The organism is Sphingobacterium sp. HMA12 (genome assembly GCF_002933815.1).
Lineage (GTDB): Bacteria > Bacteroidota > Bacteroidia > Sphingobacteriales > Sphingobacteriaceae > Sphingobacterium.
This window is the reverse complement of the sequence record NZ_BEYR01000001.1, coordinates 288,358-346,028: the sequence shown is the minus strand read 5'-3', so window position 1 is coordinate 346,028 and position 57,671 is coordinate 288,358. Positions and strand designations below refer to the sequence as shown.

The following is a 57,671-nucleotide window of genomic DNA, read 5'->3' as shown; positions in this document are numbered from 1 at the left end:
TTCTACAAATTCCCGACTCTCTATTGCTATATCCGCATATAAGGTGGAACTATCCAGCCCATTTTTGAGATTCTCCCAAGAACGTGCAGCCAATTCCATGACAGAATGTGCTCTGTTGATATAGTCCTGCTGCATTTCATCCAACATCCGAAAGGCAGCTTTACTTTCCATTAGCTCCCATTTTCCTTGATTGGACTTCAATACAAATAACTTCTCGATTAAATCCAAAAACCGATGATACATCCCCATAAAGTTTACCAATAAGGTCAACTCTGCAAATGGCATAAAAGGGTATTGATAGAGCAACTCAGTCCGTGTACTTTTTGAGGCATCGATAAAAAAAGACTGATTCTCATCCACCCGTATATTGTCCAACGAAAAGGAATGCGATGCTGTCGCCTCCAGGCCAAATGAATCCCAATCATAATGAATCAATACAAATTCACGTGCCACAAAGAAAGATTTTACAAGTGGATTTCCATCCCGATCCAATAGTGATTGTCCATCCTCCTGAATATAGGCGTTCAAGGTAAAATGTGTCAAGTGGGGAGCTCCGGTAGCATATTTCCAAAGCCCTTTTAGGCGATACGATTTGCCTTCACGTTCAGCGACACCAGCAATCTGCCCGCTGCCGCCAAAACATGCCGTTTCTGATTTGAAGATATCCGGGCCCACCGCTGGATCAATAAAACCAACAAAAAGATTCGCGCCAGCACATAAAGTTACTGTCCACGCCAATCCCCCATCCCAGTAGGCCAGCTCCTTCAACAGAGAAAGCCCACCGACCAAATCCAGTCCAAGGCCATTCAAAGATTGTGGTACCCAGATTTTAAACCACTTGTTCCGGTAGATCAGCTCAAGCTGCTCATCAGACAAACTCTTTTGCTGGATCCCTTTACGTTGCTGATCCTTAAGAACAGCGATATCCCTATCAATCAGTTGCATATTTCTTTTCATCACTTAATATTCTCCGCCAATTAAAATAGCCACTGAAAGCCATCACAAATAAAAATAAGGTCAAACCAGCATACAGGAATAAGCCCTTGTGCATAAGCAAAGGAATCGCCATCAGGTTACTGATGTTTAGCAAAATCCAATTTTCAAGTTTACGTTTTGCCAGCAGCCACATCCCTGCCCAAGCTGTACAGGAAACAAAGGAGTCCCATAGCGGCACATCTGAATCAGTTAAATGCACCAGACCAAAATAGAACGATAGGAAGCCTGCTACACAGATAAAACCAACAATCTGCCAATCTCTGGCCGTACTACGGCTGATCGGGACGCTATGATCGCTGCTATATCTCCAATAGATCCAACCATAAATACTCATGACCAGGTAATACAGGTGTAACAGTATTTCGGCGTATAATTTTGCGTGGAATAGAACATATACTGAGATGATGATACCAATAATCCCAAAAAGGTAGTTGACTGATTTATTCTGTCGCGAAAACCAAACCTGTAAGATACCAAAACATACCCCTAACCATTCAGCTATAGTGGCTTGTTGTATTTGTTTAATAAAAGCTTCGAAAATTGTCTCAGAAGTCATTCAATTGTTTATTATTTCGTGTAATTAATAATAAACTTATGAGCGGAAAAACGGATGTTTTTATTGAAATTAAAATCCCTACGCCAGCATTATCCGGATCAGGTATATAAAAGCGATTGTACATGGCCGTACAATCGCTTTTATTGGGTATAATCTCAGCCCAGATGACATTGTCATTTCCGAGCACCCCATAAGTATATTGTTTATTAAAATTAATCTATATCAATCAATTTCAATGCTTTATGCGTACGGATGCGTGTCTCCCGACAAAGCTCGGCATCATCATTTAATGATTTGCCGTGTGAAGGAATCATCTCACGGAGTTTCTTGCGGTATTCATCTGATTTAGCACGTTCAGGGAAACATTTCTTCAAGAGACTGATCATGATCGCCACCGAAGTAGATGCACCCGGTGATGCGCCCAATAAAGCAGCGATAGAACCGTCTGCACTCGATACCACTTCAGTACCAAACTCTAAAATCCCCCCTTTTTTCTCATCCTTTTTAATCACCTGTACACGCTGACCAGCTTTTTCGATCACCCAATCTTCTAATTTAGCGGTTGGCATAAATTGTTTCAGCGACTCCAATTTATCTTTGGGAGATTTCATAACCTCTGTTATCAGATATTTGGTCAATGGCAAATTATCAAGCCCTGCGGATAACATCGGACGGATATTGGATAATTTGATTGATGCCGGCAAATCAAAATAAGAACCCTGTTTCAAAAATTTGGTTGAGAAACCTGCGTATGGACCAAAAAGTAAAGCTTGTTTACCATCGATGTAACGTGTATCCAAATGTGGTACAGACATCGGTGGCGCACCGACAGATGCTTTGCCATAGACTTTAGCATGATGCGTATTGATAATATCCTCGTTTACGCATCTCAGCCATTGGCCTCCTACAGGAAATCCACCGTAACCTTTTGCTTCTGGGATACCGGATTTCTCCAGCAATAACAACGAGTGACCTCCAGCGCCTATAAAAACAAACTTCGCTTTTAACTCTCTCTTCACCCCAGTTTTCAGATCTTTCACCTCGATTTCCCAACGTCCATCATCCTCACGATCGATATCGACAACTTCATGGTTTAAGGAAATTGAAATATTTTCTTTGTTTGCTAGGTTATTAATCAAATCACGTGTCAACGAACCGAAATTCACGTCAGTACCCAAATCCATCTTGGTAGCAGCGATTTTCTCACTTGCATCCCGTCCTTCCATCATCAAAGGAATCCATGATTTCAAGAGTTCTGCATCTTCGGTATATTCCATGCCTTTAAACAAAGTTTGGGTATTCATTGTCTCCCATCTTGTCTTCAGGAATTTCACGTCTTTTTCACCAAAAACCGCACTCATGTGTGGAATGCTGCGGATAAAATTCTCCGGTTGGGCGATAATACCTTTATCAACCAGGTATGACCAAAACTGCTTCGATACTTCAAATTGCTCAGCAATTTTAACAGCTTTATCAACTTTTACCGAACCATCTTTTTGTTCCGGTGTATAATTCAATTCGCACAAGGCCGAGTGGCCTGTACCAGCATTATTCCAAGCGTCAGAGCTCTCAGCCGCCACAACATCCAAACGCTCAAGAATTTCAATATTAACGTCTGGGCTCAATTCATTGATTAGAGTACCCAAAGTAGCACTCATAATACCGGCGCCGATTAGAACAACGTCAACTTCTTTATTTGATTTTTTGCTCATGTTTTTGTGATTGATGCAAATTTAATATAGTTTTTGGTAAACGCCCAAGTCTTTTGTCAAAAAACTGTACTTTTTAGGAACACTTATTCAAAAATACCATTGATTTATTAAAATAATCCTAAGTATTGGCAAAATTTCACTTTTCCAGTTTCCGAACACCGCACAAGTGATAACGTCTATTCTGCAGTCCATGAATGGCCTCAAATCACACCCACAGTTGGCACGTTTTAAATCCTTATTTATCGAAAGATTTTGTGTTATAATATAGTTTTAACATTTTTGCAAAAAACATCAACGAATAACATTACACTCTTATATGAAACTACTTGAAGGAAAAATTGCTTTGGTAACTGGAGCATCAAAAGGAATAGGAAGAAAAATTGCGGAAGTGTTTGCACAACACGGTGCCAATGTCGCTTTCACTTACCTTTCGTCTGTAGAAAAGGGACAAGCACTGGAAAAAGAGCTTCAAGCCTACGGAACAAAAGTAATCGGCTACCGTTCTGACGCTTCAAAATTTGAAGAAGCAGAACAATTGGTCAATGCGATCGTTGCAGATTTCGGAAGCCTGGATATCGTAGTCAATAACGCTGGCATCACAAAGGATGGTCTGCTCATGCGTATGACAGAAGAAAACTGGGACGATGTATTGAACGTTAACTTGAAATCCGTATTTAATGTAACAAAAGCGGCCTCAAAAATAATGATGAAAAACCGTAAAGGCTCTTTCATTAATATGTCTTCTGTTGTTGGCGTTCAAGGAAATGCCGGTCAAGCAAATTATGCGGCTTCCAAAGCTGGTATTATTGGATTTACCAAATCTGTCGCCAAGGAATTAGGTTCCCGCAATATCCGTGCAAACGTAGTCGCTCCTGGATTTATCCGTACAGAAATGACGGATATTTTAGACCCTAAAGTTATCGCGACATGGGAAGCAGGAATTCCCTTGAAACGAGCTGGATCTCCAGAAGATGTCGCCAATGCATGCCTATACCTTGCATCTGATTTATCCGCGTATGTCACGGGACAGGTTCTTCCTGTTGATGGTGGTATGCTGTAACATAACAACAGTTGGTGTCAGGTGTTATCATCTTGACACCAACTTGTATATGCAGTTCAACGCATCATAAATCTCCGCTCCATCTTCCTCCCCGTCCGGTTTATATTCGGTTAACATCATACACAGCTATCTCATCCTTAGTTTATGCTTACCAAAGAAGATATTGAGTTTTTTAAGAGTCGAAGTAAAATCATTCAGGTCAAAAAAAATAATTTTTTTGTAAAGGAGAATGAAACATGCAACTACATTGGAATCGTTCAAAGTGGTACCCTATATGGATATTATGAAGATACTGATGCAAATTTTATTGTTAGCGAACTGTATAGCAAACAAAGTCTCATTACATCCTATCGAAGTTTTTTAACGGATATTCCCTCCCCCGCTTTCATAAAAGCTTATACTGACGCTGTGATCGCTGTGATAGATAAATCCGACTATCTCAAATTGATAAAACTACAGCCCTGGACTTATATTTTTAAAAAATTTTCCGACCAATTGTTTATTAATAAGTGTTTCAAAGAAACAGCATTAATTAAACTGAAAGCCAAAGACCGTTACCTAGAATTGATCCGGAATCGGAAACAGATCGAACAAGAATTCCCGCAGCATCTTATTGCCTCCTATCTAAAAATTCGTCCCGAAACACTTTCACGAATTAAAAGTCTTGACCTATATCAAGATAGAAAATAAATATTCTTGCGGATTTTTGTAATGAAATTAAAATACATTGCTATGCCACAAGTAAGAATTACGTTATCAGAAAATTACGATGTAGCTACACAGAATTTTGAACCAGATCATAAATAACTATGAAGACTTTTAAAACAAAACTAGCACTCATTTTCACACTAATGTTACTGTCGTTTTTTTGTCAAGGCCAAGAAACAAAAGTTCAACGAAAGGATTTACAACATATTTTGTTAGATCAGCAATTGCATCAGGTAGAAATGCAAGAAATTACATTGGAAAAAGCACAAAAAGTACCTGCACATTTCCATCCATGTCCAGTGATTGGTTTTATTCTTGAGGGTGAAATAATTTTTGAAATAACGGGACAAAAGCCAAAACTACTAAAATCAGGTGATACGTTTTATGAACCTAAAAACAGGGAAATTTCGGCGTTTAATAATCTTTCCAAAACTGGCGTAGCTAAGTTTATCGCCATTTATTTGAAAGCTGGTGATGAAAAGACAATCGAACTCTTGAATACTGTCAAATAAATAGTCTGCTTAAGCAACAACTTATATTTCCAAATTTTAGCTAATTTTGTCCATCAAAATTTAAATGCTATGACGAATAGGACGGATTTTCTTGAGATTCAAACAGAAGACGATTTTAATCAACATTGTTTAGAAACTTATCATTTCCAGCTGCAGCATTGTCAGGTTTACCACGACTATGTTTCGCTGATAGGCAAAGAAAAAAATCAGGTCCAGCATTACACCGACATCCCATTCCTGCCCATCGAATTTTTTAAAACTCAGAAAGTAGTGGCTGCTGGAATGGACTCTCAAATTGTATTTTCAAGCTCGGGTACAACGGGTATGGTGACATCCAAACATCTTGTTGCTGATGTATCCATCTACGAACACACTTTTCGCCGTATATTTGAAAATTTTTATGGACCAATTACAGACATTGCTATTTTGGCCCTACTACCATCCTATCTGGAAAGAAGTGGTTCATCCTTGATCTATATGATCGATGACTTGATGAAACAAAGTAAACAAGTGGAGAGTAACTATTTCCTCTACAATCATCAGGAACTTTACGATACACTTGTCCAATTAAAAGATAACGGAACCAAAACCATCCTTTTTGGCGTGACTTATGCCCTGCTTGATTTTATTGAGCAATATGCTTTTGAGTTTCCAGAGCTGATTATTATGGAAACTGGCGGAATGAAAGGTAAACGTAAAGAAATGGTCAAACAGGAAATTCACCAACTGCTTGAGGATGCCTTCAAGGTTACTGGGATCCATTCGGAATATGGTATGACCGAATTATTGTCACAGGGTTACTCTTCGGGTCAGGGAATTTTCCATTTACCTAAATGGATGAAAGTACTCATACGTGACACAAATGATCCACTCAGTTTAATCTCCTCCGATAGCACAGGTGGCATTAATGTCATCGACCTGGCCAATCGGTATTCTTGCTCATTTATAGCAACACAGGATTTGGGAAAGGTATATCAAGATGGCTCATTTGAGATATTGGGTCGATTTGACCAAAGCGATATTCGGGGATGCAATTTATTGGTGCAATAAAAACACCCTAAAAGTTTTGTCCGACTTTTAGGGTGCAGTTCAATATAGCACTTCTCTTATTGATAGATTAAATTACCCGAAAACCCGTTCTTTATTATCTCAGACTTGGATCTTCGAAGGTATTTCCAGCACGCATATCGCCAGAGTCATATCCCTTTTTAAACCAGGCCATACGTTGGGCGGAGGTTCCATGGGTAAAAGATTCTGGCACAGCATACCCCTGTGCAGCTGTCTGTAACTTGTCATCTCCTACTGCCTCTGCAGCTTTCATTCCATCCATAATATCATTATAATCTATTTTTATATCCGTATATTCATTGAGATAATGCGCCCATACTCCAGCATAGAAATCGGCTTGAAGTTCTGTCATAACCGACATCTTGTTATTCTCGCTCTCGGTTAGTTTCCCACGGGCTTGATTCGTTTTAGGTAACAGCCCCACCAGTTGCTGAATATGATGCCCTACTTCATGCGCTATCACATAAGCCATGGCAAATTCGCCCTTTGCCCCGAACTTATCAGAAAGTTCGCGGTTAAAAGTCAGATCCAAATAGATTTTCTGATCTCCGGGGCAATAAAACGGTCCATATGAAGCCTGCCCCATTCCACAACCATCTGTTTGTGTACCGCCATCGTAAAAAACCAGGGTCGTTGGCGTATAATTTTTCTGCATTTGTTCCTTAAATAATTTGGCCCAGACATCCTCTGTACTCTGAAGTACGGTTAGGGAAAACTCCGTTAGTCTCTTTTCTTCAGGATCCAGTTCGCGCGGCTGCCCGGACTGCTCCGTTTGTGTACCCATATTTTGTGCCTGCTGCAACAACTGCATGGGATCTCCCCCCATCAGAAAACCAATGACCAATACGATGATCCCCCCAATACCTCCCAATGCAATCTTTCCTCCACCAGACATCCCTCTACGATCCTCAAAATTGCCACTTTGTTTACCTCCTTGCCATTTCATATGCTATATTCTTATTTCAGTTAATAATCTTTTCCAATCTCGTTGGTGTACAAATTCAATACCAATATAGCAGTATGTCCTTTTTTTTTCCAAAAAACCAGCTTTATTTTAGCCGTTAGGACTTACTACAATTTATATTCTTATTTTTGGGCTTTTATAGAAACAGATATGAAATTAGAAGAACAATTACTCGCGCGGGCTGGAGGGAAATGTGAGCTAACAGGCGCTGAAACGGATGTAGTAACTTATACTTTACCACCGGAAACCAGTTCGACCTTGGATAACACCCTACTGATTTCAGCAACCTTGGCCAACCAGCTCAACAAAACGGAACAATTAAATCCGGAAGACTGGAAATTTTTACCTAACGCCATGTGGTCAGAAATCCCTGCTGTACAAATTGTCTGCTGGCGTATGTTAAGCCGTCTGAAAAATGAAGGCTGGGCTTCCGAAGCACTCGATATTCTCTATCTTGATGATGAAACCTTAACGGAGGCAAAGAAAACCGGTGATCATGAAAACGATGGCTATGTTTCCTTTCATGAAGATAGCATTGGTCAAAGACTAATGGACGGCGATACCGTGGTGTTGACAAAAACACTGGATGTCAAAGGCTCTTCACTAAAAGCAACCTTAGGTACCGTGGTTAAAAATATCCGTCTAGTGGCTGATAATATCGAACAGATCGAAGGAAAAATAGAAGGCCAGATGATCGTCATATTGACAAAATATCTGCGCAAACAAAATTAAGAAAGATCAGCCTTTCTCTTATAAATTTAGCCCAAAACTGGTTTCGATAAACGACTAGTTTTGGGCTAAATAATAAATAGCACAAATGTCCTAATTTGGATAATTGCGCATAAACTCAAAACGATAGTTGGGATGCTGTTTGAGGCTATCAATTAAATCCGATAATAATTTTTGACCCTTTTTTGTCTGGTACATATTATCATGCGTCAGCAGTACAACATTATTTTTTGTATAAGACGTACCTTTTCGAAGTAAATTTTTCATCTGCGTATACAACTGATTAACGGACAAATCCGGTTTACCGGTCACACCATTAATTTTCCATTCACAATCCCAACCCATAATTTTATAGCCGTTTTGATGTAGCAGTTCCGCAGTAGAAGCACCGCTTTTTAGATCAACCCTTTTGCGTTCACCTACATACCAGATATTTCTTCCGGGAAGCCGGACAATTTTATGCTCCAATCCCATGGACTTCTCAGCCAGTTCAAAATCTTCAAAAGCAGCCTGTGGATTTGAGTAAAATGTGCTGTATTTATTGTGTGCATGCCAATAACTATGATTATAACAATCCACCAGCGGATTATTTTTATACCGTTCAGTATAGCTATGTAATTTTTTGCTCATCTTATCATGCTCACCGATCAGGAATGCGTTGATTTTGATCCCTTTCGCTGTCGCAATAGAGTCCAGATATTGGCTGCCATTAAGGGGACCATCATCAAAAGTAAGGTAAATATAACGTGGTGAAACTGAATCCGTAAGTAGGACTGTGGTATCCTTGACGCCATTATAGGAAACAGTCTCCTCGATTTTAGTGATGGAATCTTTGCGTAATGAGTCCACTTTCGTAATGGAGTCCTGTACCACAACCAGACTATCTTTCTTGTGTTGTACAGAATCAACAGAAACATTTTTTTCTTCTTTTTTACCGCTATTTTGATTACAAGACTGTAGTCCCAAACCCACTATTCCTAAGCTCATCCATATTAAGCTCGATTTAATTACTTTTTCCATTACAAAAATTAACTTACACGTCACATTCTATCTCAAATATGCAAAATCCATCCTTTTAGAAGTTATTTAGCATGCCTGTGTCGCAAAATTAAGATAATTTTCATGAATCAGTACTTTATATCTTTCGATTTATTCCCCACACGTTATTTTATTGAACACAATGTTATAAAATTTTAGCATAGGCATACGCAGATGGGTGAAAGCTATGCGCTATCAAAATAGTATCAAAAAAAAGAACCTACCACTAGGTAGGTCCTTTCTTATTAAATGATTAAGATACTCCAACAGGACACATCCAACTAATCTCTGTGCCTTCCACCGTGTCCGTGTGCATTTCCTCGTCCATGCCCTCGCCCTCTATCATAATCTCTTCTACTTTCTTTCCAGGAGTGACTACGTCTTACACTACGCTCACTCGCAAAAGAGTATCCGCTACGCCCGTGATGACTATCTCGAATGGATACTTGCCTACCACGCGAGTGACCGTATCTACTTCTATAACGGTCATGATGATGCCAAGGGTTACGATCATTGATCACAACTTTATGTGCTCTATAAAAATCATAATGGCGATATCTTCTCGGCAAACTTGTTCTTCGTATCCAGCCGCCATTATCATAATAAACATAACATCTCGCCGGCACATCATAATACATATTATATTCAGGAATATAATAATATCGGGCATAATCATAACCGGCCGGTCCCCAGCTTGGCTGACTTCCAATATTTACGCTAATGCTAACCTGCGCATCTGCCGTTCCTGTCACGAAAAGTCCTGCAACAATAACAGCGGTGTACAACAATTTTTTCATAAGTAGCTCCTCCCTTAGTTTTGTAATTTCTTCTTTACATTACGACAACAAACTGTATGCAAAAGATTAAATGATAAATGTTAATTTTTGTTAACAAAAACTTAATCTATTCAGTACAAACGGCTTAGTTTTAGTTTGATCAGACAATACTGGGAAACTTTTTTGGATACGAATTGTTCAACCAATAATACTTTTCATACTCTAACTTGACTTTGGAATGAATACTTACAACATTGGAATCATTGTCGGCAGCTTAAGGAAACAATCTTATAATAAAAAAATAGCCACGTTTATCTGCGAACAACCGGCTAATAAGTTTAACTATCGCGTGATCGAAATCGGGGACCTCCCCTTATATAATCAGGATTATGATGATGAAGGCAATCCGCCTGAAAGTTATGTCCGCTTTCGAAAAGAAATCGCTGCACTTGATGCGGTTCTTTTCATAACACCTGAATACAATCGCTCCGTTCCCGCCGTCTTAAAAAATGCCATAGATGTGGGGTCAAGACCTTATGGTAAAAATAAATGGGATGGCAAACCGGGTGCTATTATCTCCTCTTCAACGGGAGCTTTCGGGGCTTTCGGGGCAAATCATCATATCCGACAGTCATTGGTATTTGTTAATGTTTACCCCATGCAGCAGCCGGAAGCCTATCTTGGAAATATAAAAGACTGTATCGGTGAAAATGGAAAAATCGAACTCCAAAAAACAAAAGATTTTCTACTCGGCTTTAAAAAAGCTTTTGAACATTTTATCGTTCGAATTGTACATACAAAAGGCCAAGATTAATCAAATCTTGGCATTGTCTTAGCTATTTATTTCGTGTAAACTTAGTTTTGTTCCTCGTTTGAATCGTAATTCCAACTTAAAAGTTTATCCTGCAATATACGTGATATCTTATTGAAATAGCGTTTTTGTTTATATCCCATGACCCATTGCACCCCTTGTACGGCATTTGTACAGAAAATTTCATCAGCTCTTTTCATGATCTCAGGGCTAATCTGCGCTTCCACTACTTCAATCCCTTCAGCCCTGGCCATATCCATCACCACACGGCGCATGACTCCTTCAATACAGCCTTCAGAAAGCGCAGGTGTATAAAGTATCTTTTCATAATACACAAAGATATTGGAAGTCAAAGACTCGCAAAGGTAGCCCTCCTGATTTAAAATCAATACATCATCAAAGGCCATTTTTTTCTTATAGATTCCCGCCAGCACATAAATTTGGGAATTGAGCGATTTTAGTTTTGACAAATCACTATAAGGCTTTTTGAATTCACTATATAAGCCCACAATCAGACCGACTTTCTTATCCCTCAAATTGGGCTCTATACGTTGTACTTGCAAGACAAATCCCGGTTTATTTGTAGTTGGGCTGTATAGCCCACCACCCATCCGAAATACAATCAGCCGAATGCGAACCTGCTGTCCCAACATATTATTCTTGCGAATCAGCTCTTCTGATCTTGAACGAATAAAAAATTCATCGAAAAGATTTGAATCATCAAGATGTATCAATTCCATTCCTTGCTGTAAGCGCGCTACATGAAAATTCAGAAAACGAATATCACCATCCTTATACAACATGGTTTCAAACAATCCGTCACCATAGCGAAAGCCTCTATTTTCTATGCTAAATATTTCCTGTTCTTCCGGCACTACATTGCCATTAAAATTGATATAGTTTGTCGGCATCTTTGTTTATTTTCTAAATTTTAATCATTTTCTACAGCCATGGAATTTGCAGCGTAACCGCGCCACTTTTCTAAAGCTAAACGAAAATCTTCGGGATATGGTACCTCAAAATACATATTTTCTTTTGTAGTTGGATGAATAAATCCCAATACCTGTGCATGGAGCGCCTGACGTGGAAGTAAGGCGAAGCAATTATCCACAAATTGTTTATACTTTGAGAATACAGTCCCTTTTAGTATCTTATCGCCCCCATACATTGCGTCGTTAAACAGCGGATGGCCAATAGATTGCATGTGGGTACGTATTTGATGCGTACGGCCCGTCTCCAGCTGACATTCGATCAAGGTTACATAGCCCAATCTTTCTAGCACTTTGTAGTGTGTCACAGACCACCTCCCTTTATCTTCACTATCGTACATGGCCATAATACGTCTATCTTTCAAATGACGACCAATGTACCCCGTAATCGTTCCGTCTTCCTTCAGATCCCCCCATACCAGCGCAATATATTTACGGGTAATACTATGGTCAAAAAACTGTTTGGCCAAAAATGCCATTGATTTTTCGTTCTTGGCAATCACCAATAAACCGGAAGTATCTTTGTCTATCCGGTGTACCAAACCTGGACGGTCTGAATTTCCTGGCAATTGCGGAAGCTGCTGTATATGGAAAGTCAATGCATTGACCAAAGTACCCGTATAATTATTATAGCCCGGATGCACAACCATGCCCGCTTCTTTATTGACAATTAATACATCATCATCTTCATATTTTATGTCCAATGGAATATCTTCCGGATAGACTTCATTGTCACGAGGTGGATCAGGCAATACCAAAGTAATGACATCATCCGGTCTGACTTTATAACTCGCCTTGATCTCTTTACCATTTACCATGACAGAACCTGCTTCAATGGCATGCTGAATTTTACTTCTTGTCGCATTTTCCACCCTATTCATCAGATATTTATCAATACGGAGTAAAGCTTGCCCCTTATCCACTTCAATTCGTAGATGTTCAAATAACTCTTGTTCTTCTTGATCTTGCGATCCCATTTGTTCGGTCATGCTACAAAAATAAACCAAATGAAACAATTTTCGTTAAATTTGTTTTCATTTAATGTTATGTTGCCGTTCAAAATCCATAGTCCCGAAACAGAAATCACATTACCTTTATGGGAAAAAAAGCATATTAAGGTGACACTGAAGCGGGACGATCTAATCCACCCCTTCATTTCAGGCAATAAATGGAGAAAACTGAAATATAATCTTCAGGAGGCTTTACAGCTTCAGAAAAATCATATCGTTACTTTTGGAGGCGCATGGAGCAACCATTTATTGGCGACTGCTTGCGCAGGAGCTACTTTCCGGTTCAAAACAACAGCTTTTGTAAGAGGTGATGAACAGGTTAACAACCCCATCTTGACCATGTGCCAATTATTTGGCATGCAACTTATTTATGTCGACCGCGATTCCTATCGGGACAAAGAGAAGCTCTATCGTATGCATTTCGATCAGGATCCAACAGCTTTCTATGTCCACGAAGGTGGCTATGGTCTCCTAGGTGCCAAAGGATGTGCCGAACTTGTCGACGAACTCGAACAGGATTACCAACATATCTTTACCGCCTGTGGTACCGGAACCACCCTTGCCGGAATTGCCAATGCAATTGACAAAAAAGACCTTTTTACACAGCTACATGGCGTACCTGTATTAAAGAATGGCAGTTTTATCAATGACGAGGTCGCTCAGCTTTATCCCCAACTTCCGCCACCTATTTTGCATCTGGACTATCATTTTGGCGGTTATGCCAAAACAACACCGGAACTCCTCGCATTCACCCAGCATTTTATGACCAGCACGGGGATTATGATCGAACCCACTTATACCGGAAAATTGCTCTACGCTGTGGATGATCTGATCAGAAAAGACTATTTCACTCCAGCTGATCAACTGTTGGTCGTACACACAGGTGGACTTACCGGGCTACTCGGTATGTACGAACGGTTTGTTTTTAATTGACCTAGATCAATAAATGCGGCATTATGCCCCCAGCAGACATTTGACTGACATTTTTTTTATGATTATGTTGTAAGTTTGACCAGTTTAAAAATTAAAAACTTATACACAGATGAAAATATTAGCATTTGCAGGAACAAGTAATAAAAACTCTATCAACAAAATCTTTGTAACGAGTACGTCTAAATATTATAAAGAAGCAGATGACAGCATAGAGCTCCTTGATCTCAATCATTTTGAAATGCCTATTTATTCTTATGATAAGGAAGTAGAATTGGGTATTCCACAGTTGGCCCATGATTTTGCCGCAAAGATGGATGCTGCAGATTTCCTACTCATTTCATTGGCAGAACACAATGGATCCTACACTTCAGCTTATAAAAATATTGTAGACTGGGTTTCCCGCATCCCAAACCGCAAAACATTCAATGGCAAACCAGTTTTCTTATTGGCGACTGCTCCCGGTCCAATGGGTGGATCAACTGTATTAAACACAGCAGTCAATAGAATTACATGGGACGGTGCTGAAATCCTAGATTCATTCTCCCTTCCTGAATTCCATAAAAACTTTGAAGAAGGAAAAGGAATTATTAATCCAACTTTAAGAAGCCAGCTGGAAGCGAAAGTACGTAAGACGAAACGTGCACTTGCAGAAAAATTGGCTGTCCAAGGTTAACAAAAGATTAACAAATAATCATTGTGAAAACCTCTTTTAATACGTAAATTCAAAACCTATTAAAAGAGGTTTTTGATATGGCAAAAAAAATATTATTACTGGTTGGAGACTTTGTAGAAGACTACGAAGCAATGGTTCCATTTCAAGCAATGGGATCAATAGGAATAACAGTTGATGCCATCGCCCCTGATCGAAAAAAGGGTGATGTAGTACCTACTGCTGTACATGATTTTACTGGCGACCAAACGTATAAGGAACTACGGGGACATAATTTTGCAATCAATAAGGATTTTGACCAGGTTAATCCCGAAGAATACGATGGACTCTACATCGCCGGTGGCCGTTCGGCAGAATATATCCGTCTCAACCAACGTGTATTGGAGATTACAAAACATTTCTTTGACAAGAATAAACCTGTCGCGGCAATCTGTCATGGGATTCAGGTATTGACTGCGGCGAAGGTTTTGGCCGGGCGCACATTGACTGCCTATGTAGCGGTAGGGCCAGATATTGAACTGGCAGGCGGTACATGGAAAAATATTCCAGCTGACCAAGCTATTGTGGATGGAAATCTAGTGACCTCCCCTGCTTGGCCAGGACATCAGGCTATCCTAAAAGAATTTTATAAATTATTGGCTATAAACATTACTATTTAAGCGTATTTTAATGAAGAAGAATAAAAAGGTGTGGCTTTTGGTCATCCCGATTTTAGTGTTGTTGGGTTTTATTTTAAAAGATACTTTCAATCAGAAAAGCATAGAAGATCTTCCGGGCGGGTTTAAAGAAGTCGCTTTTGTCAGGAATGAACAAAATAAAGGTGGAATTATCCGCATTTATGCCGTTACAGTAGGTGATGTATTGAATGCAGATTACACGGGCTGTCTGGAGCTGCTGCCGGTCAATGATTATGGCAGTACGACAACTGTATATTTTTTCGATCGTACGGCTCCCTATCCAACAAGCTTGACAGTAGATGCCCCACATTTTGACGGCAGTAAATATAAGGCGATTCAGATCTCCAAAAAATACGGAAAAAAGAAATAATCGGGCACAAGAATGCTACTTACCCCAAAAGGTCTTGCACTTTTTGGGGTATTTTTTTAAGAATAGATGAAGAAAAAATAAATTAATAATTCTTTAACACGAAAAAGTTCGTTTATCGCGCCTAGAGCTATAGTTTTGCTTATTAAATTTATGTATATTTAGCTATGGCGAAAAAATTTATTCCTAGAGATGTCAGTTGGTTAAGCTTTAATGGCAGGGTATTGCAAGAAGCTGCAGATGAGACAGTTCCTCTACCCTTAAGGATCAAATTTTTAGGTATATTTTCAAATAACCTAGATGAATTTTTTCGGGTGCGGGTGGCCGGACTCAAACGTGCCATTGATCTCAAGGACAAAAGTGCCAATCAATCTTTTTATGAAGATCCGCAGTTGATCCTGGAAGAACTCAACATCCGCGTAATCAAACAGCAAAAGAAATTTGACAATACCTGGAACCGGATCCAAAAGGAGATGGCCAAGCAAAATGTCTTTATCAAAACGAGTGAAGAACTGAGCCCAGAACAACAGCAGTTTGTCAGTGAATATTACCAGGACGATGTGGAATCCAATGTCATCCCCCTGATCCTTGACGACATCCGTCCAATGCCCTATATTCGCGACAAGAGCCTCTATTTGGGTATAGCCATGGGGAAAAGCGAATGGCAATATGAGACTAAGTTTGCCTTAATTGAAATTCCTACGAGCCAAAACGGACGTTTCGTCCAGTTGCCCGCACCAAAGGATGAAAAACATATTATCCTTCTTGAAGATGTCATCAAGTTCAATCTTCCGTTGATCTTCTCCTATTTTGGCTTTGATGTTTTCCATGCTCATGTGTTTAAAGTCACGAAAGATGCTGAATTTGATATCGACAACGACATCAATACCACGCTGGTCGAAAAGATAAGCAAGGGGGTCAAGAATAGGCGTAAAGGTAAACCAACCCGTTTTATTTTTGATCAGGAGATGAATCCAAAACTCGTGGAGTTTCTGATCAAAAAACTCAACCTATCAAAAAAAGACAGTATCATACCTGGACAAAAGATCCATAATTTTAAGCACTTTATGGACTTTCCAAATGTATTTAAGTCCTATCATCAGCCGCAGGAAAGAACTTCATTTCCACATCCCTATTTTCAAAATTATGAGCGGGTCACCGATACAGTATTAAAAAAGGATGTGCTGCTGTCTTTTCCTTATCATGAGTTTCGACCAATCATCGATTTATTACGTGAAGCAGCGATGGATCCGGATGTAAAAACAATACAGATTACCGCCTACCGCTTGGCTTCGAATTCCAAGGTCGCCAATGCATTGATCAATGCTGCACGAAATGGCAAAGAAGTAACGGTCATGCTTGAACTGCGCGCTCGGTTTGATGAAGAGAATAACCTGGACTGGAAAGAGAAACTAGAACTTGAAGGCATCAAAGTACTTACAGGGATCCCAAATAAAAAAGTACACGCCAAATTATGTGTCATCAAAAAACGGACAGGTGCAAAAACCATTCAGTATGGTTTTGTCAGTACAGGAAATATCAATGAGAAAACCGCCAAATTATATGGAGATTATTGTCTCTTGACAAGTAACAGGGATGTCATTGCTGATATCAATAAAGTATTCAATTACCTCAAACGGCCCAAATCCAACCCAACTGACATCATCAAAAACTGTAAAAGTTTATTGATCTGTCCCATCGATATGCGCAGGGAACTGCTGCATTTTATCGATCTGGAAATCGCAGAAGCTAAAGCTGGACGAAAAGCATCCCTCATTATCAAAGTAAACTCACTGAGTGACAAAGATATGATTAAAAAGCTCTATGATGCGGCTACCGCCGGGGTTAAAATAGATCTGATTATTCGGGGAATTTATTGTGCAATGAACCAAAAAACATTTAAATTACCCATGAATGCGATTTCAATTGTGGATGAATATCTAGAACATGCCCGGGTCATGTATTTTTACAATGCCGGTAAAGAGCTGATGTATATCTCCTCAGCAGATTGGATGACCCGAAATCTAGATCATCGTATTGAGGCCGCTGTAAAAATCACGAGTAAGAAGATCAAGGAAGACCTAAAGGAGATGCTTCACATACAGCTCAATGACAACGTCAAAGCTCGTATGCTGAACAATTCCCTAAGCAATCATTATGTTGAAAATAAAAAGGAGCCCTGTCGCTCACAGATTGAGATCTACAAATACTTAAAAAAGAAAATAACGGATCATTAAGATTAAGTTCCGACCAACCTCAGGCCTTCATTGCCTGAGGTTTGCTTATTTACCATCCTTATTATCATCAACAATGGTTATATAGCTCAGATCTCGATGCTAGAATTGAACATCTAAAGTTGTATCTTCAACCTATGAAACTCAACTTTTGTCTGTCCATTGGTCTTGTATTTTTTGCCTTCCAAACGAAAGCACAACAAGAAATGCCGCAAAACTTCGTCTATGTAAAAGAATTTATTCCGACGATTAACCTCGATATGCGTTATTTTGGAAGCCATAACTTTACGGGCCGGCCTGTTCACGGCTATGAAAAACCGGTTGCCATCCTGACCAAACGTGCCGCATTGGCCCTACAACAAGTCGAAAAATACCTGAACAAACAAGGTCTGGCATTAAAAATTTTCGATGCTTATCGTCCACAACGGGCTGTTGACCATTTCAAAGCCTGGTCACTGGCCACCAAAGATACTATCGCAAAACGTGAATTTTATCCGCTGCTGGATAAAAAAAACTTGTTTAAACTAGGCTTTATTGCCAGCAAATCCGGACATAGCCGTGGCAGTACGGTCGACCTAACCTTGGTCGATCTTAATGATCACAAAGAAATCGATATGGGAGCCCCCTTTGATTTTTTTGGCGATATCTCCCACCATAACTATTCCGGCCTAACAGCTAAACAAAAGGAAAATCGAAAGATACTTCGCCAGGCTATGGCAAAATTTGGCTTTAAAGCCTACGACAAAGAATGGTGGCATTACACCCTACAGGATGAACCTTATCGTAAAACATATTTTGATTTTATTGTAAAATAACATGCCCGTCATCGATCAATACCTCGACAGCAAAGATTTTTTTGCTTTTCACATCAAAGGAAACAGGTCCAAGCCAGTATTCAGTCCGCAACAGCAGCTTATATTGGCAAACAAGAATCTTTATTCACTCTGTTTAATAAAAAAGGGGGAAACATCTTTTATGATTAATGACGAGCGGGTACAGGTTGGGCAGCATCACCTGCTATTGACCAGTCCATCTTCGAGAGTTAACGGTGCCTCCGTTACCAAGTCTTGGGACTGCGAAGTTTATTTGATTTTCTTTAGTATAGATTTTATCTTCAAATTGGACTTTCGAAAAGATTTTTTTGATCTCACAAAAAAATCACTTGCCTTGGATAGCAGTCATGTCTTCGCTCTTTCGGTGCAGGACGCCACAAACCTGTCCAATCTGTTTAAACAGTTTATCCATTACGAGAAACAAGGGCGTGATTATATTTTCAAGCCAAAGATTATCAAATCTCTGGCTGAAGTGTTGTTTTGTGAGATTGCGCGCCTGGCAAGTCAAAATTTCAAAAATATTCCCGTCGTACCCTCGCGAAAAAGAGAAATATTGGCCAATTTCTATCTACTGCTAAAACAATCCTTTCGTCAGGACCATACCGTGCAGTTTTATGCTTCAGAACTTGGCATTACCCCAAAACATCTCTCGGTGATCACAAAAGAACTTACGGGAAAATCAGCGATAGAATTAATACAGAATGTATTGGTAGAAGAGGCTAAATGCTTGCTCCGTCAGGGGCTTTCGATCGGAGAAATCGCGAAGCAGCTACATTTCTCAGATCAGTCTTTTTTTGGGAAATTCTTTAAGCGATATGTAGGCATATCGCCTAAAGAATTTCGTCAAAAAGCCTGATTAAACGAAATCCTGGAGATCAAAAATGGTATTAAATTGTTTATCCGCGGCAGCTGTATCCTGCAACTTATCTTCTCCCCAAGTCTGTCCTTTCAACCATAATGTCTGACAACCTACAGCCTTAGCGGGAGCCATATCTTTGCTATAAGAATCACCAACGACCAAGATTTCCGCAGCAGGTAACCCCATTGCTTCGACACCGAGGGCATAAATCGCGGGGTCTGGTTTACGCACGCCCACGACAGCTGACTCAACAACCGCTTTAAAATAAGATAGAATACCAAAATCAGCCAGCACAGCCTTTAGATTGCCATAGAAGTTGGAGACCATTACAATAGGATATCGTTCGCCTAGCACAGCCAATAATGGTTTTACCTGAGCAACCGTACCTTTGGCAAGAGAATAACCGTCGAACGCAATTTTATCGGCCAGTTCCCTATCCAGATCATAGCCAGCAGCAATAAGATACTCAAACTGCACTTTCAATTTTGCTTCAAGCACCTCCAAGAAGTTGAACTCCGGTTTGATGATCGGCTGAATCGCCATCTGCCTTTCGGCATAAGCATATGCTTCTTGAAATGAACTTAGGTTGACCGGAACTTGATACTTTTCGTAACCGGACCATATTACAGCTCCCCAGTGCCCCCCATTTGTATCCAACGTACCACCGTAATCAAAAATAATTCCCTTAATTATAAACTTATCCATTGTTATTTCTTTTTAACTAAACTCATCCAGCCTAAACCAATAATGATCCAAACGATTTCCCGGATCCGGGTCACAATTCCCATAAAAATACCGACAGAAGCCGGTAAGCCTATGCTCATCACGGCCATCGCCAACCCACCTTCACGTGTCCCCAATTGCATTGGGAAGAAAAACACCAAGTTGGCAAATAAAGAAGATCCAGAGCTAATAATCATGGAATCAATAAAATCTATATTGATATCCAGGGCTAGACCGATAAAATAAATCTCCAGACAACCGACTACGCGAGCAACAAATTCCCAGAAAAGAGCCGTATAGAATCGGCCCCTACGATTTTGGAATAAATTTTTGACCTGCTGATCAACATCGTTCAGCGTTTCGAACTTCGCCTCAAGCAGATTATTGATTTTCTTTCCAACTAAAGGCAAACGTGATAAAGCCCTCAATAACGAAACCGTAATTCCCTTTTTATAGAATTTGGTAAACAACCAAGTACATACGATGGCCATCACAAAAATTACGGCACAGGCGACATCAACTAATGTACTGGCTGGGACAAACCAGAGGATCAGGAAAACGGACACTACCCAAAATAAAATATGGGATAGAATATGCATAACACCATATAACAGAACCGATGAACCTGCTTTTGAACCGCCAACATAATTTTTCAGTTCAATAATTCGGTAAGGCTCCCCCCCTAGGGCAACAAATGGTGTAATGTAATTAATCGCATACCCCGATACGGTCAATTGCAATACTTTCCAGAAAGGAACATCGGTCTGCGGCAATTGCGGTTCCTGAATAATCGCTTTAAAAGCCATAGCATTCATCCAGTAAAGGACAGCCCAGCTACCCAATACCGGCAAAAACCACCAACCGATTTTCTCCAGATTGGTCCAAATCTCCTGAACTCCCATCGCATGAATCATATAAGCTAAAGTGCCTACACCAATCAGCATAAAGAGTACCTTATAGACTTTACTCCCCATAGGTTGGATCGTTTGTTAACTTATCAACAAAATAACCACTTACCTTTTCCTGTCTGTTGCACATATAGATTAAGATCGGATTTAATACGAACATGTCAAAGAAAAAATAAATCCATGGTTGTCCGATAAACAACCAAACAAAAAGAAAGATCACCCGGGTATTGAATTGTACAATATTGGTATATTTCATCAATGGTTTATTTTTCATCCTAAAATCAACCATCAATTGTTTTGGTAAGTCGTCTTTATATCGGGATTTGACGATATGTAGTAGTTTCTGCAATTTTGGCGATAATTTTTCCTGATTTCGGGTATAGCCCATGTAACCGTTCAACACAAATTTGCTGAAAAAGTTTTTCTTCCAGGAAAGCGCATCATAATCAACTTTCAAATCGCGCGTATTATCCAACTCACTACCAGCTTTACCTTTAATAAAAAACAGGTGGACATTACGGTAATAATCAGCCATTGCAGATTGTATCATATGGGATACGCCGGCAAGGATACAGAACACCCATAGCCAATCTGGCCACCCCTCGTTAATACTGCGCAAGCAGATAGCGATATGAATGGATGCAAACCAAAAATCACCTGCAAAACCATCCAAAATACGACCAAAACGACTCTTATTATCTGTCATTCGGGCCAATTGCCCATCTGCGCTATCCAAGGAGTTCGCGAAGATCAGCAGCAACATCCCGATCACATTTATCCATAAATCGCCATAATAAAATAGAATACCCGCAGCAACACCAAAGAAAATACTTATAATGGTCACTGCATTGGGTGTAATCCCGATTTTAGCACATATTTGTGCAATACGAAATCCAATAGGCCTATAAAACCAGATATCTATTTTTTCTTCGGTATCGTTGGATTTTAAAGATTGTTCGAATGCACTCAACTTCTCTTCTTCGATGACATTAACTTGTTCTCTCTGCATTTTGGTTCTTTTCAGTAAATTTATGGTAAACCATTTGTGCAATGGCTTCAGCCGCTTCTGCTCGACAAGGGGCAAAGCTCGGCCAATCATTTAGATCAATAATATGAAAATCTCCATTTGAATCGATGATCACATCACCGCCATAGATATGGACATCCAATACTTCTGCTGCGCGGTTGGCGACTTGCTTTAAGTCAGCCAAATCAAACGGAAAATGGACAACTTCATCATTAATTTGCTCATACAAATCATATTTATGATGATTATGCTCATAGGGATAAAAGTAGAAAAAGAAATCGGTATCCCTGACCGCATAGAACTTGAGTAAATCCCCGGCTAAATGTTCGGAGATCACAGCCTCTTTAATTCCTCGAAGGGCGTATTCGTTCAAGATATGCTGTGCTTCTTTGAGGCTGGCAGCAAAGGTAACATCTTCTTTATGGATGGCATGGAAATCACCGCGTTTGATCCAGACGCCTTTCCCCTTCAATTTTTCAAAAATTGACTGAATATCTGCGACGGTAGAGATGACAATACTTTTAGGATAAGCAATTCCACCTTCCAACAATTTGAGTGTCATGTTTTTTCGAAAGCAGTTTTCAATACCAAAACCCGAATTCAAAACATTAACACCATTATTTTGAAGCGATTGCAGCTTCTTAACCAAAGTTTTCGTTCGTCCCATCGTTAGGATATTTCCCTGTTTGACGGAATCAGAAGCTAAAAATTCGTCCTCATTGCAAATTTCAACGGCTGCACCTTTTTCGATTAATTTTAGCACAACTTCGTTAAATATTGCGGCATCATTCCCCACGTGATTGGGTGAAAAGCGATTTTTACGCGTCACGCCTAAAATAGAAATCATTTCGCTCATTTTATTAACTAACTTCCTTACTCAAAAACTGTTCCGCTACGATGCGATCCTTTAAGTGATCGATATCCACCACCTTCTCGAATACAAACGCTTCAACGTTCAATTCGTTTTCCAACAGTGCACGTTGAAAATTACGCATTCTGGAATTCCCGGCCGCGACAGAGCGGAGTGCGCAGTCCATCGCAGCTTTGCGAAAGCAATAAATCCCACCTGAAACAAATTTTGTCCTGGCTGTGGCTTTATCCAAAAATGCTTCGACATTTAATTTATCGTCTGTATTCACATAAAGTGGACTCTCGTCATCTACAAATGGTGTCACAGCCATAAAAGCGTCTGCATCTGTCTTCTGATGGAAAGCTGTAAGGTAGTCGTGAAATTCGTGGGGTCTAAAAACAGTATCTGTAGTCGTCAGACAGCAAGAAGTCCAAGCAGGATTGTTTTTGACCAGCAAAGCAAAACTATGCAAAGAACTTGGGGTGTCTTCCTCGATCAAGATGATGGGAAGTTCAAATGCTGTTTGTGTTAAAAAAGTCTTCAATTCAGGTGATTGTCTGTTGATAATCACGTGCACTTGCTGCGCACCTTCTTTAGCAAAAACGCGAATCAATCGTTCAATTAATGGAACTCCATGTAAGGGTAGCAAAGGTTTAGGTAAATTAAACCCTTCTTTTCGCAATCGAGATCCTTCTCCCGCCGCAATGATAGCAAATTCCATTCCTTCTAATTGCAAAATAAAATCATTCATTAAAAAAGTAAAACCCCTGTCATCATGCTAGCGTTTGCAAACGCAAAAGTTTACAGCGGGTTATCGGTGGGTAATTATTTATCAGCATCCCTATCCTATTTTTTAATAGTGCAAATCTGGAGGCCACGATATAATTATCCCGAAGAAAAAGGGGAAGAATTACCTGAAGTAATTGTTCCCCTTTTTTATAAAGGTAATCTATTGAATACTATCTACTAACTCTTGGTAATAATCCAGTCCTAAGTGAGTAATCAAGTCCTCACCCATAATATGACGCAAGGTATTTTGTAATTTCATCAATTGTTTGAAGATATCATGCTCAGGAGGTAAACCCGGTGCCGTTTGTGGTGATTTCAAATAGAAAGACAACCATTCCTGAATACCTGACATACCAGCACGTTGTGCCAAATCAATAAACAATGCCAAATCCAAAGCAACTGGAGCTGCCAAAATTGAATCGCGGCACAAGAAGTTGATTTTGATTTGCATTTTGTAACCCAACCAGCCAAAGATATCGATGTTATCCCAAGACTCTTTGTTGTCTCCGTGAGGAGGGTAGTAATTGATCCGTACCTTGTGGTATAAATCACCGTATAGCTCAGGATTCTTTTTCGCGTCCAGAATTTCTTCCAATACGGATAATTTAGAAACTTCTTTTGTTTTGAAGTTTTCTGGATCATCCAATACTAAGCCATCGCGGTTACCCAAGATATTTGTAGAGAACCATCCTTCTACTCCAAGCGCTCTAGCCTGAAGACCAGGAGCAACAATTGTTTTCATCAATGTTTGACCTGTTTTGAAGTCTTTTCCAGCAATTGCAACGCCATGCTCATGAGCTAATTCTACAATAGCAGGAACATCACAGGTTAAGTTAGGTGCACCATTAACGTAAGGAGCGCCTTCTTTTATTGCTGCATAACAATAGATCATGCTCGGCGGAATACGTTGATCATCATTATCCAAAGCTTCCTCTAATTTTGCAATTGTTGAGAAAGCTTCGTTTGTCTCAATATAGCGTTCAGTAGAACCACACCATACCAATACGACACGGTCTAAGCCGTTTTTTTCTTTAAATTCGCGGATATCACGTCGTACGGCATCAGCCAACTCGCGACGTGTTTTTTCCGTTTTAATGTGTGTACCGTCTAAATTCTTTACAAAATTACGATCAAATACCGCTTTCATTGGCTGAATAGCTTCCAACTCAGCTTTTACGGCATCAAGTTGACCTTGTTCCAATACCTGCGCTTTTGAAGCCGCTTCGTAGACGTTATCTTCATAAACATCCCAACCACCAAAAACCACATCTTCCAACTTTGCCAAAGGGACGAAATCCTTTATTAATGGATTTCTATTCTCCGTGCGCTTACCTAAACGGATTCTGCTCAACTGAGAAACAGATCCTATCGGTTTTGAAAAACCTTTGTTTATAGATGCCACACCAGCGATCAATGTTGTAGCCACAGCACCCAATCCCGGAATAAGAATACCCAATTTGCCATTGGCATCTTTCACTTGTTGTCCCATATTAATTCTATATACTTAATTTGTTATTTAATTGATGTTTTATGATAAAATAATTCTTAAAATTAGCTTAAAAAAACATATTTCATACCCATCGACGCTTTATTTATAAAATCGTGACAATTGCTTTTTAAAGGCCTATTTGAAGGCAAAAAAACGAAGATAAAATACGATACCGACCGAAGCAGGGATCGCTCATCTCATTGAAATTTAAGCCATTTGACCATCCCCTAAAAAATAAAATATAATCATAACTAATTTTACTCAATATATTAACATTAAAAAACTAATCCAAATACAAATCAAAAAAAGTTATTCTTTCTAAAAAATTGGTCAATTTTTCTTTTTCTAATTCATGTAAATATGACAATAAAATTGGAAAATGATTTCGGGAGCATTACCTTTAGACCTATAATTGATGAAACTATCGTGCGCTCGAATCAAACCGATTGTAAAAAATTCATGTGAACGATGATAAGTCGACATTCCTAAATATTATTTAAATGAAAACTACAATTTCGTTTCTGGCTTTAACACTTTTTGCGGGAGGCCAGCTACATGCACAGACGAACACAGATTCCGCTTATGTGCGGGATCATTATGAAAAAACCGAAGTAACGGTTCCGATGAGAGATGGTAAGAAATTGTTTACTGTGATTTACAGCCCCAAAGACAAATCCAAGAAATACCCCATTTTGTTAAATCGAACACCCTACACGGTAGGCCCGTATGGCCAAAACGAATACAAAAAGAGTTTAGGCAACTTTCCTGCAATGATGCGGGACGGATATATCTTTGTCTATCAGGATGTGCGCGGAAAATGGATGAGTGAAGGCGATTTTGAGGACGTTCGTCCCACAAACCTCAGTAAAGATAAAAAAGCAATTGATGAAAGCACGGACACCTATGACGTATTGGAATGGTTACAGAAAAACCTGCAGAATTACAATGGCAAAGCGGGTCTTTATGGGATCTCTTATCCGGGATTCTACTCTACAGTTGGACTGGTTAAGACACATCCGAGCCTCAAAGCTGTTTCGCCACAGGCACCGGTAACCGATTGGTTTATCGGTGATGATTTCCATCACAATGGTGTCCTATTTTTGCAGGATGCTTTCACATTTATGTCGACCTTTGGTGTTCCTCGCCCCAAACCAATTAGACCGAATCAATTTACCAGCAAGATTCAGATCAACGAAGTAGATAAATACAATTTTTTCCTTGAGGCCGGAACCGCCAGAGAACTCAAAGAAAAATATTTTGGCGATTCTGTCCAATTCTGGAACAACCTCTTTAAGCACCCGAATTACGATGATTTCTGGAAAAGCCGTGTTATCACCAATTATCTACAGGACGTGAAACCGGCGGTGATGGTTGTTGGCGGCTTTTTCGATGCCGAGGATGCTTACGGAACATTTAAAACCTATCAATCTATTGAAGAAAAGAGCAAAACAAACAATTCAGTTCTGGTTGCCGGTCCCTGGTATCATGGTGGCTGGGTACGTGCAGCAGGAGATTATCTGGGTGACATCCAATTTGAGAAAAAAACAAGTATCACCTATCAGGAAAAATTTGAACAGCCATTTTTCAGCCACTATCTAAAAGAAGAGGGCAGCTTCTCTCCTGCCGAAGCCAATATCTTTATTTCGGGAAGCAATGAATGGAAGCAATTTGAACAATGGCCACCGAAGAATGTCGAAACAAAAAAGCTTTATTTTCAACCACAGGGTAAACTTGGTTTTGAGAAAGTGCAACGCACAGATTCATGGGATGAATACGTAACAGATCCCAACAAACCGGTTCCGCACCAAGGCGGATTAATCCAGAATCGCACCCGCGAGTATATGGTCGATGATCAGCGCTTTGCGGCCAGTCGTCCAGATGTCATGGTCTATGAGACAGCACCATTGACGGAAGACATCACGATTGTTGGGCCGATCAAGAATTTTCTAAAAGTAGCATCAACAGGTACTGATGCCGATTATATTGTCAAGCTCATCGATGTATATCCCAGCGATGCGCCGAGTTTTGATGGGAAACCGATGGCGGGATACCAGATGATGGTCAGAGGTGAGATCATGGCGGGGAAATATCGAAATGGCTTCGACAAACCGCAGCCATTGACACCGGGCAAGGTGGAAAAAGTAGACTTCGTTATGCCTGATGTTGCCCACACCTTTAAAAAAGGACATCGTATCATGGTTCAGGTGCAAAACTCATGGTTCCCATTGGCAGAACGAAATCCGCAAGTATTTATGGCCCCCTATACAGCGACCAAAACTGATTTTCGTAAAGCAACACAACGCATTTTCCATGATGTCAATAATGCGACCTATATCGAATTTGATATCTTAAAAGATTAAGGATAGTCGACCACTGGATACCTGATAGTGAAAATAAGCCGGTCGCAAAGACATGAGGCCCGATATATTAGTATATCGGGCCTCATGTCTTTGCGAAATACTTTTTTCATTGCCTTAAGTTTCTTCCACGAATTTGTTCTCCGCTGCTTTTATCCCTGTAATCAACAGGACAATAATACTTCCTGCAAGAAAATAAAAAGAGTAATTCCAGGAGGGGTCAACCTCGTGCAGTTTTCCAAAAATTGGTGGGCCAAATGCTGCAATCAGATAACCGACCGACTGTGCCATTCCAGAGATTTTAATTGCATTTGCTATGGTTTTAGCCCTTAAACTAAAAAAGAGAATAGAAAGGCTAAAAGACAAACCATTGGAAAGTCCCAGCAATACAGCCGCAACATAAATTCCCTCCAGCTTAAATAAAAAGAAAATCACGATACTGCCCAGCATACCACCGGCGACAGCAACAGCCATCAACCGCTGGTCTTTCATTCGGTGTGCGATAATAGGTCCGAAAAACATAATGGGAATCATTGCAATCTGAATCAAAAATAACAACCAACCGGTATCTTTAGCCACCATTCCATAGTCGACCAATACTTTAGGTAACCAGGAAATCAGGCTATAATAAATCAATGATTGAATCCCCATAAATATACTGATATACCAAGCCAATCTGGATCTAAAAATATGCCCGATACCGCTCTTCGGTTGTTGCCTTTGGGCAGGAGCAGCATCTTTCGGTCCAGCTAATTGATCAAAAAAGACAGCGATAAGAGCGCATATGGCCAATACGACCCACAGCCCTAAGGAACCCCTCCATCCTAATCCTGTCCATTCCCCAATACGTAGACTAAAGCCCGATGCAAATGCTGCGGTCAGATTCATTGCTACGGCAAAAATTCCCGTCATCAGTCCGATATGATGGGGAAAACTAGTTTTAATATAACCCGGTGCCACCACATTACCCACACATATTCCTAATCCGATCATAACAGAACCTACAAATAAAGGGCCTGTATCCCCCCAGACCCTAACAATAATCCCAACAGCGAGAATGATCAGCCCAAACAACAAAAAGCGATGCATGCCCATAACATGAGAATACTTGCTAACAGCAACCGAACAAGTCGCAAACATAAAAAGAGGAATGGCGGTCAATAGACTGCTTTGAAAACTGTCCAATGTAAGGCCCTCGCTGATCTGTCCCAAAACAGGCCCTACTGCTGTAATGGGCGACCTTAGGTTCGTAGATACCAAAATAACGACAAATACAGATAACCAGCCCCAGGTGACAGTATTTGATTCTTGTAAATTACTATTCATAGAAATTAATTGCTTCTTGTGCATCATGCACATTGAATCCATTCCGCTGTGAAGCGGCAATATATCTTTATGGATTTCTCGACCATGATGATTTGTTGCAAAGATATGTTCAGTTATTTAATTAAATTTGCCATTGATTTAATTTATAACGACATGGGCTGTTCGAATCATATTGCAACAATTGAGGGGATCAAGAAATCTAATTTTGTCTGGTTTGAAGAAAACTGGATTCACGACGATGCGTTGCATACCCATCGGAAAGCACAGCTGATCTATGTCGAGCAGGGTTTTCAATACCTTACCGTGGCGGGAAAAATGTATCTGCTTCCTCAAAATCATGTTGCATGGGTTCCCTCGAATGCGCTACATAAGACCAATTCGCATTCGGAAAGCATCAAGTTAATGATCCTTTTTTTCGATATCGAACAAGACGATCCATTTTTCGAAAACGTTCAGATATTCGCAGCCCCGAAAGTATTACAGGAAATGATACGCTATGCTGAAAAGTGGTCAAAATTAACGGAAGAAAATGAACACGAAAAAATCTTCCTGCACGCACTCCTTAACGAGCTTCCTGCATTCGCAGCGCGGTTATTGCATTTGGAAATTACACTGCCAAGTGAAAACAGACTGCAGACAGTTTTAAGTCACTTGCATGACCACTATACCCATCCCATCAAAATGGAAGAGATTGCACTGTTATCCAATCTCTCCTTGCGTACCATAGAGCGCCTATTTAAAAAAGAAACGGGAATGACACTTGTCAAGTACCAACAATTACTTCGGATCATCAAAAGCCTTGAGCTTTTAAGTATGGGCGAACTGACAATCTCCCAAATCGCCTATAAAGTGGGTTATCAAAGTCTGCAGGCATTTACCAATAGTTTCTATGCTGTTATGGGCTACCGGCCATCTGCATTTATTCAGCATTAATCACTTATTACCTCATCCCTGCGGAGCGTCTTAGCTCATTTTAAATTTCATACACTATTTTTTCAATTATTCAAGAATCATAAGCTACTCTTTTACAGAACCGTCTTTACCCGGATCACAAGAAAGCTGGCGCTATGGTCAATTTTTGCTTTGAGATGATACATTGGCAATAGCGAAAACAGCCCACCTCAAATAATCATTATTTTTGAAATCAGGATAACAACAAGAGTTTGTAGTCTTTTAGCTACAAAAATAATTGCGTAATAAAAAAATATTAAACAACATTTGCATAAGTGTGAAAGACACACTATCTTTGTATCATCATAATTTAGGTTTATAATTGGTTATTTAAGGTTTTCATTCTCCCCGTTTGAAAACCTTTTTTTTGTTCCTACTAATTCATATTAAACACTATTTGATGCTCCTCCTCAGTTTCCCTGTTGTAATATCCTACATAAGATAGAGCAGAAATCTTTCAAAATAGCGTCCCTCAGAAAATCATCACTCAAATTAAATTTCAAAAAATTCAATAATTCTTCAACAATAACGTATTTTTAACCGTATGTTCAAAAAATAGGAAAATCCTATTGGTGGCGTACACATAAAAATACATCGAAAAATAACTATATATTTATGGCAGAACATGGGGATTTACAAATTGCAATATTAATCGATGCGGATAATGTTTCTTATCGAAAGATCGAAGAAATTCTGAACGAAGTCAAACGCTACGGTATTCCTACGATCAAACGGATCTACGGTGACTGGACCAATCCTTATGTCGAAAAATGGAAGGATAAGCTCCTCACCCATGCGATAACCCCTATCCAGCAGTACAGCTATACACAAGGCAAAAACTCCACCGACTCAGCTCTTATTATTGACGCGATGGACATCCTACATTCCGACAGGGTCGATGGGTTTTGTATTGTATCGAGTGACAGCGATTTTACAAGATTGGCTACGCGTCTAAGAGAATCGGGTAAATTGGTGATCGGTATTGGAGAGAAAAAAACGCCGAAACCTTTCATCGCTTCTTGTGACAAATTTATTTATGTTGAGATCTTCGAAAAGAATCCAAAGAAGGAGCCTAACACCAAGAAAAAACAACAAAACCAACCCAAACCGGTACCTGTAGACAATCCAACCAGCATAGCGGTGCTCGATGAAGAGACGCTGGAATTATTAAAAGATACCGTTGATGACACCGCAGATGAAAATGGATGGGCATTTTTAGGGGAAATTGGCAGTCTTTTCAATAAAAGAAAACCGGATTTTGACGCCCGAAATTATGGTTATGATAAGATGTCCCATCTTTTCAAAGCCTATACAGAAGATTTTGAAATCGAAGAACGTAATACGGACAAATCGAGAATAAAACATTATTACATCCGAAATATTATCAAGCGCCCTTTATCTGCTGTCAGCCCTTTACCAACAGCTGAAGACAAAAAAACAATAGCAACCACTGATGCAAAATCACAGGAAGTTACAGCAAAACCTACCAATCAAAATGCGCGAAAAAAAGGTCGCCAAAATAAAAAACCTCAAGATACAGTTGTAGCGGAAAATACCCCAAAAGAGCTTGCAGCAGTTCAACAGAAAGAGGAACAACAATTAGTAGAAAACATAGCTCAAAATGATGCTCCCAATCGTATGTTATTTCCAGCAACAGGAAATAAAATTACAGCGGATGATGCAAAAAAATCGCAAATCAGAATTACCAAAGATTTTAAGCCTTTATTTCCAACGAAATCACAAAAGCTCCGGATCGTTATTGATTCCAATGAGTATGAATGCAATTTCACTTACCGTGGCCGTGGATTCCATGTCCTTAAACTGGGTAAAGATGCCGCAACCCTACTTGGACTAGCGGAAGGTATCCAGCTAGAAATTACGAAACTCAACGAGCATACCTATACATTCCAAAATCAATCCCGCTAATTTTAGCACTGGATAGATTGGAAAGCCACTTGAAGTACGGATTGAACGTAATGTAATTGTTCAATCCGTACTTCAAATTATATAGGATCACGTGCGAGCTCATGTATCTATTGTATCAGCAGCATCTGACCCCCACAGCAGATTAAAATTCACTGAAAACAAGGAGTATATCATTCCTATTTTCCAGCTATATTTGTTTATATTCAGACTGACCTTGGACAAGGGGTGATGACCCCGATAAAAGAATCCAAGGCAGACTAAATGTCGGATCTGATTTACCGACAAATAAATTCATTCTTGTTGAATACAATGGAGATAAAAAAGGTTTTCAATTATATATGGATACTAAGCAGTACCCTCCTCCTTCTCGCATGTGGGCAGCGTAGTGCAGCAGGTTCAGCCCAAATATCGAATAGTCAAAATAACAATACGATAGTCCTGCCTTATGATTCCACAACACGTACTATCCATGTACTTGTTGCATTATGTGATAATACCTATCAGGGAATCGTACCTGTTCCCAAAGCAATAGGTAACGGTCAGGATCCGGCAAACAACCTCTATTGGGGCTGTGAATATGGGATAAAAACTTATTTCAATCGCAGTAAAGATTGGAAGCTTGTAAAAAAGTACAAAGCAAAAGGTGCAATTCTCGAGCGTTTGGTTTATAAACGCAAGTCTGAGAACTATTTCCTTGTTGCGGATGCCTATGATGGCAAAGAGATCAAGCTATGTACAGTTGATTTTCTTCGAGGCTTGCATGGCCAGCTAAAAGATACACTGCAAGTAGACAACAAGATTATCGGAATAGCCGGTAATGCAAAGCTCAATGCTTATATTGGACATGATGGTCTTATGGATTTTCAGCTAGGGGAGCGTTTTAAAAACACTGACCGTCAAAAACGGAATGCGATTATCCTCGCTTGTTATAGTAAAAAGTATTTTGCACCTCATATAGATAAGGAAACTGTAAACCCCATTCTCTGGACAAGCCATTTGATGTGTCCAGAAGCCTACAGTCTCCATGATGCACTAACTGGGTATATAAACGGAGAAAGTAACGAACAAATTCAGGAACGAGCAGCAAAAGCCTATTCCAAATATCAGAAATGTAGTCTCCGTGCGGCAAAGAACCTGTTGATCACCAACTGGTAACAGGTTTATCTTCCACCCGCAAACTCCATCGTGAAATGGTAGTTTTCGTCAATAGGTACTACTTTTCTATCAACCTTGCGCAGATCACGCGCTTCTGCTGTCCATAGAAAAGGGTAAAATGAAAATACCTGATTTCCATCCAATTTTTGTACATCTTCAACCCATTCCTTCCATTTAAATGTTTCATAAAATTGACGGATGTCACCCTTCAATGTCCAATAAATAAAATCAGAATAGCCACACTCCAAACTTTCCCATTGCAAAGTGTCTTGTGCAAAATAATAGACCTGTCCTATGCTCTCGCCCAAAGCTCCGGCATTAATCGCAAAATAGCCACCTAAAACATCATCGGCAATTAGCAAAAAACCACCTTTCTCCCCTTCTTTGTCAAAACTCTTTCCTTTGTTCCACTCCATGATACCCCGATTCAATTTAACTGAACCCGAGCCCAAGATCCGTAGCCATCCGCCATCAATGAGCATTCCACCTGTTTGATGAATAATAGCGCCCATAGGTGATTTTGTGGTAATCTGAGCTCTTAACAGCTCCTCATCTGCGCGTTTTGGATTTCTGGGCAGCACCTCATAAGGATTGCTAGCTCCCTTCATCCATTCTTCGACCAGACCCCATCCCGAATCTGTCGGATTAATCAACTCATTTAGACTCTTCATTCCTTGTGCTTTATGTTCAAAACAAACCGCCCTTATTTATTTTCCTAACTCATCGATTATAGAAAAAAATAAAGTGATTCATCTCGAATTGCCGAAATTACCATAATTCTTCCTGTCATCCAAATCACATAAGTACGTTTGTTAAAGCCCAAAAGGTGATCTGACCATTACTTTACACATAAAAGATACGAACCTTCAAGCAATTTTCGTTAAATTTAAACCATGCAACATGAATTAGAAAAACTTCGGTATCCCATAGGTCGCTTTGCCGTACCAGATCATATTAACAAGCAATTACTGAGCGATTGGATAAAAACAATTGCAGACTTCCCTACCCGCCTAAAATCCGAAGTCAGTGACTTACCGGAAAGTGCATTAGAAAAAAGATATCGCCCAGATGGCTGGACGATCAGACAAGTGGTCCATCATTGTGCAGATAGCCATATGAATAGCTTTGTCCGTTTTAAGTTAGCACTGACAGAAGATGATCCAACCATAAAACTCTATGAAGAAAATCGTTGGGCGCAACTTCCGGATGCACAGCACAATCCGATAGAAAGCTCGCTGCGTCTATTGGAAGGGTTACATCAACGTTGGGAGATTCTTTTGAAAAGTCTAAGTGATGAGCAACTTGAACGGGCCTTTATTCATCCCGTTACCAAAAGATATATTTCACTTAAAGTAAATATTGGGTTATATGCCTGGCATTGCAATCACCATCTGATGCATATTGTCAATGCAAAAAATAGATCGGTCTAATAATAAAGTCCCATTTTTTCAGGAACAGGAGCCCATCCAATGCCTCCTGCTCCTAAAACAAGTTATATGGAAGTTAAAGCGATAGCGCCCACATCATAATGATTAAGGTGCCCAGCCCAAGACCTATAATTCCCGAAATTAAAAAAGTGCGCAGATAATAACCAAAAGTTTTAGTTTTCTTCTGTACAAGATGAATCACACCCACAATCAGGGAATAACCTAAACCTATACCGAAAAATATGATACAGATCAGGTCAACAAGTAAACCGGAGAAATCTAAATTTGCAGCGGACAACATAGTATGGGTTATTTTTTCTTTTTAAAAAGTTTGCTAAAAAGGGAGGCTCCACTATTTCCTTCAGATTTGCCCTGCACATCTTTTCCTCCGCTTTTCGTCTCATCTGTCCAAATCAGCAGCTCCGGTGCAATATCCAGCTCGTGTTGCCGGGCAAAATCCGACCAGTAGGCATGTTTTTCCTGATCCATAAAGTCGGGATCATTTTTATAGTAACCCAATAAGCTTTCTGTAGCAGACTCATAGACACTATAACGGTTTGCCCGCTCAAAATAATGAATGGCTTTTTTACTGTCCTTTTTAAATTTTAAACCCGCATCATACATCAAACCGTAATAAATATTGGAATAGCTATCCGCTTTATCTTTCTTCAGATAAACAAGTAGACGGTCATAGTCATCTAAACTATAATAAATCGAAGCGATATTGCGATTATTTTCGATTAGTTTCAACTCCGCTTTTTTGTAGTAATCCAATGCTTTTTCAAGATCTTCCTCCACATAGGTCCCACTAAAATAGAAGTAACCTAGATTGGATAATGCATAGCCATCCCCAAGATCAGCCCCCTTGCTATAGGCCTCAAAAGCTTTTTTTAGATCCGATGTATAGCCTATGCCATGCTGGTAAAGATAACCGATGCTATTCCAAGAAGCTGCATACCCCTTTTCGGCGGACCGCTCATAGTATGCAATTCCTTTTTTCAGGTCCAGAAAACGCTTATTTTCATTATCGGTATCCGTATAGATACTACCAAGTTCATACATACTGCTTTCATTGTCCTGATCAGCTGAAAATGTAAAGTAACGGATAGCATTTTCGACGTCTCCATTTCTGCAGCAATCCATGGCCATGTGATACAGTGTATAACTATCATAAGCAGATTCAAAATCTACGCCCCGGTCCGATTTCCACTGCGTGAAAAAATGGTCAAAAACCTCAAGTTCCTTTCCTTCCAGCTTGTCCAATGCATTGATATAATATCCATACTGATCTTGGGGCACCTCTTCTAATCCCTCATAGCCTTTATTAAACAGTCGGTCGCCGCGCAACATCATTAGATCTTGGTAATGTCTTACACTACCACAGATAAAATCAAAGGATTCACTCAGTTCTTTACTAGCTGTATCGTAGTAACAATACCGGCCCATCTGATCTTGCAGGATAAAATAATCCATTAGCGCATAGCTGATTGTGGCATAATATGCTGACAATGGAAGCAGCCAGCTTTTAGTCTCCGTGTGATAGATTCCTCTTTCCGATTCGGTTTCGATGATATAACAATTATAGGCACCATTACCAAAATCTGCACCTCCCTGTATAGATTTAATCGTTAGATCTTGCAGCAGAAAATCCCGACTAGCGAGGTCATACAGAAAATATTTGCCTTCCGAAAGGTAATATAATGCACTGAGCCCATTCATGGCATTTAGCACAGCTACATCTTTTACCAACAAGGTACCGTCTGCCGAATGGACTGATTTCTTTTTTTTATTGTTTAAATTGACCGCATAAAAATCAAACAGCAATTCGTTTAAAACCCCCTCTGGATACTCGCCCAATAGAGCACCCTGATTGGAATAATATTTACGTAGTTTGCTGTTCGCTATCGGTTGATAAATAAAGCCCTCGTAGTCCATTTCAAAAGGCTCATCAGAACCTATCGTATGCAAGCCCTTACCTTCGGCATCGATAATGTCATATTTTCCATCCTGCTGTCCCTGATAGAATCCATAAGCAAAATCGTCCAACACCGCATAGTTCAAGGGAATAATTGTAGCGCCAGTCTCCACGTCCACCAAGCCATATTTGCCCGCTAAACTTACTTTTCCTACAATCTTACCACGGCCACGCTGTACAGGCTCTGCAGAGGCGTACATACAAGGGATGGTCTCTTCGCCCTTTCTATTAATATAGCCAAACAAGCTTTCTTTCTCAACAACTGCAAAGCCATTGTAATCAAACTCTCCGATCCCGTCATAACAGGGTTCGACTTTCACCTCACCCTTCGCATTCCGGATCCCCCAACATCCGTTTTCTTCAAAAAACTGGTTATCAAGGCTATCAATCGCCTCCCTATTCCACCAACCCAATCCATAGTTGCTCCACTCAGCCTCTAACATCGCTAAAAAGGAATCATAACCTGAGCGGCTCAAAATAGGATAAAGTTCTGATAACGACTGCTTCTCTATTGCTTTTTCGTAATACAGGTTCTTCTCATAGATTTCAAAAGCAAAATCCTTTGCTTGTTGGCTATGTTTCACCTCAGACATATTAAAAACATCACGCGCATTGATCTGGAAGCATTCAAATGGAAGTCCATGCAGAAAATCGAACATTTTTTCGATGGTCAACAGGACAGCAGCATTGGATATCAAGTTATACTCCTGAATAAGAAGATCGTAGAATTTCCTTAATTTTAAAACACCCGCTTCTTTTTCAGCATATACCAAGGTACCTTTTGCTTTTGGATTTGCGGTAAACAGGGGCAGCAACAAATCTGGAATGACATAGTTCCATTCACCCAAATAAGCATGGAAATACTCCTGATCTTTTTTATCTGTGTTATAAATATAAATTCGATGTGCCATATTCTTTTTTTATTCTTCAATATCAACGTCATTGTTTTTAGCAAAATCCAACCAAAAGTTGTATTTAGTGGAATCTGCAAATGGTCCTTTTTTATAGTAATACAAGAGACGATTGACGGCATAAGCATAGGCCGCGTTTTCGTTTGCCTGCTCATAGTAACGCAGTGCCTTCACCATACTCTGTTTTACGCCCCAACCTTCTTCATACAAAATACCATAATAAATCGCGGCATATTGTCCGTCTCTATCCTTTTTAAGATAGCGTAATAAATTGGCGTAATCCTTCTGTTGGTAATAAATTTCGGCTACCTGCGCATCGTTATTGATACCGTCTTTTTCAGCCTGCTTAAAGTAGTGTAAGGCCTGCTCATAATCCTGTTCCAGATGTTCCCCCTCATAATACCAATTGCCAAGATTGCTCATTGCTTGCGCTTCCCCCAGTTCCGCGGCTTTTTGGTAAGCCGCTAAGGCTTTGGGAATATCAAGCGGCAGGCCGAGACCCGTAGCATAGATGAACCCTAAGTTCGTCCAAGCCTGCGCATGATCTTGTGCTATAGCCTGCTTGTAGAAGCCGATCGCTTTAGGAATATCCAGAAAATCTTCATGATCTGTATCGCAATAGATATTGCCGAGAAGGTATTGGCAGTCAGCGCTACCTCGGGAGGCACCGATAGTCAACAAAGGTATAGCCTCGACTATCTTACCGGCCCAATTTAGTTTCCGTGCTTTTTCATATAGCGTCTCGTTATCGAGGTAAGATTCGTAGCCCGCCCCCTTTCGTTTTGTCCACGCTTGATAAAATTGTACAAAGTAATTCTGATCAGCTCCCTGCAAATTATATTTTTCGGCATACAAACGGCCAAATACTGTTTCAGGGAATTCAGCGATATTTCGTTTTAGATCTACATAAAACAGCTTTTCTCCTTTAAATAAAAGCAAGAATTCGCCTTCGCTTCGCTCCGGATGCGGATCATGGATCGGCGCACTGACGTAATCGTAAAGCGGACTACAGAAATTTACTTTTGTATCAAAATAGCGCATGCCTTCGGGCTGCTGGATGCGCATAAAGTCCATATAGCAATATTCGATTTTCTGATAAGCCCGATCAGGTTCGAGCAACCATTGATCAAGATGAGCTTCATATATTCCCTGCCCTTCAGCACAGGCGATAACGAAGACATCTTTTCGGAAATTTTTGATGCTATCGACCAAGATTTTATCTATGGACCGATCGACTAAGCGGAATAGGTTATGTGCGAGTGCGTAAATCTGCCATTGTTTATTTTTAAGATAAGCGATACTCCGATAATCATCCAGGACGATGATCCGATCAATCTCTTCATCAAGCAAGGTACCATCGGGGTTGATGACTGAAGTCTTCCGCTGCAACTTATTTGGTTTGATCCAAAAGTAAGCGTTGGGGAGAGCCTGTAGGCTATCTTCCAGAAAACTGCCCAAATAGTGACCATCCATACGAAAGAATTTCCGCTTCATTGTACCTTTTTGTCGCTTATAAAAAAGTTTACTGTAATCGTATCCAAAAGGTTCATCCGCAGATTCAGCAATAATCTGTGTTCCATCAGCAGCAAAAAGAAAATAGTTATCCCCTTGCTTTGCATTCAAAAAACCACCGGCAAACCAGTCCAAATCATCATAAGCAGCAGGTAAGGAAAGTTGTTTGCTTTCAATATGCAATACACCGCGCTTGCCTTCGATTTCAACTTCTGCATAGTTAATGCCATCAATAACCTGTGCATCAAATGCCTCAACGTACTGACAGGATACGATCTCCTCTCCCCGCTCATTGATGTAACCAAATAAATGATCCAGTTCAACCACAGCAATACCGGTTTCATTGAACTCAAATATCTCGTCATATTTTGCTTCGACCAGAATATTTCCAAGAGCATCTTTTAAACCCTGTTTTCCATTTTCATCAAAGACTTCCGCCCCCTCCTTCCGAAAAGCATGTTCTTCCCACAGGCCCAAACCATAATCAATCCAATCTGTTTCGAGCATTTCAAGGAAAGTATCGTAACCAGACAGCCGCAAGATCTCCTGTAAAGGATCTAAACTTTGTTGTTCAAAGGCCTGCGTGTATAAAGCTCCTGTCGCCCTGATCTCATCAACCCAGTCACTCGCCTGCTCCGTATGTTTTTCCACATTCATGTTGAAGACATCCCGTGCATCAATCTGAAAAGTATCGAACGGTAAACTTTCCAAAAACTCAAACATCTTATTGACGGGTTCAGCATATTTCCTTTTATAATGCAATTGATAAACATCGGCAAGCAGGGAATAAAAATAACGTAGCCTTGCAATGCCGTCTTCCTTATTGGCATAAAGCTGTGTACCCTTGGCATGAATACCCGAAGAAAATAGCGGGAGCATCAGGGCTGGAATTTCATAATTCCATTCGGCCAGATGTGCTTCAAATGTTTCTTTTGTTTTAGGATTTACGTTATATATATAAATGCGATGTGCCATGATCCGATTGCGTGATAGTCTTAAAAATAAATGGATACTGTTTACCTCAATAGAATCAAAGCAGTAAACAGCATATCTAAAGCAGTAAAAATACAGCTATTATCAAATATTCCGCTTAGCGGAAAACAGGGATTTTTAAATTCGCCTCAAGGCGATTTTACAGAAGCCGAGGCGATTGAACGACATCATCATCGTGATTATCAATCTTTGGATAGTATATCTAACCTATAGAAACCAGCCCGCTGGTCATGTGGTGCTCCATAGAAAAAATTCCGAAAATATACCTGCTGATCTCCTTTCCAAAAGATCTCTTTTAAGGTACATAGTTCAAAATTGTCGTTCCAGTCCAGGGGAATCTGCGCATAGGGCAGATAACTTCCATTTTCCCTTTTTTGCAAAAAATAGCTGGAACATTCCTGTCCGTTAAACATGCCGTTCAATCTATATTTCCTATGCTTTGAGAAATAGACATAGTCCAAATTACCAATCTCCTCGATATCCCATTTTCCCTGACGTAAGTCCAGGGCCTGATCTGTCGTATGCCCCCCTTCCAACAACAAAATTTCTTCGGACGGAAAATATTTTACAAACATATTCTCCAACAGATCAATCGCCCCTTCTGTTTTTCCGGCCTCCAGCAATCGACCATTATTAAATCGTACCTGAGCAATTAAGTTTCCTTCCACAAGTGTGTCGACTTCCATCGCCTTACCCGGAGCATAACCTCCAAATTTAACACGTCCCTGCAAAAGTTTTTTTGCAACTTTTATATCGCTGATTGAAGCAATGGTATCTCTTTTATAATCTGCTTGTTGCTGCTCCTTAAAAAAGCCGATGGAATCTATCTTATAAATCCTGATCATTTTATCCTGAAAGATAAGTGAATCCACAGGTGGCTTCTCCATTGGCGCAACCTTCTTGACGGAAATATTCGCAGCATTTTTCACCTGATTTCTTTGGCATGCCATACACCACGTTAAAATAATGGCAATGCAATAAAGTAATTTCTTCATAACAGACCTATCCTTAAGATATTTTATCCAATATCGTATTTTAACCACACCATACTAAAGGTAAGTCAATATACGATCCGGGACAATTAATATTCGGCTCGTAAAGCCTAAATATTTAAATGTATATTAGGTTATTGATATTTAACAGACGAGCATTGGTATGAAATTATATCCAACAATACTTTCCTTCGTGGTCTTGCTTTCTATATTCAGCTGTAATCCGAAAAAAAAGGGAGACAACGTTGTCGGCACGCCTAGCACAGCTGTCAAAGATATGCCCGTACAAAAGGGTGCCGTAAAGGCGAAAGAAAAACCTTTATTGACCTCCACTGATCCTTTAAAAATTTTTCATAAACTCTATCCGATTGACGTCCTAAAGCCCGAAAGCAAAGATACATTTGAAAAATATGGGATTGAATTTTCGGGTATCTGCTATTCCTGTGATCTCGCGGAGATCAAGGTAGCAAAAGACCTGGTTCAATTTGTGAATGTCTGTGATTCGAATGAAATCTATCAACTCAGGAATTTCAGCTATACCGCCAATGACTCTACACTCCGCATAAAAACCGAGCATTCCGAGTTTATCCTGAGAAAAGTTGAAAAAGAGCCGATTTTTGAGCTCAAGATTATTGGCGAGCCATTTCTTCTAAAAAACAAGAGAATCGCCAAATTCTACACACAGGATATGTTAATTGAACAATTTGAAGTACATGATTGCGGAGACTTTCAAGGATAACTGCACCCTTCAACGGATATGTCCACGGGCTCATTTGATACAGATGAGCCCGTGGGCAGGTGAAGCTGATCAGATTTCAAAGTAAAATCCGGTTTCCTTTAGTTCCTCGTATTTTACTTTGTCAAAGCTATAAATTTTTGCAGCTCTGGCATGCCTATCCTTCTGCATGTCGCTATGATCAATTAGTAAGCCCATACTGAGCATCTTTTTACGAAAATTGCCCCGGTCTATCGAACGTTGAAGAATTGTTTCGTACAAGTTGTGCAGCTCGGGTAACGTAAATTGCGCTGGCAGCAGTTCAAATCCGATCGGCTGGTAACGGATTTTACCTTTCAGTCGTTCGACCGCAACAGACAAGATGTGCTGATGATCAAATGCCAAATCAGCCACCTCTTCCAAACTAAACCATTGCACCGCATCGATGTCAAGTCCCGCCTCTAGCGTATATTCGGTCGTTTTGACCAACGCAAAATAGGCTATACTGATGACCCGCCCTCTTGGATCGCGGTTCAGCTCTGAGAAAGTATAAAGTTGCTCAAGAAAGATATTACTTAGCCCGGCTTCTTCGGACAGTTTACGCAGCGCACATTCATCCGCAGTTTCATCTTCCTGAATAAAACCACCGGGAAATGCCCACTTCCCTAAATAAGGTTCTATAGCCCGTTTGGTCAATAACAATTTAAGCTGATTTTTCTCAAAACCAAAGATCACACAATCGACTGTAACTGCGGGCCTGGGATATTCGTAGTTATATGTTTTTAGAATAGCGACCATTATGTTATAAAATTACGTCAGTGGACTTTTTGATCTGTATACCATACTTTTCTTGTAGTGACTCAAAGGCTTGCCGTGTAGAATCTTCGAAACCAGCAATAGGTGACATACAGTCGATCAGTAAGGTAATGCGGGAGGTAATCGCTTTATCCTCTCCGAAATATTCCAATATCTGTGCTGTAGATGCCAATACACAGTGACTTGATGCCTGCCCAGCAATATAAATAGCATCATAAGCCCGAATAGCTTCAAGTACAGCGTGATTGACAAATTTATTGTTATCATATTCAGCCTTAATGATACCATACATTTCAGTATAGGGATCCTGTCCTTTATAGACTAAGAGAGGTTTGGACTGGCGCAGGACACTATGAAAATAGAGCATATTGGCAAATTGACTTTCCAGTTGTGCCCCTGAACTGCCTTCTAAACAATGGTATGGCCAGATGCACAGTTCCTTTTTTCCTTCGGTTTCTAAATTTTTAAGATAAGCTAACGATTTTTCCAGCGCTTCCACATGGGAAACAGTCCAAGTCCCATTCATAAGATCCTGATAACGGATGACTGTAAATGGCTTGGGCTGATTTCCTTTCTCGTCCACCCACCAGTTTGCATGAAAGATCTGCAATACCGAATGACAGTCGAGGCTGCACATGACCTGCGTCAAAGAAGCCATATTGTTGTACATCCATTGGGTCAGCCGTTGTACATCAGCACGCGAACCAGCTACTGGTAGACTGCCAACGGATTCCATAAAATCGTTTTGTATGTCAATAGCCAAAAGCAGTGTCCGTTTTTTATCGGCAGAAGCAGGCAGGATTTGTTCCTCCCCTGCCAATGACAATATAGACGGAATATGATCTCTTTTTTCAGATGCTATATGTTTTACATCAACGATCTGTTCATATCTTGTTTTCATCTGTTAGTAATTATATATTGTATGTGTCCTATTTTCACATTCCTTCAAGTAAGGAAATTTAAAACCTAACTGATTTCTAGCTTTAGGCTCTCTACTAGCCCTTGAATGTTGGAATTGCTGCAAACTTGTGGGCAGACTGTTGTTGACGGCTATGGATCAGCTCATCTATCTCGGGTTCACCGGATGTTCCGGTCAGAATATATGCATCAATCTGTGCATAACTCATTCCCAATTCCTCTTCATCTGTCTGACCTTCCCATAGACCTGCTGAAGGACTCTTATATTGAATGGATTCAGGGACACCCAGATATTTTGCCAGAGTATATACTTCTTGTTTGGTAACCATGGCCAGAGGATTAAGATCATAAGCACCATCTCCCCATTTGGTAAAGTAACCTACAGTCGCTTCGGCCATATTGCCGGTACCGATCACAAAACGGCTCCCCAATTGTGCAAATTGATAGAGATAAGTCATACGGACCCGTGGCCGAATATTGGCCAAACTCAAGACACGGTTGGATTCGCTTGACGCTGCAATATAGGCTTCATTATTGATGGTCAGCGCATCGACCGCAGGCTTGATATCAAAGATATGGTAAGGGAAATCAAATTTTTTGATAAGCTCCATGCCATGTGCATGGCTCTTGCTATTGTTCATATCACTACCATAAGGCATCATAACCAAATGGACATCCACGTTGGCCAAGTGACATAAGCAAGCAACCACACTACAGTCAATACCGCCACTCATGCCAAGCACCAAACCTTGACGGTTTGCTGCATTCACCTGTCCCGCAATCCATGATGCCATTTGTTGTGCATAATGTTCAACGTTTTCATCATTGATGAAAAACGGTTTTCTTAGGTTATTTTCCATATACTCTTATTGATTCTGTTTGTAATCTGTTTCTTATTTCCTTAAAACGAACGGTGCTGACAAAGACCCCATCCACAAAACATTCTTTGAGCAAGTTGCTATCATTCAATTGTTCGACGGTCATTGGATTGAGATCATCTATCAGGCGAAAATCATTGTTTTCGAATACAACGGCAACTATGCCCTTTTGGGATTTTTTAAAATTACCGGTGTCTGTGGCCGGTCTTTTTTGAATAGCTTTAAACTGACCGTTAACAATTTCGGCCGTTCCCTTTAAAGCAAAGCCAAAGGTATCTCTTGTGACATACTGATAGGTATAGGATCCTATTCCAAGGATTGTATTGGTCGAAGCAAAACCTTTCGCCATCAAACCTTCGCAGATCTTAGCTGCCCGCTCCACGGTGATGGAATCGCCATACACAACACCGATATGGGGATCAAGTTCTTTAAAACCTTTCGCATTGACCGTCCCCCCAAAGAGTTCAAATAAACGTTCGACAATCCCTTTTTGAACTGTTTCGTGGTCAGCCTCCGGATCACCACAAATTATCTTAACAGGATCGCCACTATCCGGCCGAATGACAACTTTACCTTCCCGTCCCATGATCAAATCTTTCAATAGTGGCAATACATGATCCACAACGTGCCATAGATCATAGGTATCGGACACAATCGAAATGTTTCCACTCGGATAGACCTCCGTAATCAAATGGCGGAAGGCCTCCACTTCCTGTTCACCGTAAGAACACATCACACTATGCTCCGTTGAAGGCGTGTACATCATCACATCACTTGTGGCACCATAATAGGTCTTAAGGTATTCCCGAACTGACAGCGTTGCTGAAACACCGAAACTCAGTAAATGCCCGCCGGCTGTGCGATAAGCAGTTTCTGGCGATCCCATACCACGCATGGAGAAGTCTCCAGCCTGTGTGAATACTTTATTGATGTCGCCTGTTTTTTCAGCAAAACCCGTCAACAATCTTTTGTATTGATCCGCAATAGTCGCAGCAGTCATCGGTGACCAGATATAGGCAGAGAGTTGCGTTTCGAGGTAACCCGGCAACCAGAAGAAATCTGGATGGGTATTCTCGATCGTAAACATAGGTACCCCTATCGGCACGAGACTTCCTTCCTTCAAAGCTTTCACCTTGATCGGAAGATATCCCAAGCGATGTAAATTGCGTATATGTTCTGACCGATGTGTGTCCGCAAAATTACGATTGGTCATTGCGAACACTTCACGGATGGCTTCTTCGTATTGTTCGACAACGGCATCCTCCGGCTGGGCGAAGAAATATTCATCGAAAGAATGGCTGATTTCAGCCAAGGCACCCTGCAAGCCGAAAAAGACAACATGGCTTATTCCTGCGATACGCGACATCCGGGGAGTCCAGGTTTCGTATACCCACGCTGTATGTGCCGGATACTGATCCTTGTGACACAATTTGTATCCGTCCGTCCAGAGAATCGGATTTTTGCTCATCGCTCTAAACATAGCTTTCAGTTGTTAAATTGATATAATTTAATTTTGGATGCGTCGTGTCCATCATAGAATCTGTCGTGAAAACAAGGTCGATCGGTGAATCTTCCTCTAGCAAAGCCCCCTTGAAAATCCTTGGCTCACAGTGTGTCACCAACAGATAAATCTCACTTGCTCCCATCTCCTTAAGAATTTTTCCCGCCCAGAGAAATGTTCCTCCTGCAGAGCATAAATCATCGACAATAATGCATTTCGCTCCCTTTACAATGTTTCCTGTTTTCAATTCCATCGCTTCGATACGCCCGGTTTGTGGATTGCGTTGTTTTTCAAAGACACAGGCATCGTCATAACCGCTATTTAAATACCGTGCCGCCGCCCCTTTATCCGGAAATACAATTCGGTCATTGTCCGAGAAATTCAGTTTTTCCATCAGTTTCGGCAGCCAGTCCAAAGCAGGATAGATTGCTATGCTATTTTCCAATAATGTGAGGGTTGTTTCGGAATGTGGCTCAACAACATAAACTTTATCAAACTGTAAACTATTGATAAATGCAGCGACATATTTTAGCGTAAATAGATCCCCCTCAATTTTACGGTCCATACGACTATAGGGCATATAACGAATCCATAATTTACAGCTTGCACCTGCTTCTTCAAGTCGCTTCTTGACAAAAAACAAACGGATCAAATCGCCATCTTCCTGATAGGTAAATTCAAGCAGGTTTTCCGCTTTGATCAACTGATCGAAATCTTTCACCTTCGTTTCCCCATTTGGAAACTGTTCGGTGATGAGCTGATGTTTATTTAATACAATCATAGTTTCATTTTTTACAACCACTCGATTTGAGTACTTTTTACTCAACAAAGATGCGCATTATTTTTACTTCGACAAAGTTTATTGAGTAAAAAATACTCAATAAACACAAGTAAAAATATAACAAGCTGATTATTAACTAAATAATTTAAAATATAAAACTATTAATTCATTTAAACATAAGGTTATCCTATACTTAAAATGACAATATAGTTCAATTATCGTAGAACGGCGTGAAAGTAAGAAAACAAAAAGATGGAGAAAGTCGCAAAAAATTGGCTGAATATGGGGATAGCATCTTTCATTGAAAAGCTGATCTTTGTCCTTGAGACAAACAGTCAAGCGAATTGATCACAATCGTTGACTGTCAAAAAGGATAAAATATTCGCATGAACACATCAGATTTAATCAATAAGGATATCGAAGCTATTTTACAAATTGAATATCAGGACATCACGCAGCTGGTCAAAGATCATCAGGACGTTCCGATCAGCGAGGAAAATCAGGAAGCTTTATATGCCTATAACCTGCTTTATATGAATATACATTCTTTATCGGAACAGGAGTATTTTGATGCGTTCAATCAATTAGGTGAAAAATATCCCAATTATGGTCTCGCGGGAGAAAATGACCACAGCAGAACAATTGCCGAACTGGAAGGATCGAAACAGGCACTCAGCCAATTAAGTTTACAAACCCAGCAAGGGCAATATTTACTTCAGCTCAAACTCAGCGTTATTGACCTGGATATACAAGTGTATCAAAAATTGATGCAATTGCCGATTACACCTGCCATTCAAGCAGAAATAGACCTACTGGAATCAGATGCCTATAAAATTATAGATGAAATCAACACCATTTTAGTGCAATACGATGATGAATAAATTTTATTTCATTCGAACATTGTTCTTGAAAACCTCAGCGTACATTTCGTGTTTACTCCTCAGTCTAAGTACACTGTTAATGCCACTAGAGGCCTTGGCGACTTCTCAAGATCAACGGAGACAACAACCATTCAGTTCTTATTCCATCACTGACGACGGTTATTTACATTATAATCTCCAGGTAAACGATAGCAGCTATCTTGCAATAGCACTGAATCTGCATAAGCTATTCCCGGGCACCAATGTGGAGAATCTGCGTATGAAACGATACGAATTAACCGATTCTGAACTTAAAATCAATAGTTATCAGGGAGCTTCTGTCTCCATCAGTTATCAAATTACTGACGACAAACTCAAAATATTAAGAACCAAAAATCTACCGCTCAAACTTAGATTAGACAACCATTTGTTTTCTTTGAACTTCATCAGTGAACTGGAATCTTTATTTACAGTAAACGATTTACATCAATTGAAGCAGCTAAACTGGGGGACCATACCCAAGGAAAATATTCTTTTATTTTTAAGCCAAGAGAATGACTTCTCCAGCACAGCGGAGTTTGGCCACAATGCGATCCACAATATTTTAGCAAGTAAAAACTATGCTTTAGCCAAGTTTTTTTACACCTTGTTTCTGTCGAAGAATAAGAATTTCAATGACTTCGAATTACTGAAAACAGCTATTGAACAGGATGATCTTGATTTTATCCAGAAAACGTCCCTAAATAGCTTAAATATCTTAGGGATAGATGAGGTCCGATTCGACTACAGTTTTACACAATGTACCTTACTCGGTAAAGCCATACTTCAAAAAAATAAGGATATAGCACGTTACCTTTTAGACAGAGGGGCTTCAACAGAGAATGTGTACAAATACGAGTCTGAGGCACATACAGCAGCTCAGCTCACAGAAAAGATGAAAGCTAAAAAGCTGTCTGATCTTTTTAAATAAAATTTACGTGACCTTCCAGTTGTATAGCCATTAAAAGAAATGACAGGACTTTACAGTGACTCATATCTGTGGCATGCAACAAATAACTATCTTAACATGATAACTATCCACTGGAATAACAGGAGTTTAACAACAATTCGTAGTCATAACATACGAATAACCGCTTAAATAACGTTATCAACTCATTACGGGCAAATAATCCGTAAATTAAGCCGGTATGTTTTACCGCGTGGTGGAATAAAACACTTATTGGAGATTTAATCATGCTATCTTAAAGCATTACAACCATGAAAAAAAAAGCTGTATTTGTCCTATTGCTAATTTGTAGCCTCATGATCGGACGGACTTATTTCCGGATCAATGAAACAAGAGCCGAAACTACTTCTACTGACAAAAACGTTTCAAACCGTTCAATTTTACCGGAATTAAAAGATGGAGACATGATCTTTCAATCCTCGATCTCGCCCCAATGTAAAGCTGTACAACTGGCGACACACTCACCCTATTCCCACTGTGGATTAATTTTTCATGAACAGGGAAAACCATATGTACTGGAGGCTGTTCAGCCCGTAACAGTTACCAGCTTGACGGATTGGATCGCTCGAGGAAAAAATAAACATTATGTCATCAAACGGCTTAAAGAAGCGGACAAAGTACTATCGGCAGAAATTTTAGCTAAAATGAAGGGAATCGGTAAGGGATTTTTGGGTAAAAATTACGATGCTACATTCGAATGGTCGGACAATAGAATTTATTGTTCGGAACTGATCTGGAAAATCTACCAGCGGGGGGCCGGAATTGAAGTAGGCAAACTGGAAAAACTCAAAGATTTTGATCTCAATAGCGCCGAGGTCAAAAGCAAACTCAAAGAACGTTACGGCAATCAGATCCCTTTGGAGGAAACAGTAATTTCACCGGCCTCGATTTTTAATAGCGATCTTTTGATAACGGTAGCAAGCAACTAAACAAGCCCTACACGACATCGGCCTCAAGCTAGCCTGGGTTTTGCAGTTTAACGGGAGTGCCACCATTCAATTTACTCTGTTCCGCAGCATCAATAAAAGCACAAATTGCTAAAGTTTCCCGCTCATCCACAGGACTTTCCCCTGTTTGAAAAAAAGGAAGTATACGATCGAGCAAGGGACCATAACCCATAAATTGCCCCAGATGAACAATCTGATCTTTGAGAAAGACGGTACCACCAAAATCGTCCTTCCCTTCGCGAATACCACGAACCGAGGCAATCCGGCCATCATCCCATTGACCAATGTACATGGACGTCCCTCTTTCCTGTACCGTTCGCACCGTTATACAGCCCGGTCCCATTAAGGCAAACAACATTTCCACCGCATGAATTCCATACCAATACAGATCCTTGTGCGACGGATCCGTGACAGCCGGACTATAGACATCAGCTCCAACAACTTTACTTTTATCAAGCTCCTGCAGGCCGACAATGTAACGTAATGAGCTGGAGGAAAAAACAGGGCAACCGTACTTCCGGGCAGCTTCAAATATTTTTAGGGCATCGGTATACGAATTGGCTATAGGCTTATCGATAAACAAGGGTTTTCGAGCCCCGAGGACCTCAAGAGCCTGTTGTAAATGCAGGTTTCCATCATTCGTCTCCAAAAATACATAATCCACTTGTTTGAGCATCTGAGCAATGCTGGAAACAACCGAGACGCCATATTGCTGAATTTCGGCCGTGATCTTGGGAATACGCTCCGCGCTAAGCGCGATTGTTTTACTACCATAAGGATAAGCCGCAACAACCGAAAATTGCCCATATAAACTATCGGCACTCGCCGTATTGATCGCCTTTGTAAAAGCAATGGAATGCGTACTGTCCAAACCGATAATACCGATTTTTTTCTTCTTCGTCTTTGGTAACATCAGGTTGAGCCCTTCCTCCGAAAAATCCGCCTTTGTTTGAAAAGAAAGCCCCAAAGGTAATAGAGAAAGTAAGAAATGCTTTCTATCCATTGGACTCATTCAATAAGGAAACAGCACTATTCACCAAAGCCGAAATCGCCGTCTTAAACGCTTTTTCATCAAGATTGAACTGCGGATTATGAAGCCCATATTGGGTATTGATACGGTCATTATTCGTACCGACCAACATAAATAAAGCGGGGTAGCGGTATGAGTAATAAGCAAAATCTTCTGCTGCCATCCAGATTTCCAGATCCTGCACGACTTCATTTCCCATGCTCCTTTGTAGGATATTTTTTACTTTCTGAGTCAATTCGGGATCATTATTTAATGCGGGATACCCATGACGTACTTCCACATCCGCTGTCGCACCCAAGGCCTCGGGCAATGTCCGTGCAATTGTCGCTACAGTCTCCAACGCCTCCTTGCGCCAGGTTTCATCCATGGTACGGAAGGTACCAGCCAACTTGACCTCTTCGGGAATGACATTCGCCGCTCCATCGCCGATAAAACGGCCAAAAGTCAATACGGATGGAATATCGGGGTTTGCCTTACGGCTGACCAGCTGCTGTAAGGTGGTCAGCAGCTGAGCGGCAATCATAATTGGATCGACGGCCCGATGTGGCTCGGCCGCATGACCGCCACGTCCTTTAATGGTAAAATAAAACTCATCGCTTGAAGCCATAAACCGCCCCGGGCGTAAGCCTATTTTCCCTAAAGGTACGCGTGGACTCACGTGCAAACCCAAAATAGCTTTGATCTTTCCACCGAAAGACTCCAAGATACCAGACTCCAGGATCTGGATCGCACCTCCGGGAATCTTTTCTTCCGCGGGCTGAAACAAGAGCACAATTTTTCCTGAAAACTCGGTTTTATACCCCTTTAAGACAGTAGCGACACCCAATAGATTTGCCGTATGAAAATCGTGACCACAAGCGTGCATAACACCTTCATTTGTGGACTTGTATAACACATCATTCTGCTCGTGAATAGGTAATGCATCAATATCAGCTCTCAAAACCACGATATCGTCACTTAAGGACTTTTCGCCCTCAAGCACGGCAACCACACCTGTATTGGCAACAACTTTAAACGGAATATCAAGCCGGGTTAACTGCTCCTGGATATAAGCACTGGTCTCATATTCCTGAAAAGACAGTTCAGGGTTCTGATGGATATGCCTGCGGATTGCAACAATCTCCGGGAAAATAGCTTCAATTTCAGTGTCTAATTCTTTCAACATAGCATTCATTATCGATGTATTGGTAAAAAAGATATTTCAGTTACGATACTTTCATAAGGAATCGTCCAACAAGTTAAGTTAAAAATAGCGCACATAAAAATACAGCACCATCACTGTAATAATGATCCACCAAAGCGTTGGATTCCGAAAGCCACGGTAAGAAGCTCGATCCCCTTCGGGCATCTGAAATGAATCGCGTGTCAATATCAGGTTTTTCAAACGCACTTCCGAAACGGCCGGTGTACATAGACTGACCAGTACACAGGCGATCATACAGGTCCAGAACACAATGCCGGTTCTGTTAAAAAATGGCATGTCAGGAAGTAAATACTCCAAAAGCAACGAAAGTGGAATGGTCAATAAGCCAGCCGTTAATGCGCCCTGTGCCGTAGTCCGCCTCCAAAAGACCCCCATCAGAAACATGGTAGCTATACCCGGTGTAAATAAACCATACAGATTCATCAGGTAGAGGAATACAGGTTTGTCGGAATAACTAATCAATATCACAGCGCTCATAATACCAAGTACAATAATGACGACTCCTGCACGTTTACCAAAACGGATCGCTTGATCATCAGAGGCATTTTTATTGATGTATTGACTGTAAATATCTACCGTGAGTATGGTTGTACAGGAATTTATAGCACCGGAAATATGGGACATAATCGCAGAGATGAGACCAGCCATGACCAGCCCGATCAGCCCTTTAGGCAACAGTGTTTCTACGAGCGTTGCAAATAACAGATCCGGCTGATCTAAATGCGGTAAAAATTTGGGTGCTACCAAAGCCGGGATTGTGATGATCAGCGGTACCAGAAATTTAAGATAATCACCGAAAATAACCCCCATACGGCCATGCCACTCATTTTTTGCGGCCAATACACGCTGAACAATAAATTGATTGGTCGCACAGTAGAATACGCTGATACAAAGCAAACCGCCTAGATACATTGTCCAGGGAAAGTCGGGATCAGACGCCGGATAGAACATCTTCCAGTCTTTGGATGATTCCACGACGGACTGAAATCCGCCCGCCGCATTGATGGTTGCAAAGGTCAGGACGATACCGCCGAGCACCAGGATAACTAGCTGCACCATTTCGGTCCAGATAACAGCTTTCAACCCTCCTAATACGGTATACAAGCCCGTCAAAATCGCCATCCCGAAAATACTATACAGAATGGGAACACCAAATAAAGCATGTAAGGAGAGCCCACCCAGATAAAGCACTGCACCGATTTCTACAAAAACGTAAGTAAATAAGATCAAGATCGCATAGAGTACCCGAGTAGCATTTCCATATCTTTTTTCAAGATATTCGGGAATAGTATAAAAGCCATTGCGTATGTAGAAAGGTAGAAATATCCAAAGCAACGCATTAAAACCGATCAATATGGCACCCCATTCCAAGGTGATGGCCACAAACCCACGGCTATAGGCCGCTCCCATGGCGCCGACAAGATGATGACTACTGATATTTGCGGCAATAATACTCCCTCCGATCATCCACCAGGGCAACTTATCACCAGCCAAAAAATAGTCCCGTTTGGACGAGGAACTTTTTTTCGAGGCATATAATCCCAATACGACGATACCGACTATATATACTGCAAAAATAATGACATCAATCCAATCTAGTTTCATCGGTCAGTAATGTTTGAATCCCTAATTTCGTTTGTTCAATAAGTATCTCGAGGCTACCCCGTTCATAAGGGCTCTGCCATACGGCATAGATATCTTTATCATAGAGCTGCGCTGGCGCGAGGTAGCCCACATAACCGTTGGCGATATTAATAAAGACAATGGTATGGTTGGGAAATTCGGCCCGTATAATCGATTGGTAACAAGAGTATGCCTCATTGGCCTGAGCCACCAAAATAGCATCCCCCATTTTCCAGAGCCATACCGGAATGCTCGCTTCCCGCTGATCGGCAATGGTCTTGCGGGTATTGTATTTTCGCCAAAGGCGGTCTTTCATAACCCGATCCGAACAGCTTTCATACTCCTTGAAAATAGATTCAAGGCTCGGTAAGTTTTTGTAGGGCACCTGTACAGTATGCACAAGCTGTTTGAATTCAGTCGGTAACACCTGTTTCTGAAAGCTCCAGCAAGCCAAAGGTGCTCCCGAAATTAACGCTTTGTCAAACGCCCAACGCTGAGCTGCATGATCCTCCTGCGCCAACGTCGCAAGCACCGCATAGCCCAACTGTCGACCATTGGCTTCGACCAAAGCAGGATCTTTGACATATTGACGCTTGGGAGCCAGATCACCTGATGCGCCCTGTAGGAACAAACAGGGAACTTTCACGACCGCTTCCACCGTATGCCGCATTTCACCAACAAAATCCGGAGAAAGCAGTTCATTTTCGTAGGCAAAGCTCGTTGGATGACAGGCATAATTGCAGATCAACGCTTTCAATTTTTCGGTGTTATCGTATACACGTCCGAGCAATAAGGTATGATCAGCTTCTTTTACAGGATTAAACCCGATGAGGTATTCGCCATTAAGTTCCAGATCCCGATTACAGGCCAGATCACATACCCCATAACTCCAATGTAAACTTCCTTCGAACAATTCATCCTTTGCCCGCTGGATACAGCTGATCGCCTGCGCTTTTAAGAATTCGAGATAAGGAGGAATCAACTCACCTCCGGGTTGATGTATGTCCGTAGAACAGATACTGGGGCCAGCATGCGTATGTGAAAGTGTAAAGACCAGCTGTGATGCTGTCAGATTGAAATGATCAAGCAATGCAAAACGCAATGTCCGTTCGTCTTCCGCATTTTTCCACCAGCCCAGATCGGCTGTCAATAGAATGGCAGGTGGAGAATCAATAGGCGCCATATAGAGACAATGCATTAGCAAGGGTTGGTGCACACCAACAGCCCGATCAGCAGTAGCAGCCCCCCAATTGCGCGAATAGATCCCTAAGGTAGGCGTGATATCGCATTGGCCAAGTCCAATTTTAGCCTGTAAACCACCTGTTGTTTCTTTTCTTGGATCCTTTTGTTCCATGATCTAAGGTCTAATTAATGAAAGCCCCCCGTCCAGTACAATGCTTGTCCCCGTCATCTGTCTGCAATTGTCAGAGCATATCCAAAGCACCTGTTTGGCAATTTCCTCCGCTTCGAGGATATCCCCCAGCGGTACAACCGTGGCAGCCTTTTTTTGAAGCGCGGCATCCTTGGACCAAACCACTTTACTCAATCCCGCATTGACATAACCAGGCGCAATTTCGTTGACGCGAATTCCATCAACAGCATATTCGAGTGCCATAGCTTGACAAAGCATCCGTAAACCAGCTTTGGAAACACTGTATGCCGGCAGGTTCTGATGCACGGCATGCCCTGCCCAACTACCCAAAAAGACAATATTTCCCTGAACACCAGTAGCAACAAATGATTTAGCACAAGCATTGGCCAAGAAAAAAGCACCATCCAGATTGACTGCCATTTCGTTTTTCCATGCCGTATTGCTGAGCTCCCGAAAGTTTTGGATTGTGACACAGGCCGCATTAGCAATACAGATCGCTATTGCTCCAAGCTCCCGCTCTATACGATCAACCCAAAACTCCACCTGATCAGCATCTGTGACATCAACCTGATCGTAAAATAAGTTGGTCTGAGATTCATCGAGCAAAGGCCACCGCTCTTTCGCAAGCGCTGGCACAAAACGATCCGCAATACAGACAATTGCCTCCGCCGTCAGGAAAGCCTCGGCTATTGCCCTGCCAATATCACCAAGTCCACCACTGATCAAAACTACTTTGTTTTTATATTCTGCTCTCATATCTACTTAAAATCTACCAGTCACCAACACTGCCATCTTTGTAAAACGTACGCTGTAAAATTTCCTGTTGGAACGGGTGTTTTTTCACTTCTTCTTCATTGATTTCAATCCCCAGACCGGCGCGTGTATTCGGAAGGACAATGCGGCCTTTTTCTTGCACCGTAAATCCTTCACTGACGACATCTTGCCGCCATTCAACATCTTTGTGAACACTTTCACAGATAATGTACGAAGGTGTTGCGAAGCCCAACTCGATAGAGGCAGCAGTGCTTACGGGTCCCTGTGGATTATGCGGCGCCATAGACACGCGATAAGCATCCGCCAAAGCAGCTATTTTACGGGCTTCGGATAAACCACCGCAATGGGTAATATCAGGCTGAATAACACTTACCGCACGTTTTTCAAGCATATCCCGAAAAGCATGCACACCGATCAGGCGTTCGCCGGAAGCGATAGGTGTCGCTACTGCCCGTTGGATCAGGGCAATATCCTCCATGGTTTCGGGCCAGCATGGTTCCTCAAAAAAGTACAGACCATAAGGTTCTAACGCTTTGGCAAATTGCATCCCCATGCGTGGACTAGGACGCGCATGGCAATCTACCATAATATCGATATCGTCACCCACGGCATCCCGCATTGCCTTTACACAGGCTTCAGCATATTTAATCGGACGAAGCCCTTCCAGGGACATCGTTTCCGGAACAGCCATGGATTTAAAAGCCGTAAAACCCTCATCAACAGCTTTCAAGGCAAGATCACCAAACCGTTTAGCGTCGTCCGGTGCTGTTTCGTAAAAATCTTCCATTCGGCCACCACCCAAATGACAATAGAGACGGATATAATCTCGTACACGACCACCCCACAATTCATGACAGGGCACATTATGAATTTTACCTAAAATATCCCATAGGGCAATGTCAATACCACTGATAGCCGTTCCGCGGACAATTCCGTTCCCATGCCAAAAATGCTGGCGGTACATCATCTGCCACAGATATTCAATGCGGCGTGGGTCCTCGCCGATCAATAGCTGGGAAATATCTTTAATTGCACCAACGACACTTTGCGTATGCCACTCCAGCGTCGCTTCACCCCAGCCCCAAAGTCCGGGCTGATCAGTTACAACTTTAACAAAAATCCAATTTCGCATGCGCGCATGACATACAAAGGTTTCGATAGCGGTTATTTTCATAGTCAGGGTTACAAAGTTTTTATTACACGTGCTGTCGCTTCTAAGGTCCGGTCGATATCGTCTTCCGTATGTGCAAAGGAAATACTCCCCTGTTTAATTGCAGCCGGGAAATTAAAAATTCCTTCTTTTATGAGATTTTTGCGGTAGCGGATATCCAGTTCGAAATCGTGATTATCCAAAATATCGTGAAAATTAAGCGGCGCATGATCCATAAAATAAGTACAGAAGGCCGAGCCTTGACGAGCGACAAAAAATGGTACACCTAATTTAGGAAATATTTCCTGATATCCCTGTTCCAAACGTGCGCCCAAACGTTCTACATGCTTATAGACTTGGTGCTCAGGACTAGAAAGTTTTTTCAAAGTTGCAATTGCCGCAGCTGTTGTCAACGGGAAAGCATTGAATGTTCCCGCAATCATGACCCGCTTAGCTTTATCTGGATCAACAAAATAATCCATGTACTTTTTCTTTCCCGCTATTACACCCAAAGGATAACCATTCGCCACTGCCTTTCCAAAGGTGGAAAGATCTGGCTGAACACCACAAATGGATTGATAACCGCCTAAAGCATGTCTAAATCCGGTCTTTACCTCATCAAAGATCAATAGGAACCCTTGCTCATCTGCAAGCTCGCGAAGTCCTTCCAAATATCCTGGTTGCGGTTTAACGATACCGATATTCTGTAAAATAGGTTCCAATAAGATGCAGGCTACTGAATACTTCTGCAGCACGTAGCGAACACTATCCAGATCATTGTAATTGATGACATGCACCAGATCACTGTGGTTTTTGGGAACCCCGGCACTCAATGAATCAAAGGGGTATTCACCTGGACTTTGGTAAGATCCGATATCCAGTTTTTGGCTGATTACATTGCAGGCCACATCATTATGCCAACCATTGTATCCGCCCTGCATGACAATAATATGATCGCGCCCTGTCACGGCACGGGCGATCCGGATAGCATGGTAAGTAGCCTCGGATCCCGTTGTCGTGATCTGCACGCTCTCGGCATTGGGCACCGATGCACAAAACAGTTCCGCAAACTCCCCTTCCAATAAAGTAGGACCTGCTCCCATCAGCACCTGCTCTTCTTGAAGCGTCTTCAATACCGCAGCATTGACATCCGGATCATTATGACCAAGAAAGGAAGCTGCAAATCCAGCCTGATAATCGATATAACTATTTCCGTCGATATCCTCCACATAACTACCTTTTCCCTTAACGAAGCAGATATTGGGATCCGACTTTCTGTTCAA

Annotated in this window: 54 protein-coding genes and 1 riboswitch (2 of these 55 only partly in view); of the genes, 22 read left to right on the top strand and 32 right to left on the bottom strand. The window is 40.9% G+C overall.

The features are described from left to right. The 3 genes from HMAT_RS01390 to HMAT_RS01380 all read right to left on the bottom strand — a co-directional run. Window positions 1-957: the 5' portion of an acyl-CoA dehydrogenase gene (locus HMAT_RS01390; protein WP_104381030.1), read on the bottom strand. The gene continues 138 nt to the left of window position 1, outside the view; only the first 957 of its 1,095 coding nucleotides appear in the window; it begins with the start codon at window positions 955-957; the stop codon falls past the left edge of the window. Beyond that, window positions 932-1,552, bottom strand: a complete 621-nt coding sequence (gene pnuC, locus HMAT_RS01385) for a nicotinamide riboside transporter PnuC (RefSeq protein ID WP_104381029.1) — start codon at window positions 1,550-1,552, stop codon at window positions 932-934. The genes HMAT_RS01390 and pnuC overlap by 26 nt, the downstream gene beginning before the upstream one ends. A 58-nt stretch (window positions 1,553-1,610) precedes the next feature. Next, window positions 1,611-1,753: riboswitch (TPP riboswitch) on the bottom strand. 11 nt (window positions 1,754-1,764) lie between these two features. Continuing rightward, window positions 1,765-3,264, bottom strand: a complete 1,500-nt coding sequence (locus HMAT_RS01380; RefSeq protein ID WP_104381028.1) for a malate:quinone oxidoreductase — start codon at window positions 3,262-3,264, stop codon at window positions 1,765-1,767. Window positions 3,265-3,580: 316 nt separating this feature from the next. On the opposite strand from HMAT_RS01380, the gene fabG reads away from it, so the two are divergent. The 4 genes from fabG to HMAT_RS01360 all read left to right on the top strand — a co-directional run bounded on the left by fabG (window position 3,581) and on the right by HMAT_RS01360 (window position 6,594). Further along, entirely contained in the window at window positions 3,581-4,324 is a 744-nt protein-coding gene (gene fabG / locus HMAT_RS01375; protein ID WP_104381027.1) for a 3-oxoacyl-[acyl-carrier-protein] reductase, read from the top strand. Window positions 4,325-4,468: 144 nt separating this feature from the next. Then, window positions 4,469-5,014, top strand: coding sequence for a Crp/Fnr family transcriptional regulator (locus tag HMAT_RS01370; protein ID WP_104381026.1), 546 nt, complete (start codon window positions 4,469-4,471; stop codon window positions 5,012-5,014). Between the two features lie 119 nt (window positions 5,015-5,133). Further along, window positions 5,134-5,544, top strand: a complete 411-nt coding sequence (locus tag HMAT_RS01365; RefSeq protein WP_104381025.1) for a cupin domain-containing protein — start codon at window positions 5,134-5,136, stop codon at window positions 5,542-5,544. A gap of 69 nt (window positions 5,545-5,613) precedes the next feature. Beyond that, window positions 5,614-6,594 (top strand): acyl transferase, encoded by a 981-nt coding sequence (locus HMAT_RS01360; RefSeq protein ID WP_104381024.1) that lies wholly within the window; start codon window positions 5,614-5,616, stop codon window positions 6,592-6,594. 94 nt (window positions 6,595-6,688) lie between these two features. Here HMAT_RS01360 and HMAT_RS01355 read toward each other — a convergent pair whose 3' ends face one another. Then, on the bottom strand, window positions 6,689-7,558 hold the full coding sequence (locus HMAT_RS01355) for a neutral zinc metallopeptidase (RefSeq protein WP_104381023.1): 870 nt from the start codon (window positions 7,556-7,558) through the stop codon (window positions 6,689-6,691). Between the two features lie 168 nt (window positions 7,559-7,726). Here HMAT_RS01355 and HMAT_RS01350 point away from each other — a divergent pair, with 168 nt between their 5' ends. Next, window positions 7,727-8,308, top strand: coding sequence for an alkylphosphonate utilization protein (locus HMAT_RS01350; protein WP_104383252.1), 582 nt, complete (start codon window positions 7,727-7,729; stop codon window positions 8,306-8,308). Window positions 8,309-8,398: 90 nt separating this feature from the next. On the opposite strand, the gene HMAT_RS01345 is transcribed toward HMAT_RS01350, so the two are convergent. Together HMAT_RS01345 and HMAT_RS26875 are read right to left on the bottom strand one after the other, a co-directional pair. Next, window positions 8,399-9,292, bottom strand: a complete 894-nt coding sequence (locus HMAT_RS01345; RefSeq protein ID WP_233789081.1) for a polysaccharide deacetylase family protein — start codon at window positions 9,290-9,292, stop codon at window positions 8,399-8,401. Between the two features lie 332 nt (window positions 9,293-9,624). Beyond that, on the bottom strand, window positions 9,625-10,140 hold the full coding sequence (locus HMAT_RS26875; RefSeq protein WP_158655552.1) for a hypothetical protein: 516 nt from the start codon (window positions 10,138-10,140) through the stop codon (window positions 9,625-9,627). Between the two features lie 217 nt (window positions 10,141-10,357). Between HMAT_RS26875 and HMAT_RS01340 the strand changes: the two genes are divergently transcribed. Continuing rightward, the gene (locus tag HMAT_RS01340; RefSeq protein WP_104381021.1) at window positions 10,358-10,933 is read left to right on the top strand and encodes an NADPH-dependent FMN reductase; all 576 of its coding nucleotides are present in this window, start codon (window positions 10,358-10,360) and stop codon (window positions 10,931-10,933) included. Between the two features lie 41 nt (window positions 10,934-10,974). Here the strand turns inward: HMAT_RS01340 and HMAT_RS01335 are convergent, their stop codons facing one another. Further along, complete coding sequence (locus HMAT_RS01335) at window positions 10,975-11,841, bottom strand: aminotransferase class IV (RefSeq protein WP_104381020.1); 867 nt, start codon at window positions 11,839-11,841, stop codon at window positions 10,975-10,977. A 20-nt stretch (window positions 11,842-11,861) separates the two neighbouring features. Continuing rightward, on the bottom strand, window positions 11,862-12,908 hold the full coding sequence (locus HMAT_RS01330; RefSeq protein WP_104381019.1) for an RluA family pseudouridine synthase: 1,047 nt from the start codon (window positions 12,906-12,908) through the stop codon (window positions 11,862-11,864). 18 nt (window positions 12,909-12,926) lie between these two features. On the opposite strand from HMAT_RS01330, the gene HMAT_RS01325 reads away from it, so the two are divergent. From HMAT_RS01325 to HMAT_RS01295, 7 genes are all read left to right on the top strand, one after another. Continuing rightward, the gene (locus tag HMAT_RS01325; protein ID WP_233789080.1) at window positions 12,927-13,862 is read left to right on the top strand and encodes a 1-aminocyclopropane-1-carboxylate deaminase/D-cysteine desulfhydrase; all 936 of its coding nucleotides are present in this window, start codon (window positions 12,927-12,929) and stop codon (window positions 13,860-13,862) included. A 109-nt stretch (window positions 13,863-13,971) separates the two neighbouring features. Further along, complete coding sequence (locus tag HMAT_RS01320; protein ID WP_104381018.1) at window positions 13,972-14,535, top strand: NADPH-dependent FMN reductase; 564 nt, start codon at window positions 13,972-13,974, stop codon at window positions 14,533-14,535. 77 nt (window positions 14,536-14,612) lie between these two features. Continuing rightward, window positions 14,613-15,191: a DJ-1/PfpI family protein gene (locus HMAT_RS01315; RefSeq protein ID WP_104381017.1), complete on the top strand. Its 579-nt coding sequence runs from the start codon at window positions 14,613-14,615 to the stop codon at window positions 15,189-15,191. A gap of 10 nt (window positions 15,192-15,201) precedes the next feature. Then, window positions 15,202-15,579 carry a hypothetical protein gene (locus HMAT_RS01310; RefSeq protein ID WP_104381016.1) on the top strand — a complete coding sequence of 126 codons (378 nt, stop codon included), beginning with the start codon at window positions 15,202-15,204 and terminating at the stop codon, window positions 15,577-15,579. Window positions 15,580-15,743: 164 nt separating this feature from the next. Beyond that, entirely contained in the window at window positions 15,744-17,813 is a 2,070-nt protein-coding gene (ppk1, locus tag HMAT_RS01305; RefSeq protein ID WP_104381015.1) for a polyphosphate kinase 1, read from the top strand. A 134-nt stretch (window positions 17,814-17,947) separates the two neighbouring features. Further along, the gene (locus HMAT_RS01300; protein WP_199768514.1) at window positions 17,948-18,625 is read left to right on the top strand and encodes a M15 family metallopeptidase; all 678 of its coding nucleotides are present in this window, start codon (window positions 17,948-17,950) and stop codon (window positions 18,623-18,625) included. Between the two features lies 1 nt (window position 18,626). Beyond that, window positions 18,627-19,499, top strand: a complete 873-nt coding sequence (locus tag HMAT_RS01295) for an AraC family transcriptional regulator (RefSeq protein ID WP_104381014.1) — start codon at window positions 18,627-18,629, stop codon at window positions 19,497-19,499. Here HMAT_RS01295 and HMAT_RS01290 read toward each other — a convergent pair whose 3' ends face one another. The 6 genes from HMAT_RS01290 to HMAT_RS01260 form a co-directional block, all read right to left on the bottom strand. Continuing rightward, complete coding sequence (locus HMAT_RS01290; protein ID WP_104381013.1) at window positions 19,500-20,207, bottom strand: HAD family hydrolase; 708 nt, start codon at window positions 20,205-20,207, stop codon at window positions 19,500-19,502. It lies immediately after the preceding gene. 2 nt (window positions 20,208-20,209) lie between these two features. Further along, a complete protein-coding gene (locus HMAT_RS01285) occupies window positions 20,210-21,199 on the bottom strand; it encodes a lysylphosphatidylglycerol synthase transmembrane domain-containing protein (RefSeq protein ID WP_104381012.1) in 990 nt (329 codons plus the stop codon). Next, a complete protein-coding gene (locus tag HMAT_RS01280; protein WP_104381011.1) occupies window positions 21,189-22,142 on the bottom strand; it encodes a CDP-alcohol phosphatidyltransferase family protein in 954 nt (317 codons plus the stop codon). Before HMAT_RS01280 ends, HMAT_RS01285 begins: the two co-directional genes overlap by 11 nt. After that, window positions 22,123-23,007: a hypothetical protein gene (locus HMAT_RS01275; protein ID WP_233789079.1), complete on the bottom strand. Its 885-nt coding sequence runs from the start codon at window positions 23,005-23,007 to the stop codon at window positions 22,123-22,125. Before HMAT_RS01275 ends, HMAT_RS01280 begins: the two co-directional genes overlap by 20 nt. A gap of 13 nt (window positions 23,008-23,020) precedes the next feature. After that, entirely contained in the window at window positions 23,021-23,761 is a 741-nt protein-coding gene (locus tag HMAT_RS01270) for an NDP-sugar synthase (protein ID WP_233789078.1), read from the bottom strand. Between the two features lie 198 nt (window positions 23,762-23,959). Beyond that, entirely contained in the window at window positions 23,960-25,288 is a 1,329-nt protein-coding gene (locus HMAT_RS01260; protein ID WP_104381008.1) for an inositol-3-phosphate synthase, read from the bottom strand. Window positions 25,289-25,788: 500 nt separating this feature from the next. On the opposite strand from HMAT_RS01260, the gene HMAT_RS01255 reads away from it, so the two are divergent. Continuing rightward, a complete protein-coding gene (locus HMAT_RS01255; protein ID WP_104381007.1) occupies window positions 25,789-27,648 on the top strand; it encodes a CocE/NonD family hydrolase in 1,860 nt (619 codons plus the stop codon). A 114-nt stretch (window positions 27,649-27,762) separates the two neighbouring features. On the opposite strand, the gene HMAT_RS01250 is transcribed toward HMAT_RS01255, so the two are convergent. Next, window positions 27,763-28,971, bottom strand: a complete 1,209-nt coding sequence (locus tag HMAT_RS01250; RefSeq protein WP_104383248.1) for an MFS transporter — start codon at window positions 28,969-28,971, stop codon at window positions 27,763-27,765. Between the two features lie 105 nt (window positions 28,972-29,076). Here HMAT_RS01250 and HMAT_RS01245 point away from each other — a divergent pair, with 105 nt between their 5' ends. The 3 genes from HMAT_RS01245 (at window position 29,077) to HMAT_RS01235 (ending at window position 33,003) form a co-directional block, all read left to right on the top strand. After that, window positions 29,077-29,904, top strand: a complete 828-nt coding sequence (locus HMAT_RS01245) for an AraC family transcriptional regulator (protein ID WP_199768513.1) — start codon at window positions 29,077-29,079, stop codon at window positions 29,902-29,904. Between the two features lie 633 nt (window positions 29,905-30,537). Continuing rightward, window positions 30,538-31,848 (top strand): NYN domain-containing protein, encoded by a 1,311-nt coding sequence (locus tag HMAT_RS01240; protein WP_104381006.1) that lies wholly within the window; start codon window positions 30,538-30,540, stop codon window positions 31,846-31,848. Between the two features lie 309 nt (window positions 31,849-32,157). After that, a complete protein-coding gene (locus tag HMAT_RS01235) occupies window positions 32,158-33,003 on the top strand; it encodes a hypothetical protein (protein WP_199768512.1) in 846 nt (281 codons plus the stop codon). Window positions 33,004-33,008: 5 nt separating this feature from the next. Here HMAT_RS01235 and HMAT_RS01230 read toward each other — a convergent pair whose 3' ends face one another. Then, entirely contained in the window at window positions 33,009-33,674 is a 666-nt protein-coding gene (locus HMAT_RS01230; RefSeq protein ID WP_104381005.1) for a DUF2625 domain-containing protein, read from the bottom strand. 222 nt (window positions 33,675-33,896) lie between these two features. Between HMAT_RS01230 and HMAT_RS01225 the strand changes: the two genes are divergently transcribed. Then, window positions 33,897-34,433 carry a YfiT family bacillithiol transferase gene (locus tag HMAT_RS01225; protein WP_104381004.1) on the top strand — a complete coding sequence of 179 codons (537 nt, stop codon included), beginning with the start codon at window positions 33,897-33,899 and terminating at the stop codon, window positions 34,431-34,433. A 73-nt stretch (window positions 34,434-34,506) separates the two neighbouring features. On the opposite strand, the gene HMAT_RS01220 is transcribed toward HMAT_RS01225, so the two are convergent. The 4 genes from HMAT_RS01220 to HMAT_RS01200 form a co-directional block, all read right to left on the bottom strand. Then, on the bottom strand, window positions 34,507-34,731 hold the full coding sequence (locus tag HMAT_RS01220) for a hypothetical protein (RefSeq protein WP_104381003.1): 225 nt from the start codon (window positions 34,729-34,731) through the stop codon (window positions 34,507-34,509). A gap of 8 nt (window positions 34,732-34,739) precedes the next feature. Then, a complete protein-coding gene (locus HMAT_RS01215; RefSeq protein WP_104381002.1) occupies window positions 34,740-37,316 on the bottom strand; it encodes a tetratricopeptide repeat protein in 2,577 nt (858 codons plus the stop codon). A gap of 9 nt (window positions 37,317-37,325) precedes the next feature. Further along, on the bottom strand, window positions 37,326-39,803 hold the full coding sequence (locus tag HMAT_RS01210; protein ID WP_104381001.1) for a tetratricopeptide repeat protein: 2,478 nt from the start codon (window positions 39,801-39,803) through the stop codon (window positions 37,326-37,328). A 200-nt stretch (window positions 39,804-40,003) separates the two neighbouring features. Then, a complete protein-coding gene (locus HMAT_RS01200) occupies window positions 40,004-40,771 on the bottom strand; it encodes a hypothetical protein (RefSeq protein ID WP_104380999.1) in 768 nt (255 codons plus the stop codon). Window positions 40,772-40,976: 205 nt separating this feature from the next. Here HMAT_RS01200 and HMAT_RS01195 point away from each other — a divergent pair, with 205 nt between their 5' ends. Next, on the top strand, window positions 40,977-41,552 hold the full coding sequence (locus HMAT_RS01195) for a hypothetical protein (protein ID WP_104380998.1): 576 nt from the start codon (window positions 40,977-40,979) through the stop codon (window positions 41,550-41,552). Window positions 41,553-41,621: 69 nt separating this feature from the next. Here HMAT_RS01195 and HMAT_RS01190 read toward each other — a convergent pair whose 3' ends face one another. The 5 genes from HMAT_RS01190 to HMAT_RS01170 all read right to left on the bottom strand — a co-directional run bounded on the left by HMAT_RS01190 (window position 41,622) and on the right by HMAT_RS01170 (window position 46,422). Next, window positions 41,622-42,326, bottom strand: a complete 705-nt coding sequence (locus HMAT_RS01190; RefSeq protein ID WP_104380997.1) for an NUDIX domain-containing protein — start codon at window positions 42,324-42,326, stop codon at window positions 41,622-41,624. A 4-nt stretch (window positions 42,327-42,330) separates the two neighbouring features. Beyond that, window positions 42,331-43,245, bottom strand: coding sequence for a hypothetical protein (locus HMAT_RS01185; protein WP_104380996.1), 915 nt, complete (start codon window positions 43,243-43,245; stop codon window positions 42,331-42,333). 94 nt (window positions 43,246-43,339) lie between these two features. Further along, complete coding sequence (gene nadE, locus HMAT_RS01180; RefSeq protein ID WP_104380995.1) at window positions 43,340-44,122, bottom strand: NAD(+) synthase; 783 nt, start codon at window positions 44,120-44,122, stop codon at window positions 43,340-43,342. Further along, complete coding sequence (locus HMAT_RS01175; protein ID WP_104380994.1) at window positions 44,112-45,620, bottom strand: nicotinate phosphoribosyltransferase; 1,509 nt, start codon at window positions 45,618-45,620, stop codon at window positions 44,112-44,114. Before HMAT_RS01175 ends, nadE begins: the two co-directional genes overlap by 11 nt. Continuing rightward, complete coding sequence (locus HMAT_RS01170; protein WP_104383245.1) at window positions 45,613-46,422, bottom strand: phosphoribosyltransferase family protein; 810 nt, start codon at window positions 46,420-46,422, stop codon at window positions 45,613-45,615. The genes HMAT_RS01175 and HMAT_RS01170 overlap by 8 nt, the downstream gene beginning before the upstream one ends. Window positions 46,423-46,808: 386 nt before the next feature. Between HMAT_RS01170 and HMAT_RS01165 the strand changes: the two genes are divergently transcribed. The 3 genes from HMAT_RS01165 to HMAT_RS01155 all read left to right on the top strand — a co-directional run bounded on the left by HMAT_RS01165 (window position 46,809) and on the right by HMAT_RS01155 (window position 49,217). Further along, window positions 46,809-47,303 carry a hypothetical protein gene (locus HMAT_RS01165; protein ID WP_104380993.1) on the top strand — a complete coding sequence of 165 codons (495 nt, stop codon included), beginning with the start codon at window positions 46,809-46,811 and terminating at the stop codon, window positions 47,301-47,303. 79 nt (window positions 47,304-47,382) lie between these two features. Further along, window positions 47,383-48,252 carry a hypothetical protein gene (locus HMAT_RS01160; protein ID WP_104380992.1) on the top strand — a complete coding sequence of 290 codons (870 nt, stop codon included), beginning with the start codon at window positions 47,383-47,385 and terminating at the stop codon, window positions 48,250-48,252. A gap of 287 nt (window positions 48,253-48,539) precedes the next feature. After that, a complete protein-coding gene (locus HMAT_RS01155) occupies window positions 48,540-49,217 on the top strand; it encodes a YiiX family permuted papain-like enzyme (protein ID WP_104380991.1) in 678 nt (225 codons plus the stop codon). Window positions 49,218-49,245: 28 nt separating this feature from the next. Here HMAT_RS01155 and HMAT_RS01150 read toward each other — a convergent pair whose 3' ends face one another. The 7 genes from HMAT_RS01150 to HMAT_RS01120 all read right to left on the bottom strand — a co-directional run. After that, entirely contained in the window at window positions 49,246-50,238 is a 993-nt protein-coding gene (locus HMAT_RS01150; protein WP_233789077.1) for a Gfo/Idh/MocA family protein, read from the bottom strand. Further along, window positions 50,231-51,430, bottom strand: coding sequence for a M20 family metallopeptidase (locus HMAT_RS01145; protein ID WP_104383244.1), 1,200 nt, complete (start codon window positions 51,428-51,430; stop codon window positions 50,231-50,233). Before HMAT_RS01145 ends, HMAT_RS01150 begins: the two co-directional genes overlap by 8 nt. A gap of 78 nt (window positions 51,431-51,508) precedes the next feature. Then, entirely contained in the window at window positions 51,509-53,074 is a 1,566-nt protein-coding gene (locus HMAT_RS01140; RefSeq protein WP_104380989.1) for an SLC5 family protein, read from the bottom strand. Next, a complete protein-coding gene (locus tag HMAT_RS01135; protein ID WP_104380988.1) occupies window positions 53,055-54,446 on the bottom strand; it encodes a hypothetical protein in 1,392 nt (463 codons plus the stop codon). The genes HMAT_RS01140 and HMAT_RS01135 overlap by 20 nt, the downstream gene beginning before the upstream one ends. A gap of 3 nt (window positions 54,447-54,449) precedes the next feature. Beyond that, window positions 54,450-55,220, bottom strand: coding sequence for an SDR family NAD(P)-dependent oxidoreductase (locus tag HMAT_RS01130; protein WP_104380987.1), 771 nt, complete (start codon window positions 55,218-55,220; stop codon window positions 54,450-54,452). A 13-nt stretch (window positions 55,221-55,233) separates the two neighbouring features. Further along, a complete protein-coding gene (gene dgoD, locus HMAT_RS01125; protein WP_104380986.1) occupies window positions 55,234-56,412 on the bottom strand; it encodes a galactonate dehydratase in 1,179 nt (392 codons plus the stop codon). Between the two features lie 8 nt (window positions 56,413-56,420). Beyond that, window positions 56,421-57,671, bottom strand: the 3' portion of a protein-coding gene (locus tag HMAT_RS01120; RefSeq protein WP_104380985.1) for an aspartate aminotransferase family protein. It continues 72 nt past the right edge of the window; the window shows 1,251 of its 1,323 coding nt (coding positions 73-1,323); its start codon lies off the right edge, out of view; the stop codon is at window positions 56,421-56,423.

What these genes read in the sequence shown, in the direction of transcription:
- pnuC (WP_104381029.1), bottom strand. Translation starts at nt 1,552, where the DNA reads ATGACTTCTGAGACAATTTTCGAAGCTTTTATTAAACAAATACAACAA.
- HMAT_RS01380 (WP_104381028.1), bottom strand. Translation starts at nt 3,264, where the DNA reads ATGAGCAAAAAATCAAATAAAGAAGTTGACGTTGTTCTAATCGGCGCC.
- fabG (WP_104381027.1), top strand. Translation starts at nt 3,581, where the DNA reads ATGAAACTACTTGAAGGAAAAATTGCTTTGGTAACTGGAGCATCAAAA.
- HMAT_RS01370 (WP_104381026.1), top strand. Translation starts at nt 4,469, where the DNA reads ATGCTTACCAAAGAAGATATTGAGTTTTTTAAGAGTCGAAGTAAAATC.
- HMAT_RS01365 (WP_104381025.1), top strand. Translation starts at nt 5,134, where the DNA reads ATGAAGACTTTTAAAACAAAACTAGCACTCATTTTCACACTAATGTTA.
- HMAT_RS01360 (WP_104381024.1), top strand. Translation starts at nt 5,614, where the DNA reads ATGACGAATAGGACGGATTTTCTTGAGATTCAAACAGAAGACGATTTT.
- HMAT_RS01355 (WP_104381023.1), bottom strand. Translation starts at nt 7,558, where the DNA reads ATGAAATGGCAAGGAGGTAAACAAAGTGGCAATTTTGAGGATCGTAGA.
- HMAT_RS01350 (WP_104383252.1), top strand. Translation starts at nt 7,727, where the DNA reads ATGAAATTAGAAGAACAATTACTCGCGCGGGCTGGAGGGAAATGTGAG.
- HMAT_RS01345 (WP_233789081.1), bottom strand. Translation starts at nt 9,292, where the DNA reads ATGAGCTTAGGAATAGTGGGTTTGGGACTACAGTCTTGTAATCAAAAT.
- HMAT_RS26875 (WP_158655552.1), bottom strand. Translation starts at nt 10,140, where the DNA reads ATGAAAAAATTGTTGTACACCGCTGTTATTGTTGCAGGACTTTTCGTG.
- HMAT_RS01340 (WP_104381021.1), top strand. Translation starts at nt 10,358, where the DNA reads ATGAATACTTACAACATTGGAATCATTGTCGGCAGCTTAAGGAAACAA.
- HMAT_RS01335 (WP_104381020.1), bottom strand. Translation starts at nt 11,841, where the DNA reads ATGCCGACAAACTATATCAATTTTAATGGCAATGTAGTGCCGGAAGAA.
- HMAT_RS01330 (WP_104381019.1), bottom strand. Translation starts at nt 12,908, where the DNA reads ATGACCGAACAAATGGGATCGCAAGATCAAGAAGAACAAGAGTTATTT.
- HMAT_RS01325 (WP_233789080.1), top strand. Translation starts at nt 12,927, where the DNA reads ATGAAACAATTTTCGTTAAATTTGTTTTCATTTAATGTTATGTTGCCG.
- HMAT_RS01320 (WP_104381018.1), top strand. Translation starts at nt 13,972, where the DNA reads ATGAAAATATTAGCATTTGCAGGAACAAGTAATAAAAACTCTATCAAC.
- HMAT_RS01315 (WP_104381017.1), top strand. Translation starts at nt 14,613, where the DNA reads ATGGCAAAAAAAATATTATTACTGGTTGGAGACTTTGTAGAAGACTAC.
- HMAT_RS01310 (WP_104381016.1), top strand. Translation starts at nt 15,202, where the DNA reads ATGAAGAAGAATAAAAAGGTGTGGCTTTTGGTCATCCCGATTTTAGTG.
- ppk1 (WP_104381015.1), top strand. Translation starts at nt 15,744, where the DNA reads ATGGCGAAAAAATTTATTCCTAGAGATGTCAGTTGGTTAAGCTTTAAT.
- HMAT_RS01300 (WP_199768514.1), top strand. Translation starts at nt 17,948, where the DNA reads ATGAAACTCAACTTTTGTCTGTCCATTGGTCTTGTATTTTTTGCCTTC.
- HMAT_RS01295 (WP_104381014.1), top strand. Translation starts at nt 18,627, where the DNA reads ATGCCCGTCATCGATCAATACCTCGACAGCAAAGATTTTTTTGCTTTT.
- HMAT_RS01290 (WP_104381013.1), bottom strand. Translation starts at nt 20,207, where the DNA reads ATGGATAAGTTTATAATTAAGGGAATTATTTTTGATTACGGTGGTACG.
- HMAT_RS01285 (WP_104381012.1), bottom strand. Translation starts at nt 21,199, where the DNA reads ATGGGGAGTAAAGTCTATAAGGTACTCTTTATGCTGATTGGTGTAGGC.
- HMAT_RS01280 (WP_104381011.1), bottom strand. Translation starts at nt 22,142, where the DNA reads ATGCAGAGAGAACAAGTTAATGTCATCGAAGAAGAGAAGTTGAGTGCA.
- HMAT_RS01275 (WP_233789079.1), bottom strand. Translation starts at nt 23,007, where the DNA reads ATGATTTCTATTTTAGGCGTGACGCGTAAAAATCGCTTTTCACCCAAT.
- HMAT_RS01270 (WP_233789078.1), bottom strand. Translation starts at nt 23,761, where the DNA reads ATGAATGATTTTATTTTGCAATTAGAAGGAATGGAATTTGCTATCATT.
- HMAT_RS01260 (WP_104381008.1), bottom strand. Translation starts at nt 25,288, where the DNA reads ATGGGACAACAAGTGAAAGATGCCAATGGCAAATTGGGTATTCTTATT.
- HMAT_RS01255 (WP_104381007.1), top strand. Translation starts at nt 25,789, where the DNA reads ATGAAAACTACAATTTCGTTTCTGGCTTTAACACTTTTTGCGGGAGGC.
- HMAT_RS01250 (WP_104383248.1), bottom strand. Translation starts at nt 28,971, where the DNA reads ATGAATAGTAATTTACAAGAATCAAATACTGTCACCTGGGGCTGGTTA.
- HMAT_RS01245 (WP_199768513.1), top strand. Translation starts at nt 29,077, where the DNA reads ATGTTCAGTTATTTAATTAAATTTGCCATTGATTTAATTTATAACGAC.
- HMAT_RS01240 (WP_104381006.1), top strand. Translation starts at nt 30,538, where the DNA reads ATGGCAGAACATGGGGATTTACAAATTGCAATATTAATCGATGCGGAT.
- HMAT_RS01235 (WP_199768512.1), top strand. Translation starts at nt 32,158, where the DNA reads ATGGAGATAAAAAAGGTTTTCAATTATATATGGATACTAAGCAGTACC.
- HMAT_RS01230 (WP_104381005.1), bottom strand. Translation starts at nt 33,674, where the DNA reads ATGAAGAGTCTAAATGAGTTGATTAATCCGACAGATTCGGGATGGGGT.
- HMAT_RS01225 (WP_104381004.1), top strand. Translation starts at nt 33,897, where the DNA reads ATGCAACATGAATTAGAAAAACTTCGGTATCCCATAGGTCGCTTTGCC.
- HMAT_RS01220 (WP_104381003.1), bottom strand. Translation starts at nt 34,731, where the DNA reads ATGTTGTCCGCTGCAAATTTAGATTTCTCCGGTTTACTTGTTGACCTG.
- HMAT_RS01215 (WP_104381002.1), bottom strand. Translation starts at nt 37,316, where the DNA reads ATGGCACATCGAATTTATATTTATAACACAGATAAAAAAGATCAGGAG.
- HMAT_RS01210 (WP_104381001.1), bottom strand. Translation starts at nt 39,803, where the DNA reads ATGGCACATCGCATTTATATATATAACGTAAATCCTAAAACAAAAGAA.
- HMAT_RS01200 (WP_104380999.1), bottom strand. Translation starts at nt 40,771, where the DNA reads ATGGCATGCCAAAGAAATCAGGTGAAAAATGCTGCGAATATTTCCGTC.
- HMAT_RS01195 (WP_104380998.1), top strand. Translation starts at nt 40,977, where the DNA reads ATGAAATTATATCCAACAATACTTTCCTTCGTGGTCTTGCTTTCTATA.
- HMAT_RS01190 (WP_104380997.1), bottom strand. Translation starts at nt 42,326, where the DNA reads ATGGTCGCTATTCTAAAAACATATAACTACGAATATCCCAGGCCCGCA.
- HMAT_RS01185 (WP_104380996.1), bottom strand. Translation starts at nt 43,245, where the DNA reads ATGAAAACAAGATATGAACAGATCGTTGATGTAAAACATATAGCATCT.
- nadE (WP_104380995.1), bottom strand. Translation starts at nt 44,122, where the DNA reads ATGGAAAATAACCTAAGAAAACCGTTTTTCATCAATGATGAAAACGTT.
- HMAT_RS01175 (WP_104380994.1), bottom strand. Translation starts at nt 45,620, where the DNA reads ATGTTTAGAGCGATGAGCAAAAATCCGATTCTCTGGACGGACGGATAC.
- HMAT_RS01170 (WP_104383245.1), bottom strand. Translation starts at nt 46,422, where the DNA reads ATGATTGTATTAAATAAACATCAGCTCATCACCGAACAGTTTCCAAAT.
- HMAT_RS01165 (WP_104380993.1), top strand. Translation starts at nt 46,809, where the DNA reads ATGAACACATCAGATTTAATCAATAAGGATATCGAAGCTATTTTACAA.
- HMAT_RS01160 (WP_104380992.1), top strand. Translation starts at nt 47,383, where the DNA reads ATGCCACTAGAGGCCTTGGCGACTTCTCAAGATCAACGGAGACAACAA.
- HMAT_RS01155 (WP_104380991.1), top strand. Translation starts at nt 48,540, where the DNA reads ATGAAAAAAAAAGCTGTATTTGTCCTATTGCTAATTTGTAGCCTCATG.
- HMAT_RS01150 (WP_233789077.1), bottom strand. Translation starts at nt 50,238, where the DNA reads ATGGATAGAAAGCATTTCTTACTTTCTCTATTACCTTTGGGGCTTTCT.
- HMAT_RS01145 (WP_104383244.1), bottom strand. Translation starts at nt 51,430, where the DNA reads ATGTTGAAAGAATTAGACACTGAAATTGAAGCTATTTTCCCGGAGATT.
- HMAT_RS01140 (WP_104380989.1), bottom strand. Translation starts at nt 53,074, where the DNA reads ATGAAACTAGATTGGATTGATGTCATTATTTTTGCAGTATATATAGTC.
- HMAT_RS01135 (WP_104380988.1), bottom strand. Translation starts at nt 54,446, where the DNA reads ATGGAACAAAAGGATCCAAGAAAAGAAACAACAGGTGGTTTACAGGCT.
- HMAT_RS01130 (WP_104380987.1), bottom strand. Translation starts at nt 55,220, where the DNA reads ATGAGAGCAGAATATAAAAACAAAGTAGTTTTGATCAGTGGTGGACTT.
- dgoD (WP_104380986.1), bottom strand. Translation starts at nt 56,412, where the DNA reads ATGAAAATAACCGCTATCGAAACCTTTGTATGTCATGCGCGCATGCGA.